The sequence below is a fragment of the Aquabacterium sp. genome (assembly GCF_044226965.1).
Classification (GTDB): domain Bacteria; phylum Pseudomonadota; class Gammaproteobacteria; order Burkholderiales; family Burkholderiaceae_C; genus Pseudaquabacterium.
Map to the genome: position 1 here is coordinate 113340 of NZ_JBGAGA010000002.1, position 53994 is coordinate 167333.

The 53994-nt window shown below is 69.7% G+C and carries 60 protein-coding genes (2 of these 60 running past the window's edge); 21 read left to right on the forward strand and 39 right to left on the reverse strand.

The features are described 5' to 3' along the window. The 14 genes from ACILR4_RS01505 to flhD form a co-directional block, all read right to left on the reverse strand. Positions 1–892 carry the 5' portion of a Tim44 domain-containing protein gene (locus ACILR4_RS01505; RefSeq protein WP_395699047.1) on the reverse strand. Its footprint begins 8 nt before the window's first position, so the window shows 892 of its 900 coding nt (coding positions 1–892); it begins with the start codon at positions 890–892; its stop codon lies off the left edge, out of view. Positions 893–1002: 110 nt separating this feature from the next. Next, complete coding sequence (locus tag ACILR4_RS01510; RefSeq protein ID WP_395699048.1) at positions 1003–2886, reverse strand: putative bifunctional diguanylate cyclase/phosphodiesterase; 1884 nt, start codon at positions 2884–2886, stop codon at positions 1003–1005. 27 nt (positions 2887–2913) lie between these two features. Then, positions 2914–4161 (reverse strand): HlyD family efflux transporter periplasmic adaptor subunit, encoded by a 1248-nt coding sequence (locus ACILR4_RS01515; protein WP_395699049.1) that lies wholly within the window; start codon positions 4159–4161, stop codon positions 2914–2916. Further along, positions 4158–6455 carry a type I secretion system permease/ATPase gene (locus tag ACILR4_RS01520; RefSeq protein WP_395699050.1) on the reverse strand — a complete coding sequence of 766 codons (2298 nt, stop codon included), beginning with the start codon at positions 6453–6455 and terminating at the stop codon, positions 4158–4160. The genes ACILR4_RS01515 and ACILR4_RS01520 overlap by 4 nt, the downstream gene beginning before the upstream one ends. A gap of 2 nt (positions 6456–6457) precedes the next feature. After that, the gene (locus ACILR4_RS01525; protein ID WP_395699051.1) at positions 6458–8260 is read right to left on the reverse strand and encodes a tetratricopeptide repeat protein; all 1803 of its coding nucleotides are present in this window, start codon (positions 8258–8260) and stop codon (positions 6458–6460) included. Between the two features lie 120 nt (positions 8261–8380). Further along, positions 8381–9019: a DsbA family oxidoreductase gene (locus ACILR4_RS01530; RefSeq protein ID WP_395699052.1), complete on the reverse strand. Its 639-nt coding sequence runs from the start codon at positions 9017–9019 to the stop codon at positions 8381–8383. Between the two features lie 115 nt (positions 9020–9134). Next, on the reverse strand, positions 9135–9767 hold the full coding sequence (locus ACILR4_RS01535; protein ID WP_395699053.1) for a protein phosphatase CheZ: 633 nt from the start codon (positions 9765–9767) through the stop codon (positions 9135–9137). Between the two features lie 33 nt (positions 9768–9800). Continuing rightward, positions 9801–10199, reverse strand: coding sequence for a chemotaxis response regulator CheY (gene cheY, locus ACILR4_RS01540; RefSeq protein ID WP_395699054.1), 399 nt, complete (start codon positions 10197–10199; stop codon positions 9801–9803). Positions 10200–10260: 61 nt separating this feature from the next. Further along, entirely contained in the window at positions 10261–11232 is a 972-nt protein-coding gene (gene motB, locus ACILR4_RS01545) for a flagellar motor protein MotB (protein WP_395699055.1), read from the reverse strand. A 15-nt stretch (positions 11233–11247) separates the two neighbouring features. After that, positions 11248–12108 (reverse strand): flagellar motor stator protein MotA, encoded by an 861-nt coding sequence (gene motA, locus ACILR4_RS01550; protein WP_395699056.1) that lies wholly within the window; start codon positions 12106–12108, stop codon positions 11248–11250. A gap of 62 nt (positions 12109–12170) precedes the next feature. Beyond that, positions 12171–12956, reverse strand: coding sequence for a class I SAM-dependent methyltransferase (locus ACILR4_RS01555; RefSeq protein ID WP_395699057.1), 786 nt, complete (start codon positions 12954–12956; stop codon positions 12171–12173). 83 nt (positions 12957–13039) lie between these two features. Further along, positions 13040–14251, reverse strand: a complete 1212-nt coding sequence (locus ACILR4_RS01560; RefSeq protein WP_395699058.1) for an HD-GYP domain-containing protein — start codon at positions 14249–14251, stop codon at positions 13040–13042. 243 nt (positions 14252–14494) lie between these two features. Continuing rightward, entirely contained in the window at positions 14495–15094 is a 600-nt protein-coding gene (gene flhC / locus ACILR4_RS01565; RefSeq protein WP_395699059.1) for a flagellar transcriptional regulator FlhC, read from the reverse strand. Between the two features lie 47 nt (positions 15095–15141). Next, on the reverse strand, positions 15142–15465 hold the full coding sequence (gene flhD / locus ACILR4_RS01570) for a flagellar transcriptional regulator FlhD (RefSeq protein WP_395699060.1): 324 nt from the start codon (positions 15463–15465) through the stop codon (positions 15142–15144). A 259-nt stretch (positions 15466–15724) separates the two neighbouring features. Between flhD and ACILR4_RS01575 the strand changes: the two genes are divergently transcribed. The 9 genes from ACILR4_RS01575 to ACILR4_RS01615 all read left to right on the forward strand — a co-directional run bounded on the left by ACILR4_RS01575 (position 15725) and on the right by ACILR4_RS01615 (position 22893). Next, positions 15725–16267 carry a response regulator gene (locus ACILR4_RS01575; RefSeq protein ID WP_395699061.1) on the forward strand — a complete coding sequence of 181 codons (543 nt, stop codon included), beginning with the start codon at positions 15725–15727 and terminating at the stop codon, positions 16265–16267. A 391-nt stretch (positions 16268–16658) separates the two neighbouring features. Beyond that, positions 16659–17486, forward strand: coding sequence for a flagellin (locus tag ACILR4_RS01580; RefSeq protein ID WP_395699062.1), 828 nt, complete (start codon positions 16659–16661; stop codon positions 17484–17486). 255 nt (positions 17487–17741) lie between these two features. Next, positions 17742–18569 carry a flagellin gene (locus ACILR4_RS01585; RefSeq protein WP_395699063.1) on the forward strand — a complete coding sequence of 276 codons (828 nt, stop codon included), beginning with the start codon at positions 17742–17744 and terminating at the stop codon, positions 18567–18569. A 143-nt stretch (positions 18570–18712) separates the two neighbouring features. Beyond that, complete coding sequence (gene fliD, locus ACILR4_RS01590) at positions 18713–20179, forward strand: flagellar filament capping protein FliD (protein WP_395699064.1); 1467 nt, start codon at positions 18713–18715, stop codon at positions 20177–20179. 196 nt (positions 20180–20375) lie between these two features. Then, a complete protein-coding gene (gene fliS / locus ACILR4_RS01595; protein WP_395699065.1) occupies positions 20376–20813 on the forward strand; it encodes a flagellar export chaperone FliS in 438 nt (145 codons plus the stop codon). Between the two features lie 28 nt (positions 20814–20841). Beyond that, positions 20842–21141 (forward strand): flagellar protein FliT, encoded by a 300-nt coding sequence (locus ACILR4_RS01600; protein ID WP_395699066.1) that lies wholly within the window; start codon positions 20842–20844, stop codon positions 21139–21141. 59 nt (positions 21142–21200) lie between these two features. Beyond that, positions 21201–21965 (forward strand): flagellar brake protein, encoded by a 765-nt coding sequence (locus ACILR4_RS01605; RefSeq protein ID WP_395699067.1) that lies wholly within the window; start codon positions 21201–21203, stop codon positions 21963–21965. A gap of 14 nt (positions 21966–21979) precedes the next feature. Beyond that, positions 21980–22381, forward strand: a complete 402-nt coding sequence (locus tag ACILR4_RS01610; protein ID WP_395699068.1) for a type IV pilin protein — start codon at positions 21980–21982, stop codon at positions 22379–22381. After that, positions 22378–22893: a Tfp pilus assembly protein FimT/FimU gene (locus ACILR4_RS01615; RefSeq protein ID WP_395699069.1), complete on the forward strand. Its 516-nt coding sequence runs from the start codon at positions 22378–22380 to the stop codon at positions 22891–22893. The genes ACILR4_RS01610 and ACILR4_RS01615 overlap by 4 nt, the downstream gene beginning before the upstream one ends. A gap of 10 nt (positions 22894–22903) precedes the next feature. On the opposite strand, the gene atpE is transcribed toward ACILR4_RS01615, so the two are convergent. From atpE to ACILR4_RS01645, 6 genes are all read right to left on the reverse strand, one after another. Then, a complete protein-coding gene (gene atpE, locus ACILR4_RS01620; RefSeq protein ID WP_395699070.1) occupies positions 22904–23146 on the reverse strand; it encodes a F0F1 ATP synthase subunit C in 243 nt (80 codons plus the stop codon). Between the two features lie 99 nt (positions 23147–23245). After that, entirely contained in the window at positions 23246–25432 is a 2187-nt protein-coding gene (locus ACILR4_RS01625; RefSeq protein ID WP_395699071.1) for an ATP-binding protein, read from the reverse strand. A 284-nt stretch (positions 25433–25716) separates the two neighbouring features. Continuing rightward, positions 25717–25938 (reverse strand): hypothetical protein, encoded by a 222-nt coding sequence (locus tag ACILR4_RS01630; RefSeq protein WP_395699072.1) that lies wholly within the window; start codon positions 25936–25938, stop codon positions 25717–25719. Beyond that, positions 25935–26375 carry a hypothetical protein gene (locus ACILR4_RS01635; protein ID WP_395699073.1) on the reverse strand — a complete coding sequence of 147 codons (441 nt, stop codon included), beginning with the start codon at positions 26373–26375 and terminating at the stop codon, positions 25935–25937. The genes ACILR4_RS01630 and ACILR4_RS01635 overlap by 4 nt, the downstream gene beginning before the upstream one ends. Further along, a complete protein-coding gene (locus ACILR4_RS01640; RefSeq protein WP_395699074.1) occupies positions 26372–26989 on the reverse strand; it encodes a hypothetical protein in 618 nt (205 codons plus the stop codon). Before ACILR4_RS01640 ends, ACILR4_RS01635 begins: the two co-directional genes overlap by 4 nt. Further along, a complete protein-coding gene (locus ACILR4_RS01645; protein WP_395699075.1) occupies positions 26986–27264 on the reverse strand; it encodes a hypothetical protein in 279 nt (92 codons plus the stop codon). The genes ACILR4_RS01640 and ACILR4_RS01645 overlap by 4 nt, the downstream gene beginning before the upstream one ends. 420 nt (positions 27265–27684) lie before the next feature. Here ACILR4_RS01645 and ACILR4_RS01650 point away from each other — a divergent pair, with 420 nt between their 5' ends. Continuing rightward, on the forward strand, positions 27685–28377 hold the full coding sequence (locus ACILR4_RS01650; RefSeq protein ID WP_395699076.1) for an SHOCT domain-containing protein: 693 nt from the start codon (positions 27685–27687) through the stop codon (positions 28375–28377). Here ACILR4_RS01650 and ACILR4_RS01655 read toward each other — a convergent pair. The 18 genes from ACILR4_RS01655 to fliE form a co-directional block, all read right to left on the reverse strand. Then, the gene (locus tag ACILR4_RS01655) at positions 28334–28801 is read right to left on the reverse strand and encodes a hypothetical protein (protein WP_395699077.1); all 468 of its coding nucleotides are present in this window, start codon (positions 28799–28801) and stop codon (positions 28334–28336) included. The genes ACILR4_RS01650 and ACILR4_RS01655 overlap by 44 nt on opposite strands. 9 nt (positions 28802–28810) lie before the next feature. Then, positions 28811–29176: a hypothetical protein gene (locus tag ACILR4_RS01660; protein WP_395699078.1), complete on the reverse strand. Its 366-nt coding sequence runs from the start codon at positions 29174–29176 to the stop codon at positions 28811–28813. Positions 29177–29208: 32 nt separating this feature from the next. After that, the gene (locus ACILR4_RS01665) at positions 29209–29469 is read right to left on the reverse strand and encodes a hypothetical protein (protein WP_395699079.1); all 261 of its coding nucleotides are present in this window, start codon (positions 29467–29469) and stop codon (positions 29209–29211) included. Continuing rightward, positions 29459–34177 carry a phage tail length tape measure family protein gene (locus ACILR4_RS01670; RefSeq protein ID WP_395699080.1) on the reverse strand — a complete coding sequence of 1573 codons (4719 nt, stop codon included), beginning with the start codon at positions 34175–34177 and terminating at the stop codon, positions 29459–29461. The genes ACILR4_RS01665 and ACILR4_RS01670 overlap by 11 nt, the downstream gene beginning before the upstream one ends. Next, the gene (locus ACILR4_RS01675; RefSeq protein WP_395699081.1) at positions 34131–34586 is read right to left on the reverse strand and encodes a hypothetical protein; all 456 of its coding nucleotides are present in this window, start codon (positions 34584–34586) and stop codon (positions 34131–34133) included. The genes ACILR4_RS01670 and ACILR4_RS01675 overlap by 47 nt, the downstream gene beginning before the upstream one ends. A 14-nt stretch (positions 34587–34600) precedes the next feature. After that, a complete protein-coding gene (locus ACILR4_RS01680; RefSeq protein WP_395699082.1) occupies positions 34601–35029 on the reverse strand; it encodes a hypothetical protein in 429 nt (142 codons plus the stop codon). Between the two features lie 3 nt (positions 35030–35032). Continuing rightward, positions 35033–35773 carry a hypothetical protein gene (locus tag ACILR4_RS01685; protein WP_395699083.1) on the reverse strand — a complete coding sequence of 247 codons (741 nt, stop codon included), beginning with the start codon at positions 35771–35773 and terminating at the stop codon, positions 35033–35035. A 33-nt stretch (positions 35774–35806) separates the two neighbouring features. Further along, the gene (locus tag ACILR4_RS01690) at positions 35807–36118 is read right to left on the reverse strand and encodes a hypothetical protein (protein WP_395699084.1); all 312 of its coding nucleotides are present in this window, start codon (positions 36116–36118) and stop codon (positions 35807–35809) included. Next, a complete protein-coding gene (locus ACILR4_RS01695; RefSeq protein WP_395699085.1) occupies positions 36115–36408 on the reverse strand; it encodes a hypothetical protein in 294 nt (97 codons plus the stop codon). The genes ACILR4_RS01690 and ACILR4_RS01695 overlap by 4 nt, the downstream gene beginning before the upstream one ends. Before the next feature lie 22 nt (positions 36409–36430). Beyond that, positions 36431–37204 (reverse strand): hypothetical protein, encoded by a 774-nt coding sequence (locus ACILR4_RS01700; RefSeq protein ID WP_395699086.1) that lies wholly within the window; start codon positions 37202–37204, stop codon positions 36431–36433. Then, a complete protein-coding gene (locus tag ACILR4_RS01705) occupies positions 37201–37560 on the reverse strand; it encodes a hypothetical protein (RefSeq protein ID WP_395699087.1) in 360 nt (119 codons plus the stop codon). The genes ACILR4_RS01700 and ACILR4_RS01705 overlap by 4 nt, the downstream gene beginning before the upstream one ends. 5 nt (positions 37561–37565) lie before the next feature. Continuing rightward, on the reverse strand, positions 37566–38315 hold the full coding sequence (locus ACILR4_RS01710) for an ATP-binding protein (protein WP_395699088.1): 750 nt from the start codon (positions 38313–38315) through the stop codon (positions 37566–37568). After that, the gene (locus ACILR4_RS01715; protein WP_395699089.1) at positions 38312–39205 is read right to left on the reverse strand and encodes a helix-turn-helix domain-containing protein; all 894 of its coding nucleotides are present in this window, start codon (positions 39203–39205) and stop codon (positions 38312–38314) included. Before ACILR4_RS01715 ends, ACILR4_RS01710 begins: the two co-directional genes overlap by 4 nt. Then, positions 39202–39408 (reverse strand): hypothetical protein, encoded by a 207-nt coding sequence (locus ACILR4_RS01720; RefSeq protein WP_395699090.1) that lies wholly within the window; start codon positions 39406–39408, stop codon positions 39202–39204. The genes ACILR4_RS01715 and ACILR4_RS01720 overlap by 4 nt, the downstream gene beginning before the upstream one ends. 21 nt (positions 39409–39429) lie before the next feature. Further along, the gene (locus tag ACILR4_RS01725) at positions 39430–39648 is read right to left on the reverse strand and encodes a hypothetical protein (protein WP_395699091.1); all 219 of its coding nucleotides are present in this window, start codon (positions 39646–39648) and stop codon (positions 39430–39432) included. A gap of 202 nt (positions 39649–39850) precedes the next feature. Further along, a complete protein-coding gene (locus tag ACILR4_RS01730; RefSeq protein WP_395699092.1) occupies positions 39851–40363 on the reverse strand; it encodes a hypothetical protein in 513 nt (170 codons plus the stop codon). Then, a complete protein-coding gene (locus ACILR4_RS01735; RefSeq protein ID WP_395699093.1) occupies positions 40360–41421 on the reverse strand; it encodes a tyrosine-type recombinase/integrase in 1062 nt (353 codons plus the stop codon). Before ACILR4_RS01735 ends, ACILR4_RS01730 begins: the two co-directional genes overlap by 4 nt. A 101-nt stretch (positions 41422–41522) precedes the next feature. Beyond that, positions 41523–41891, reverse strand: coding sequence for a flagellar hook-basal body complex protein FliE (gene fliE, locus ACILR4_RS01740; RefSeq protein ID WP_395699094.1), 369 nt, complete (start codon positions 41889–41891; stop codon positions 41523–41525). A 176-nt stretch (positions 41892–42067) separates the two neighbouring features. On the opposite strand from fliE, the gene fliF reads away from it, so the two are divergent. Genes fliF through ACILR4_RS01755 form a run of 3 tightly spaced genes read left to right on the forward strand, consistent with a single transcriptional unit; the run spans position 42068 to position 45510 of the window. Further along, positions 42068–43735 (forward strand): flagellar basal-body MS-ring/collar protein FliF, encoded by a 1668-nt coding sequence (gene fliF, locus ACILR4_RS01745; RefSeq protein WP_395699095.1) that lies wholly within the window; start codon positions 42068–42070, stop codon positions 43733–43735. Between the two features lie 22 nt (positions 43736–43757). Then, positions 43758–44753, forward strand: coding sequence for a flagellar motor switch protein FliG (gene fliG, locus ACILR4_RS01750; RefSeq protein WP_395699096.1), 996 nt, complete (start codon positions 43758–43760; stop codon positions 44751–44753). Further along, positions 44740–45510: a FliH/SctL family protein gene (locus ACILR4_RS01755; RefSeq protein ID WP_395699097.1), complete on the forward strand. Its 771-nt coding sequence runs from the start codon at positions 44740–44742 to the stop codon at positions 45508–45510. Before fliG ends, ACILR4_RS01755 begins: the two co-directional genes overlap by 14 nt. Here ACILR4_RS01755 and ACILR4_RS01760 read toward each other — a convergent pair. Next, complete coding sequence (locus ACILR4_RS01760; protein WP_395699098.1) at positions 45500–46723, reverse strand: hypothetical protein; 1224 nt, start codon at positions 46721–46723, stop codon at positions 45500–45502. The genes ACILR4_RS01755 and ACILR4_RS01760 overlap by 11 nt on opposite strands. Positions 46724–46918: 195 nt before the next feature. Between ACILR4_RS01760 and fliI the strand changes: the two genes are divergently transcribed. From fliI to fliP, 8 genes are all read left to right on the forward strand, one after another. Next, a complete protein-coding gene (gene fliI / locus ACILR4_RS01765; RefSeq protein WP_395699099.1) occupies positions 46919–48367 on the forward strand; it encodes a flagellar protein export ATPase FliI in 1449 nt (482 codons plus the stop codon). A 32-nt stretch (positions 48368–48399) separates the two neighbouring features. Beyond that, complete coding sequence (fliJ, locus tag ACILR4_RS01770) at positions 48400–48855, forward strand: flagellar export protein FliJ (RefSeq protein WP_395699100.1); 456 nt, start codon at positions 48400–48402, stop codon at positions 48853–48855. Positions 48856–48868: 13 nt separating this feature from the next. After that, entirely contained in the window at positions 48869–51028 is a 2160-nt protein-coding gene (locus ACILR4_RS01775) for a flagellar hook-length control protein FliK (protein ID WP_395699101.1), read from the forward strand. A 158-nt stretch (positions 51029–51186) separates the two neighbouring features. Continuing rightward, the gene (fliL, locus tag ACILR4_RS01780) at positions 51187–51798 is read left to right on the forward strand and encodes a flagellar basal body-associated protein FliL (RefSeq protein ID WP_395699102.1); all 612 of its coding nucleotides are present in this window, start codon (positions 51187–51189) and stop codon (positions 51796–51798) included. Between the two features lie 13 nt (positions 51799–51811). Beyond that, complete coding sequence (gene fliM / locus ACILR4_RS01785; protein ID WP_395699103.1) at positions 51812–52813, forward strand: flagellar motor switch protein FliM; 1002 nt, start codon at positions 51812–51814, stop codon at positions 52811–52813. Continuing rightward, positions 52806–53255: a flagellar motor switch protein FliN gene (fliN, locus tag ACILR4_RS01790; RefSeq protein ID WP_395699104.1), complete on the forward strand. Its 450-nt coding sequence runs from the start codon at positions 52806–52808 to the stop codon at positions 53253–53255. The genes fliM and fliN overlap by 8 nt, the downstream gene beginning before the upstream one ends. A gap of 28 nt (positions 53256–53283) precedes the next feature. After that, the gene (gene fliO, locus ACILR4_RS01795; RefSeq protein WP_395699105.1) at positions 53284–53634 is read left to right on the forward strand and encodes a flagellar biosynthetic protein FliO; all 351 of its coding nucleotides are present in this window, start codon (positions 53284–53286) and stop codon (positions 53632–53634) included. Then, positions 53624–53994: the start of a flagellar type III secretion system pore protein FliP gene (fliP, locus tag ACILR4_RS01800; RefSeq protein WP_395699106.1), read on the forward strand. The gene runs 415 nt beyond the window's last position; 371 of the gene's 786 nt are visible here — the first part of the coding sequence; its start codon is at positions 53624–53626; its stop codon lies off the right edge, out of view. The genes fliO and fliP overlap by 11 nt, the downstream gene beginning before the upstream one ends.

Sequence of the window (53994 nt, forward strand, 5' to 3'; positions counted from 1 at the left end):
TCTGCGCGATGCCGGCCAGCGCCCAGGCACCGCTGCCGTCGGCCGGGCGCACGAAGTGCCAGACCTCGTCGAAGGGCTGCGCGGCACTGTCCTGCGCCTCGACGATCAGGCCGTGGAAGCGGACGCTGACGACCTGCTGGCCGCCCTCTTCCGCCGTGTCGACGACCTGCGCGTCCAGCTTCATCACGGCGGTCTGCTGCGCGGCCCCGCCGCGTTGCATCAGCTCGCGCTGGAACTGCTCGGCCATCTCGGGCGTGGCGTAGCGGCGCAGCTCGGCCAGGTTGCCGGCATCGTTGGCGGCCTGCAGGCGGGTGAAGAGCTGCTTGGCGATCTGCTCGAAGCCGGCGGCATCGAAGCCGGCCAGGGCCGGCGCCGCGGGTGCAGGCGGAGCCGGCGTGCCCGGCCAGCCGCCGAACGCCGGCGGCGGCGCGCCCGCGCCGGCGTACTGCAGCCGGTTGCCGGGCGCCGGCACGCCATGGCCATGGCGCGCGAAACGGCGCATCAGCCACAGGCCCACGAACACCACCAGGCCGGCCACCAGCACCATCGTCAGCAGGCCGGCCACCTCGGCGCCCAGGCCGAAGTGGCTGAGCAGCGCGGCCAGCCCGATGCCGGCAGCCAGCCCCGCCAGCGGGCCCATCCACGAGCGCCTGGGCGCCGCGGCCGCCGGCTGGGCGCCCGGGCCGGATTGCGCGGCCTGCTGCGGCGCATTCGGCTGCGCGGGGTTCTGCTGCTGCGGGGGCGCCTGCACCGGCGACTGCTGGCGCGGCGTCGTGCGCTTGATGCCCGAGCTGGTGCCACCCCCCAGGCGCTTGGCTTCCACGTCGACCGGGCCCAGGCCCAGCCCCAAGCCCAACACCGCCACCAGGGCGGCCACCAGAAGGCGTTTCATCTCGACACTCGCTTGCATCGGCCGGAACCCCCGGCCTCTGCCGCGCAGTGTGCGGCCAGCGGGCCCGATTTCAATGCCGCAGGCCCTGCTGGCGTCATCGAGATTCGCGATCAGACCAGGCTGGCCTGGCGCTCGCGCACGAAGGCCTCGAAGCGATCGGCTGGCAGCGCCGGCGCCCAGTGGTAGCCCTGGCCCAACGGGCAGCCGAGTGCCTGCAGGCGCGCCAGCGTGGCGGCGTCTTCCACGCCTTCGGCGATGACGCCCAGGCGCAGCGCCTGGGCCATCTGCAGGATGGCGCGCACGATCGCGTCGTCCTCGGCGTTCTGCGTCAGGCGGCGGATGAACGACTGGTCGATCTTCAGCCGCTCGACCTCGAAGCGCTTGAGGTACGCGAGGTTCGAGTAGCCGGTGCCGAAGTCGTCGATCGAGAAGGCAATGCCCATCGCGCGCAGCCGCGCCAGCATCGCGCGCAGGGTCTCGGTCTCCTCGATCAGCATGGTCTCGGTGAGCTCGAGCTCCAGCAGCTGCGGCGGCAGGCCGGCATCGAACAGCGCGCGGTGCACCGCGGCTTCGAGGTCGCCGCGCCGCGCCTGCACCGGCGAGAGGTTGACCGAGATCACCAGTTCGCCCAGGCCGGCCTCGCGCCAGCCGGCCGCGGTGCGGCAGGCTTCGCGCAGCACCCAGTTGCCGAGCTCGACGATCTGGCCCGAATGCTCGGCCACCGGGATGAACTGCGCCGGCGAAATCGGCCCGCGTTCGGGATGGCGCCAGCGCAGCAGCGCCTCGGCGCCGATGACGCGGCCGCTGCCCAGCTCGACCTGCGGCTGGTAGTGCAGCTCGAACTCGCCGCGCTGCAGGCCCTGTCGGATCCAGTCGACCATCTGCAGGTGCTCGGCGACGCTGGCGTTCATCTGCGCATCGAAGAAGCGGAAGGCGTTGCGGCCGGCGCTCTTGGCGCGGTACATCGCGATGTCGGCCTTCTTCATCAGGCTGTCGAAGTCGTTGCCGTCGTCGGGGTAAAGCGCAATGCCGATCGAAGCGCCGCCATGCACCTCGAGGCCCTGCAGCGGCAGCGGCTCGGCCACCGCCTCGAGCAGGCGCCTGGCCAGCGCGGCCACGTGGTCCGCGTCCTGCGCGTCGACCTGCAGCGCGAGGAATTCGTCGCCGCCCAGGCGGCTCAAGGCATCGCTGCCACGCAGCAGCGGCGCCAGGCGCGCGGCCATCGCGCGCAGCAGCTGGTCGCCGGCCGGGTGGCCCAGCGAGTCGTTGACGTTCTTGAAGTGGTCGAGGTCCAGGTACAGCAACGCCACCTTGCCGCCCTGTCGCGCGGCCAGCGAAGCGGCCTGCACGAAGCGGTCGCGCGCGGCCAGGCGGTTGGGCAGCCCGGTCAGCGTGTCGTGGCTGGCCAGGTACTCGATGCGGCGCTGCTGCTCGCGCACCGCGGCGTTCTCGTACGCCAGGCGCTTCAGGGCGCGGCCGAGGTCGTTGGCCATCAGGCCGATGCTCAGCGAGGACGCCACCAGGATCACGCAGACGTCCATCACCTCGGGCATCGTCAGCGGCCGGGTGGTGTTGTCGCGCCAGCCCAGCACGGTGGCCAGGCCCACGCCGACACACACCACCAGGCAGGTTGCGAGCAGCGCGATGAACAGGCGCCGGTTGCCCAGCAACGCGGTGAACACCAGGATGCCGGGATACCCCAGCAGCGCCACGTCGCGCAGCCCGGCGCCACGCACCATGAAGTAGCTCAGCATGCCGGTCAGCGCGCCCAGCATCACGGTGGCCGCGGCATCGGCGCGGCCCTGCTGCAGCAGCCAGCGGGCCACGCCCAGCAGGCCCAGCGTGCCCACCATCACCCAGAACACGATGCCATGGCTGCCCGAGGCCAGCCGGTACAGCGCGGCCATGCCCAACGCCACGCCGGCCACCAGCAGCACCTGGTGCATGCGGCGGAAGCGGTGGTCGGGATCGAGCAGCAGCGAAGCGTCGGGCATGGCGCGGGGATGAAGAACGCGCAGCGTTCAGCGTTCCTGGAAGACTTGCTGCGCCTTCGTCATCGGCTGCATCAGGTAGCTCAGCACCGAGCGCTCGCCGACGTTGATCTCGCCGGTGCCGGTCATGCCCGGCAGCACCGGCAGCGGCTTGCTGCCGACCTTCAGGCTCGAGCGGTCGGCCTGCACCATCACGCGGTAGTAGGTGGCATCGGCCGCGCCCGGCGTGGCCTGGCGTTCGGTGTCGCCCAGCACATCGGGGCTGATGGTGGTGACCTGGCCCTTGAGCCGGCCATACACCGCAAAGTCGTAGGAGCTGAGCTTGACCTCGGCCTTCTGGCCCAGCTGGATGAAGCCGATGTCACCGGGCTTGACCCGCAGCTCGACCAGCACGCGTTCGCCGATGGGCACCACCTCCATCACCGACGAGCCAGCCGAGACCACGCCGCCGATCGTGTTGGCACGGATCACCTTGACCAGGCCGTTGACCGGCGAGCGCAGCACGGTGCGCTTGACCGCGTCGTCGCGCACCACCATCTGCTCGCCCAGCTGCGCCAGCTCGGTCTGCAGCCGCACGAGTTCGGCGCTGGCCTCCTGGCGGAAGCGGTTGACGCGCTCTTCCATCGCCGCGTTCAGGTCGTTGACCTGGCGCCGCACGCGCATCACCTCCACCTCGCTCATCAGGCCCTTGGCCGACATGGTCTCGGCCACCTGCAGTTCCTTTTCCAGCAGCGCGAGGTTGCGGCGGTTCATCGCCAGCGATTCCTGCAGCCCGCGCTGGCGCGCCTGGTAAGACTCGGTCTCGCCGGCCACCGCCACGCGCGCATTCTTCAACTCGGGCGGGAAGCTCAGGGCACGGCCGGTGGATTCGGCCTGCGCCCGCGCGATCGCCGCACGCAGCGCCAGGCGCTTGGCCTCGCCTTCGTTCTGCTGCGCCTCCAGCCGCGTGGGGTCGAGCAGCGCGAGCTCCTGGCCGGCGTGCACCTGCTGGCCTTCGCGCACCAGCAGCTCGCGCAGGATGCCGCCTTCCAGGCTGGCGATCACCTGCTCGCGGCCTTCGGGGATCACGCGCGCATCGGCGCGGGTGATGATGTCCACGTGCGCCAGGGTCGACCAGCCCACCGCGCAGGCCAGCGCGGCCAGCATCAGGTAGATGGCCCAGTGCGCGGCGCGCATCGGCTCGGCCACGTGCGCGGCGGTCAGCGGGTTGACGTACTTCAGGTCGTCCGGCCGCAGCACCGGCTGCGCGCTGCGGCGTCCGAGGATCGCGGCGATCATGCGGCCACCCCGCCAGTGACGGCCGCGGCGGCCTGCGCCGCCACCTGGGCCGGCGTGGTCGGCACCTGCGGCGACTGCACCGGCGCGGTGTTCGCCGCCACGTCGGGGCCGGCCGGCGCGCGCACGCCGGACAGCGCGGCCAGTACCTGGGCCTTCGGGCCGTCGAGGATGACGCGGCCGTTGTCGACCACGATCACGCGGTTCACCAGCTCCAGCACCGCCGGGCGGTGCGTGACCATGATCAGCGTGCAGTCGCCGCTGGCCTCATGCAGCTGGCGCAGGAAGGCGACTTCGGACTGCGCGTCCATCGAGCTGGTGGGCTCGTCCATCAACAGGATCTTCGGCTGCGTGACCAGGCAGCGTGCCAGCGCCACCAGCTGGCGCTGGCCGCCCGAGAGCAGCGCGCCGGCCTGGCCGACCGGCAGCTCCCAGCCCATCGGGTGGCTGGCCACCAGGCGCTGCAGGCCGGTGAGGCGGGCCACCTCGGCCAGCCGTGCCGGGTCGGCGCTAGGCCGCTCCAGAAGCACGTTATCGCGCAGCGTGCCGTTGAACAGCCGCGGGTCCTGCGCGACGAAGCCGACGCGGGCCCGGTAGTCGGCCGGGTCGAACTGGCGCAGGTCGATGCCGTCGGCCTCCACCTGCCCGGCGGTGGGCTGGTACAGCCCGCCCAGCAGGCGCAGGATGGTCGACTTGCCGCTGCCGATGCGGCCGAGGATGGCCACGCGCTCGCCCGGCGCGAAGCGCAGGCTCACGTTCTTCAGCACCTCGGGCGTCGGCTCGTCCACCGCCAGCGGGTTGGACGGCGGGTACGCGAAGCTCACGTCGTTCAGCCCGATGCGGCCGCTGAACTCGCGCTGCGGAATGTAGGCGCGGCCGACCTCGCGTTCGAGCGGCTGCTCCATCACCTTGTTCAGCGCGCGCAGCGCGGCCATCGCGCCCTGGAAGCGGGTGGCCAGCATCACGACGCTGGTGAGCGGCGCGATCGCGCGGCCGGCGAACATCACCGCGCCGATCAGCATGCCGCCGGTGATGACCTTGTCCTGGATCAGGTGCACGCCCCAGAGCAGCATCACCAGCGTGATGGCCTGCTGCGAGACGCCGGAGAGGTTGATGGTCCAGCTCGACACGCTGCGCGCGCGCAGCGCGGTCTCGGCCGCCGCGGCGGTGGTGGTCTCGTAGCGCTGCACGAAGCGGCCCTGCGCGCCGGCGGCCTTCAGGTCTTCCATGCCGTCGACCACCTCGACCATCACGCCGTGCAGGTCGGCGGTCTGCTGCATGTTGGCGGTCTGCAGCCGGCGCAGGATGCTCTGGATCGCGAACGCGAAGCCCAGGATCAGCGGGATCGCGATCACCAGCACCCAGCCCAGCGGCCCGCCGATCACGAAGGTCATGCCGACGAAGACCAGGATGAACGGCAGGTCGGAAATCGCCGACAGCGTGGCCGACGAGAAGAACTCGCGCACCATCTCGATCTGGCCCAGCACATGGGCATAGGCACCGGAGTTGCCCGGCCGGTTCTCCATGCGCACGCCCAGGCTCTGGCGGAACAGCGTGGCGCCCACCAGCACGTCGGTCTTGCGGCCGGCCATGTCGATCAGGTAGGCGCGCAGCTGGCGCGCGGACAGGTCGAACACCAGCGCCATGCCACCGGCCACGGCCATCGCCCACATCGTGACCATGGCCTGGTTCGGGATCACCTTGTCGTAGACGACCGAGGTGATGATGCCGGTCACCATCATCAGCGCATTGCTGAGCAGCGCGGCCAGCAGCGCCGAGCGGTAGTACGGCAGGAATCGGCGCACGTGGCCCCACAGCCAGTGGCGCGCCGGGTCGGCCAGCAGGCGGGTCTGGTCCGGCGTGTCGGGCTTGGTGAGCTGCGGCGTGGCGACGATCAGCTGGCCGCTGTAGTCGGCGGCCAGCTCGCTGTCGCTCACTTCGCGCGGCAGGTGCAGGCGCCCCGGCAGCACGATCTGGCAGCGGCCGCTGGCGGCGTCGCGGCCGGTCAGCACGCAGGCACCACCGTTGTTCAGCAGCAGCACCGCGGGCAGCAGCAGCGCGGGCAGGTCTTCGAGCCGGCGCTGCAGCAGGCCGGCCGAATAGCCGCCCTCGCGCAGCACGCGCAGCGCCATCGCGGCGTCGATCGGGCCGTTCACCGGCTGGCCGGCCAGCAGCGATTCCACGGTGCGCTCGCGCCCGTGGTGCCGGGTCAGCCAGGCCAGCGCATGGGCCAGCGCGTCGTGGTCCAGGTTCCAGGCCTCGGGGCTCGGCGGCGCGCCGTTCGGTGTCGGGTTCATGGTCAGGCGGCGCGGGCGGCGCGGGCTTGCAGCGCCAGGCGTTCGAATTCGGTCTCGATGTCGCGCACCAGCTGCGGCAGGTCGAACAGCGGCGAGCTGCGGCCCTGCTCGGCGAGGTAGCGCTTGTAAGACGCCGCGCGCGCCGGCTGGCGGCCGATGGCGATGGCCAGCTTGCGATAGTCGGCCAGGTTGTCGGTCACCAGGTCGGGCAGGCCCACCGCGGTGAGCAGGCTGCCGGCCATGCGCGAGATGTAGCTGCGGCCGCTCATCGTCAGGATCGGCGTGCCCATCCACAGCGCGTCGCTGGCGGTGGTGCCGGCGTTGTACGGGAAGGTGTCGAGCACCAGGTCGGCCAGCTGGAAGCGCGCCAGGTACTCGGCCGGCGAGACACGCGGCGCGAAGATCAGCCGCTCGCGGGCGACGCCGGCGGCGTCCGCCTCGCGCAGCATGTTCTCGCGCGCGGTGTCGTTGTCGGCCAGCAGCCACAGCACGCTGGCCGGCACCTCGTGCAGGATCTGCATCCAGGTGCGGAACATCTCCGGCGTGAACTTGAAGTTGTTGTTGAACGAGCAGAAGACGAAGGCATCGTCCGGCAGGCCGTAGGTGCTGCGCACCGGCTTGTCGGCCACGTCGCGCTGGCGGTCGCTGACCTGGTAGCAGTGCGGCAGGTAGATCGGCTTCTCGGTGCAGTACGGCAGCAGCTCGGGCGGCATCACGAAGCGGTCGGCCAGGATCCAGTCCACCCCCGGCAGGGCCGAGGTGCCCGGCAGCCCGAGGTAGCTGACCTGCACCGGCGCGGCGCGGTAGCCCAGGATCGCGGGCCGCGCGCCGCTGGTCAGGCCCTGCAGGTCGACCAGCACGTCGATGCCGGCCTGCGCGATCAGCTTGGCGGCGGTCTCGTCGTCGACACCGGCCAGGCGCACGTGGTGGTCCATCGCCGCCAGCAGGCGCCTGCGCTGCGGCGTCGGCGATTCGGGCGTCCAGCAGAAGGCATAGACCTCGAACCGGCTGCGGTCGTGCAGCTCGAACAGCTCGGGCGTCAGCAGCCCCACCGCGTGGGTGTGCAGGTCGCCGGACAGGTAGCCGACCTTGATGCGGCCGCTGCGCGGCGGCATCAGGCTGTGCAGCGCCACCGCCGGCGGCTTGGGCACCTTTTCGTAACAGAAACGTTGCGCGGCCAGCAGCTGCAGCGCGGGGTCGTCGCTGGCGCTCATCATCGCCAGCAGCGAGGTGCCGGTGAGCAGCTGGTTCGGCGTCACCTCGCCCACCGGCTGGTGCGCAGGCCATTCGCACTGCTTCTGGCGCAGGTGGACGTAGTGCTGGATCACGTCGGCCTGGTTCGGCTGCCATTGCAGGCTCTTGACCAGGCAGGCCTCGGCCTCGGGGTAGCGGCGCAGGGTCTCGAGCAGCCGACCCTGGTTGTTGATGGCATGCACCCGCAGGTCCAGCGTCTCGTTCGAATCGCTGACGCGTCGCCAGTGCGCCAGCGCCTCGTCGTGCGCGCCGCGGCGTTCGAGCACATGGCCCATGTTCAGCAGCGCATGCGCGAAGTCGGGCTGCAGTTCCAGCGCCTCGCGGTAGGCGGCCTCGGCCTCGGCTTCGCGCTGCAGGTTGCTGAGCAAGGTGCCCAGGTTGAACAGCGCCACATGGCGCAGCGGCACCGCGCCGGCCTTGGCCAGCCATTGCTGGTAGGCGGCGGCGGCCGCTTCGGGTTGGCCGGCCTGCTGCAAGGCCGAGGCCTGGCCCATCAGCTCGGTCAGCGTGGGCAGGGAGGTGGCCGGCGGGGGCGAGGTCAGCGTGGGCATGGCGTGGCTTGGCGCAGCTTGTGACAGTGGCAAGCCATGGTAGGAGGCCCCCTCCCACCTTGAAGGGCGCAAAAGCGGCGGGTTGCCGGCCCTGATCCGGCCCGGGCGGGCCGGGCGACGTCAGTCCGGCCGGGCCGCCAGCTGGCGCAACGCCTGCGCGAACACCTCGGGCGGCTGCGCGCCCTGGATCAGGTGGCGGCCGTCGATCACCACCGAAGGCACCGACTGGATGCCGGCCTCGGCCCACTCGCGCTCGGCCGCGCGCACCTCGGCCGCATAGGCATCGCCGGCCAGGATCTCCCGCGCCTGCGTGGCGTCCAGGCCCACCTGCGTGGCCAGGTCCACCAGCACCTCGGCATCGCCAGGGTTGCGGCCCTCGCCGTGGTAGGCCTGCAGCAGGGCCAGCTTCAGCGCATGCTGCTGCCCGCCGCCCTGCAGCCCGGCCCAGTGCAGCAGCCGGTGCGCGTCGAAGGTGTTCCACACGCGGTTGCGCTCGCCGAACTGGAAGCCCACCGCGGCGCCACGCTCGCGGATCGCCACCTGGTTCTGGCGGATCTGCGCTTCGCTGATGCCGTACTTGCGGCCCAGGTAGGCGACGATGCTGTCGCCCTCCGGCCCCATCGTCGGGTTCAGCTCGAAGGGCTGGAAGCGCAGGGTGACGGGCACCTCGGGTCCGAGGGCGGCGAGCGCCTTGTCCAGCGAATGCAGGCCCACCGCACACCAGGGGCAGGCCACGTCGGAGATGAAATCGATCTGCATGGCGCCGATTGTCCCGGCTCGGCCGCAGGCGCTGCCGGCGCGGGGTCTTGCAGCGGGCCCCGAAAGCAAAACGGCGGCCCTGAGGCCGCCGTTCGGTGTGCTGTGCGAGCGGGTGTCAGAACCCCAGGCTGGCCAGCAGGTCGTCCACCTCGCCCTGGTCCGACACCACGTCGGTGCGGCCTTCGGGGTTGACCACCGGGCCCTGCAGGATGCTCGGGTCCACCTTCTCGCGCTGCTCGGGCGGCACCACCTGCACCAGCAGCTTCACCAGGCTGTCTTCGAGGTCGTTGGCCAGCGTCACGACCTTGGCCACCACCTGGCCGGTGAGGTCGTGGAAGTCCTGCGCCATCATGATGTCGGTGAGGTGCGCATCGATCACCTGCGTGCGCGACTCGACATCGTTGACGAAATTCAGCACCGCGCCCGAGGCCACCGCCTTCACCGGGTCGGCCACCAGCGCGTCGGCCAGCTTGCGGGTTTCGGCAGCGATGTGGGCATGCTCGGCCTTGGCCTGGTCCACCGTGTTCAGCACCTTCTCGGCGGCCTGGGCCGTCTTGGTGGCGATGTAGCTCAGGCGGCTGCGCGCGTCGGGCAGGCCGTCGGTGGCGATCTGCAGCTTGGGCATCACGCCCAGCTGCTGCATCGTGTCGTGCAGCAGGCGGGTGATGGTGCCGATCTGCTGGAACACCTCGGGCGAGGCGACGATCGGCTGCGTGGGAACCAACGACGTCAAGTCTTCCATTTTCATGATGTGCTCCTGGGCGTTCGTGGTGCTCGTCGCTCAGGCGGTCGCCGCGAGCTTCTGCATGATCTTCTGCACCTTCTCTTCCAAGGTGGCCTTGGTGAAGGGCTTGACGATGTAGCCGGCTGCGCCGCTCTGCGCCGCCAGCACGATGTCTTCCTTGCGCGCCTCGGCGGTCACCATCAGCACCGGCAGGTGCTTCAGCGACTCGTCGGCCTTGATGGCCTTGAGCAGCTCGAAGCCGTTCATGTTCGGCATGTTGATGTCGCTGACGACGAAGTCGAAGCGCGAGGTCTTGAGCATGCCCAGCGCGACGGCACCGTCTTCGGCCTCGTCCGCGTTGTTGCAGCCCATTTCCTTGAGCAGGCCGCGCACGATGCGACGCATGGTGGAGAAGTCGTCGACGATGAGGAACTTCAGGTCGGAGGGAGTGCTCATGACTGTCCTTCGGATGGGCTTGGCAGGGGCGGTGGTGAGGTGGCAGCGATTGCTGGGGTTCTTATCGGCCGACGATCGGCTGACTTGACACCAACATCGGCTTTTCGGGACGAATCGACGGTTCGGCAGCGGCCGCCGGCGCTTCGGGTTCGGCATCGAGCCGAGGACGGAAGAAGCGGTCTTCCGCATCGCGGTTCATCACGATGATGCTGATGCGGCGGTTCTGCGGATCGAAGGGGTCGTCGGCGACGAACAGCGAGCTCGAGGCCAGCCCCTGCACCCGCAGCACGCGGTTCTCCTCGAGACCGCCGGCCATCAGCTCGCGTCGGGAAGAATTGGCACGGTCGGACGAGAGTTCCCAGTTGCTGTAGCCGCGGTCGTTGGTGCCGAAGGGCTGGGCGTCGGTGTGGCCCTCGATCGTCAGCCGGTTGGGCACCTCGCCCAGCACGCTGCCGATCGCGCGCAGCAGCTCGCGCATGTACGGTTTCACGACCGAGCTGCCGGAGTCGAACATCGGCCGGTTCAGCTCGTCGACGATCTGGATGCGCAGGCCGTCGCGCGTCATGTCCATGCGGATCTGCGCGGCGTACTGCGCCAGCTTCGGGTTGTTGCGCAGCTCGTTCTCGACATGCTCCTTCAGCTCCTCGAGCTTCGAGATCTCGGCCTTGCGCTGCTGTTCCTTCAGCACGTGCAGGTTGATCGTCGAGCGCGTGGCATCGAGGTCGCCGCGCCGCACCTGGCCGGTGGAACGCGAAAGATCCTCGCCGCCGCCCTTGACGACGTGCGAGGAATCGCCCGAGCCCGAGCCGCCGCCCAGCAGCGCCACCTTCAGCGGCGAGGCGAAGTAGTCGGCAATGCCCTTCTTGTCGCCTTCGGTCGTGGAGCCCAGCAGCCACATCAGCAGGAAGAAGGCCATCATGGCCGTGACGAAGTCGGCGTAGGCGATCTTCCACGCGCCGCCATGGGCCGCGTGGCCGCCCTTCTTCACCCGCTTGATGATGATGGGCTGGAGCTTCTTCGAATCGCCGGCCATCGTCTTAGCCCGTTATCACTTCTTGCCCTTGACGTGCGACTCGAGCTCGACGAAGGTCGGGCGGTCGCCCGAGTACAGCACCTTGCGGCCGAACTCGATGGCCACCTGCGGCGCGTAGCCCTGCATGCTGGCCAGCAGCGTGGTCTTGATGCACTGCAGTTCCTTGCCGGCGTCCTCGACCTTCTGCTCGAGCAGGCCGCCCAGCGGCTCGACGAAGCCGTAGGCCAGCAGGATGCCGAGGAAGGTGCCCACCAGTGCCGAGCCGATCATGCCGCCCAGCACCGCCGGCGGCTGGCCGACCGAGCCCATGGTGTTGACCACGCCCAGCACCGCGGCCACGATGCCGAAGGCCGGCAGACCGCCGGCCAGGCGATTGAGCGCGGCCACCGCCGCGTGTTCTTCCTGGTGGTGCGTCTCGATCTCGCTGTCCATCAGGCTTTCGATCTCGTGGGCATTGAGGTTGCCCGAGACCATCATGCGCAGGTAGTCGGTGATGAACTCGACCACATGGTGGTCGCTGCCCACGGTCGGGTACTTCTGGAACACCGCCGAGTTGTGCGGGTCCTCGACGTCCTTCTCGATCGACATCAGGCCTTCCTTGCGGGCCTTCTGCAGGATGTCGAACATCAGCGCCAGCAGCTCCATGTAGCGCGCCTTGCTGAAGCGGCTGCCCTTGAAGCACAGGCCCAGGCCCTTCATCGCGGCCTTCACCACCTTCATCTGGTTGTTCGCCAGGAAGGCGCCGGCCGCGGCACCGAAGATGGTGATCAGCTCGAACGGCAGCGCGTGCAGGATCACGCCGATGTTGCCGCCGTGTGCGATGAACACCCCGAAGATGCACCCCAGGGCCAGGAGCCAACCGATGATGACGAACATGGTGTGTAGCTGGTTGAACGCTGCGCCGTCCCAGCGGGCCGGCGCTTGTCTTTCTGCGTGGGTTATCGGCCGGGGTCGGCGTGGATTGAGCGGAACGGCTTGTTTTCGCCGATTCGGTACAGCCAGATCGGGCGCATGCCCTCGGCGCGCAGCACCGCCTGCGCGCGCGCCCCGGGCACCTCGAAGGCCAGGCTCGCGAGCCAGGCGCCGCGCGGCATCTGCGCCTCGGCCTTGGCCAGTGCGCGGGCCATGCTTTCGGGGCGCTGGAACAGGTAGACCAGGTCATAGCCCGACCAGTCGAGCCGCCACATGTCGCCCTGCCGCACGCGTGCGAAGCGGCAGCGCCAGCCGGCGGCCAGGCGCAGCGGCCAGCTCCATTCGATGCCTTCGACGTGCGCCTCGGGCCACGCGGCATGCAGGGCCTTCAGCCCATGGCCCAGGCCGCAGCCGGCATCGAGCAGGCACGCACCGCGCGGCAGGCGGATGTGCCGCGGCAGTTCGGCCAGGGCGTCGGGCGGTGTCGGGAACAGCGGCGCATCGCGCCACGCGCGCAGCGGGTAGGCCAGCGCGAGCAAGGTCAGCGGCAGCAGCCAGGCCCAGGCCGGCAGGCCGGCGGCCAGGCCACTGGCCAGCGCGGACAGCGGAAAGCCCGCGGCCACGATCAGGCGGCGCCAGCCGGCCTGCGGCGGCCAGGCCCAGGCGGCGCCGGCCAGCATGCCCGCCGGCAGCGCCACCGGCTGCAGCGCCGGGTTGCCGCGCAGCGCGATGAACAGGGCCCAGGCCGAGCCCCAGGCCAGCAGCGCGGGCAGCGGCCAGACCAGGCGTGGCGAGGGCAGGGAAACACTCATTGCTCCAGTGTCGGAGCGACGAGCAACAGGCAATCGACGGAAAAGCGCCGGGAAGCCGGCGCGCGGCGGTGCAGCAGCCGGAGTCAGCGCATCATCATCAGCCGGTCGTGCGGCGGGATGACCTTGACCTTGTCGACGCTGACGGCCGACTTCACCGCGTAGCGCTTGTCCAGCGTGTCGCGCAGCGCGGGCGTGCCCATCGGCGCGCCCGATGCAGCCACCAGCGCGGCCACCAGCGGCAGGTTGGCACGGCGGCCGCGGCCGATCACGATGCCGATCTCGCCATTGGCCAGGGCGACGAAACTGCCCGGCGGGTACAGGCCGACGGCCTTCAGCAGCGCGCCGCCGATCTCGTCGGGCACGCCATCGGCGCCGATGCAGGCTTCACGCGCGGCCTGCACCGGCGTGGAGGGCACGCGCGTGGCGCGGCGGCTCAGCTTCGCGGTGAAGATGTCGACCCGGCGCAGCAGGCGCGCGGCCTGCTGCGGGCCGCTGAGCGCGGACAGCGGCATCGCCTTGCGGCTGTCGTCATGGTGCAGCTGCACGATCTCGAGCCAGGCCAGGTCGGTGACGCCGGCGTTGGCCAGCATCTGCGCCGACTTGGCCGGATGCTGGTCGAGCTCCGCCCGCATCGCCGCGGTCATCGTCGGCGCATGCGCGGCCAGCATGTCCTGCAGCCGGCGGATCGACAGGTTCATCGTCAGCGCGGCACGCTCGAGGCTGCCGATCAGATCGGCGTCCCATTCGAGCAGGCGCGCGGTTTCGCGGGCGACGATGAAGCACAGCAACGCATGGTGGCTGCTGTAGCTTTCGGTGCTGTGGCCGGCGCCGTAGATCAGGTGGTACAGCGAATCGTCGAGCCGGCGTTCGCTGAGGGTGCGCGCCGCGTCGCAGCGGGCCTGCAGGCGCTGCTGCCAGCTGCGATCGGCGCCAGGGTCGCGCAGCAACCCGTCCAGGCCGGCGCACAGCTCGTCCCATTGCTCGCCGAAGCGCAGCGTGAACTGGCGCGCCGCTGCGCGGTCGTCGTCCATTGGCTGCGGCCGTGCATCGGCAATGCGGCCCAGCGGCGCATTGCGCAGCAGCATCGCGTCGATCGCCCCGCCCAGGCGGCGGCGCCAGTCGCTGGACTCGCCCTCGTCGGCATAGAGCTCGGCGGACTGCAGTTCTTCCAGCACGTCGGCCCGGTCGACCCGCGAGCCGGCTGCCAGCAGCAGACGACCGGCAGCGTCGCGCAGCCCGAAGGGCAAGGCTTCGTTGAGTCGCAGGTACTGCTTGGAAAACGGGACGAGGTTCACGGTCTCAAGGTTTCAAGGGTTCACGGCCCTCGGCGGAGGGCCACTGCCGTTTTTATCGGACCGCGATGGCGAAGCTTGAGGAATCCCCCGACGGAAAAGAAAAGGGCGGATTCCGCTCGAGGAACCCGCCCGCAAAAGCACAGGGGATGTGCTAGGAGGAGACAAGCAAACAAGAAGTCATCGCATACAACGCTGTTTTCGGTCATCGGCAGCAGCAGGTCAAGCGCGGCTGCCGCAGGCAACTCAGTGGGCCGTGCAATCCTGCGCTTCGGCGCGCAGTTCCTCGCGCATCTCGTCGCTCACGCCCGCCAGGCGGATGCCACCGGCATTGCGGCCCTTGCCGGCGCGCGCCGGCGGGTTGCACAGGCCGCACACGTAGTGGCGCGCGATCTCGTGCGGATGGGTCACGAAGTGGCCGCTGCACTTGCTGCACTTGGTCATCGAGAGCATGCCGTTGTCGACGAACTTCACCAGGCGCCACGCCCGGGTGATCGACAGCTGCGGCTCGAGCTCCTGCGCCCCCACCTGCTCGAGGTACAGCTTGTAGGCCTTGATCACGGTGTCGATCTCGTCGAGCTCGGCCACCTTGTTCAGGTATTCGTGGATGTTCAGGAACAGGCTGGCATGGATGTTCGGCTGCCAGGTCATGAACCAGTCGGTGGAGAACGGCAGCTGGCCCTTGCTGGGGCTCTTGCCGGCCACTTCCTTGTACAGGCGCAGCAGGCGCTCGTAGCTCAGGTCGGTCTCGCTCTCCAGCACCTGCAGGCGGGCACCCAGGCGGATCAGCTCGACGGCGGTTTCGATCTGCTTGGCTTCGGTCAGGATGCTCTTGCTGCGGGTCATGCTGTCTCTCCGGGATCGGTTCGGTGGTGCTGGGGGCGAGGCGGGATTCAGGCCGCTTCCTGGTGGCGACCGGCCAGCAGGATCGAGGCATGCAGGCGCGACACGCTGTCGTTCGCCGAGGACTTGCCGTGGCTGGTCAGCAGGCCCCACACCAGGTCGTCGTCGCAGCGCATGCGGCACAGCAGCGTGTTGCCGGAGGCGATCTTCATCATCTGCGCCGGGGTCAGCGTGGCGATCAGCGTCGCGGTCTCTTCGCTCACGCCCAGGCGGAACAGGGCCTGCTCGCGGTCGGTACGGATCAGGCTTTGGGCCAGCATCATGTACGACAGGTTGGCTTCACGGATTTCGGCGAGGATCTGGTCGGCGTTCATGGGGTGGTCTCCGGCGGTGTGTGGCGAGGGGTTAAGAAGTTCGTTCAGCGTGAAACGAACTGTAGAGACCGGAACTGGACCGGAACATCAGGCCAATTCGTGATCTGGAGTCCCGCTTTTTCGGTCGGCCTTGTCAGGCAAATTCCTACACGTTGTCTCCCTGGCCCCGATGCCGGCCCGAGACCCGCGCGGCGGCGGCCCGCGGCACAATGATTCGAACGCCCCGATACCGGCCGTTGCAGCCTGCAGGTACCGATCGATGTTCGAAGCAGACACCCTCAACGTCTACCTGATTCCATTCGTCATCGCGATCCCGATTGCCGTGCTGCTGCTGCTGGCGGCCCGGCGCGACGATGCGCCAGCCCCCGTGGCCACCGTGGCGCCGCCGGCACCCGCCCCGGCCGGGCGCGACGAACCGGCGCGCCTGCTGGTGGTGGACGATTCGGCAGTGGCACGCGCCAAGCTGCGCAAGCTGTTCGAGGGCGCGGGCTACCTGGTGGAGACCGCCTGCGACGGCGTCGAGGCGCTCGACCTGCTCGGGCGCAGCCGCTTCGCGGTGCTGGTGACGGATCTCGAGATGCCGAACATGAACGGCATCGAGCTGATCGCCGCGGTGCAGGGCAGCCTCGACACCGAAGACCTGCCGATCGTCGCGATCACCGGGCATGACGAACTGCAGGCCAAGGTGCACGACTGCCAGGGCCTGTACGGCATCTTCAAGAAGCCCTGGCACGACCGCGAACTGCTCAAGCGCATCGAAGCGCTGGTGTCGCTGCGGCCAAGCCGTCCGGCAACTGTCTGAAGCCGCCGCCGCTGCGGCGGCCGGCCCCTCAGACGGCAAATCCCGGCCCGAATTGATGGCTAGCTTCGTGCCGAAGGTCACGCATTCGGCCAAAGAAGTGATTGACATCGACTGAAAAAGCGCCGCGAAACACCCTCAAGTTGCGCGACTGCCGGGCCGATACCCATCCCAACGGGCGGTCGTAAGGCCCCCGCGGTCCGGTTAGCCGGCCGAGGGATAGCGGTGGAACACCAAGCACCAATGTCCAGCGGCGACTAGCGCGGGCGGGCTCCGGCGAAGGTGATGAACCCCGTCGGGCCAGCAACGGAAGCACACCCGCATTCAGGGGTGCGCGACCTGAGTAACGTCGGCGCTATTGCCGGGATATCTGGGAAACCTTTAGGAGTTCATCATGGGCATGACCATCAACACCAACGTGGTGTCAATGAATGCGCAGCGCAACACCAGCGCCTCGCAAAATTCTCTCGCTACCTCGATGCAGCGCCTGTCGTCGGGCCTGCGCGTCAACAGCGCGAAGGACGACGCCGCCGGCCTGGCGATTGCCAGCCGGATGGACGCCCAGGTGCGCGGCATGAACGTCGCGGTGCGCAACGCCAACGACGCGATCAGCCTGTCGCAAACCGCTGAAGGCGCGATCGGCAAGCTGTCGGACATGGTGCAGCGCATGCGTGAACTGGCGGTGCAATCGGCCAACGGCACCAACACCGCCGCCGACCGCACGAACCTCGACGCCGAATACCAGCAGCTGGGCCAGGAAATCACCCGCACGATCGGTGCGACGAGCTTCAACGGCCTGAACATCCTGGCCGGCAACGCCGGTGCGCAGGACTTCCAGGTGGGCGCCAACTCGGGCCAGACCGTCACGGTGACGACGACCGACCTGTCGGCCGACGCTTCCGTCACGGCCGTGACCGGCGGCGACATCACCACGGCCGGCACCGCGACGACCGCGATCACGAACCTGGATTCGCTGATCGACAAGCTCAACAGCGAGCGCGCCACCTACGGTGCGGCGCAGAACCGCTTCGACGCCATCGTCAACGTGCTGCAGGCCTCTTCGGAGAACCAGGCCGCTGCCAAGGGCCGCATCATGGACGCCGACTTCGCGGCGGAAACCGCGAACCTGAGCCGCGCGCAGATCCTGCAGCAGGCCGGCAACGCGATGGTCGCCCAGGCCAACCAGCTGCCGCAGCAAGTGATGGCGCTGCTGCGCGGCTGATCCCCGGCCGCCCCACCCCGCCCTCTCGGCCAGGCGCCGCCCTTCACGGGGCGGCGCTTTTCTTTTGGCGGACCGGGAGCGCGAACTGGCCGGTATTCGCGCCGCATATCCGGGCATTGCCCGCGGCGGCGATGCCGACAATCCATTTGAACGTCATCGCATTCCGCGGTGGCGGGACCGGATGGATTGCCGAGCAGGCCCGACGAAGGGCCAGGCAAGGTCTCCGGGAGTCATCGATTCTTGTGGAGCACCACCATGGCCCAGACGATCAACACGAACATTGCCTCGCTCAACGCGCAGCGCAACACGTCGATGTCGCAGAGCTCGCTCGCGACCTCGATGCAGCGCCTGTCGTCGGGCCTGCGCGTCAACAGCGCGAAGGACGATGCCGCCGGACTGGCCATCGCCGAGCGCATGAACTCGCAGGTCCGCGGCATGAATGTCGCGATCCGCAACGCCAACGACGCAATCAGCCTGTCGCAGACGGCTGAAGGCGCGATCGGCAAGCTGACCGACATGGCCCAGCGCATGCGCGAACTCGCGGTGCAGTCGGCCAACGGCACCAACACCGCCGCCGACCGCACCAGCCTGGACGCCGAGTACCAGCAGCTGGCGCAGGAAATCACGCGCACCATCGGCGCCACCACCTTCAACGGCCTGGCCGTGCTGGCCGGCGGCGCCGGACCGACGGACTTCCAGGTCGGCGCCGACGCCGGCCAGACCGTCACCGTGACGACGACCGACCTGTCGGCCGACGCCACCGTCACCGCCGTGACCGGCGGCGACGTGACCTCGGCGGCCACCGCGTCCACCGCGATCACCAACCTCGACGCGATGATGGACAAGTTCAACAGCGAACGCGCCACCTACGGTGCGGCGCAGAACCGCTTCGAAGCCATCATCGGCGTGCTGCAGACCTCGTCGGAAAACCAGTCAGCCTCCCGCGGCCGCATCATGGACGCCGACTTCGCGGCCGAAACCGCGAACTTGAGCCGCGCGCAGATCCTGCAGCAGGCCGGCAACGCGATGATCGCGCAGGCCAATGCGCTGCCGCAGCAGGTCCTGAAACTGCTGCAGGGTTGAACGGGAACAGGAGCCGGGGGGCTCGATCCTCGGGCCAGCCCTCGCGGGCTGGCTCTTTTTTTTGGCCGCCTGATTTTTTTGCGCGGACGGCTCAAGCACGGCGCGCGCGCGCCGATAGACCGTAGGCGAAGGAAAAACACGCCATGACTTCATCCGTCTCCACCGTGGGCAGCATCAGCTCCGCAGGGCTGGGCAGCGGCCTGGATGTGAACAGCATCATCACGCAGCTGATGGCGGTGGAATCGAAGCCGCTGGATGCGCTGAAGACCTCGGCCACCGGGCTCAACACCAAGATCTCCACCTTCGGCAAGATCCAGAGCCTGTTCTCCACGCTGCAGGACAAGGCCAACGCGCTGACCTCGCTCACACTCTGGGGCCAGACCACCGCGACGCCTTCGGACACCACGGCCATCAAGGTCAGCACCAGCAGCGGCAGCACTGCGGGCAGCTACTCGGTGAACGTGACCAAGCTCGCCGTCGCGCAGACCGTGACCGCCGCGGCGCAGCCCTCGGCCGATTCGGCACTGAACGCCGGCACGCTGACGATCGAACTCGGCACCTGGACCGGCGACACCAACAACCCCTTCACCGCCAAGAGCGGCAGCTCGCCGGTCACGGTCGAGATCAGCGAGAGCGACACCAGCCTCACGACGATCCGCGACAAGATCAATGCCGCCGGTGCCGGCGTCGTCGCCAGCATCGTCAACGACGCCTCGGGCGCGCGGCTGTCGATCCGCTCGAAGGACACCGGCGCCGAGAACGCCTTCCGCATCACCGCCAGCGAAACCTTCGACGATGGCGACGACACCCAGGGGCTGTCGATCCTGAACTACGACCAGGGCGGTGGCACGTCGCAGATGACGCTGGGCACCAATGCGGCCGACGCGCAGCTGCAGATCAACGGCATCGCGGTGCGCTCGGCGAGCAACACGCTGACCAACGTGGTGGACGGACTGAACCTGACGCTGCTGAAGGAGACCACCTCCCCGGTCAGCGTGGCGGTGGCGGCCGACACCGCCAGCGTCAAGAGCAAGATCACCGACTTCGTCACGGCCTACAACGACATCGCCAACCAGCTGCGCACGCAGACGGCCTACAACGCCGACACCAAGACCGCCGGCACGCTGCAGGGCGACTCGGCCGCGGTGTCGCTGCTGAACCAGCTGCGGTCGGTGATCAATGTCAGCAGCAGTGCCTCGTCCACCTTCTCGCGCCTGTCGGACGTCGGCATCACGATGGGCGCCGACGGCACGCTCAGCGTCGACGACACCAAGCTCACCAATGCGATGGGCAACCTGCCCGAGCTGAAGAACCTGCTCACTGCCAGCGGTGCCGACAACGCCAGCACCGGCTTCATCCGCCGCTACAAGGCCCTGGCCGACGCGGCGCTGTCCACCGGCGGCACCTTCGACAGCAAGACGACCAGCCTGAAGAGCATGCTCAGCCGCAACTCGAAGAGCCAGGACGACATGCAGAACCGGCTCGACCAGACCGAGGCCCGGCTGCGCCGCCAGTACACCGCGCTGGACACGCAGATGTCCTCGCTGAACAGCCTGTCGAGCTACGTCTCGCAGCAGATGGCCATCCTGGCCAAGAACAGCAGCGCCTAGCCTGCAAGATACGCGGCCACCCCGCCCGCCGGCTGCCGGTGCCCAGTGCACCGCAGCCGGTTTTTTTCATTTCGGCCGGGCCCGGCCCTAAAGCCAGAAACAGCGGGTAAGACCGGTCCTCGTGCGGCTCAAGCGGCCTTCCTGTCGACCGATAACAGCATTACAGCCAACGTCACCCCTCACGCAGAACATCATCATGTCCTTCGCGTCGTTTGCAGCATCCACGCCCCGCGGCCGGCAGTTCGTCGGCGCCTACCAGACGGTGGGCGTCCAGTCCATCGTCGACCAGGCCTCCTCGCACCGCCTGATCACGCTGCTGTTCGAGGGCCTGTTCGCAGCCATCCACAAGGCCCGCGGCGCCATGCGCGCCGGGGACGTGCAGACCAAGGGCGCGGCCATCGGCCAGGCCGTTCGCATCATCGACGAAGGCCTGAAGGCAGGCCTGAACCTCACGGCCGGCGGCAAGCTGGCCGGCGACCTGGCGGATCTGTACGCCTATGTCTGCGTTCGTCTGACTCAAGCCAACCTGCGCAATGACGAAAAAGCACTGGACGAGTGCGTGAGCCTGGTGACGCCGCTGCGCGATGCCTGGCTCGCGATCGGCAGCACCCCCGCCGCACAAGCCCACAACTGATTCCCCCCTCCGGCAGCCACGTCCCACCATGAACACCAGCCTACTGTCCTACTACGAGGCCATCGAGAAGGCCAGCGCCGACATGCTCGACGCGGCACGCGCCGGCAACTGGGATCACGTGATCAAGCTCGAAGGCGCCTGCGTGCTGTTGATCAGCCAGCTGAAGAACGCGGCCCGCGGCAACAACCTCAGTGCCGAGGAAAGCCAGCTGAAGTCGCGCATCATGAAGCGCATCCTGGTCAACGACGCCGAGATCCGCCACCTGGCCGAACCTTGGCTGGACGACCTGGACCACCTGATGGCCGGCAAGCCCAAGACGCTGCACTGAGCGCCGCACCGAGCGCCAACGCCGAGGCACCGACCCAGCCGCCACCAGAGGGCTCCGCGATGAACTTCATGGACACCCAGCCCGCCCCGATGGGCGATGCGGACGGGCTGGACCCGTTCGCTGCATTCCGCATCGAATCGGCACGCGAGATCGCGGCGCTGATGCGCCAGCTGATGGACGGCAGCACGCCGGTGAACCTGAGCGCGCCCGAAGGCGTGAGCCTGACCACCGCGCTGTGGACGGTCGACTCGGCCAGCCAGCGCCTGGCCTTCCAGGCCGACGGCGACAACCCGCAGCTGCAGCAGCTGGTCGAATCGAACGAAGTCACGGCGGTGGCCTACCTCGAGGCGGTGAAGGTGCAGTTCGACCTGCAGCACCTGATGCTGGTGCGCGGCAACGCGGCCTGCGCACTGCAGGCCGGCATGCCGCGGCGCATCTACCGCTTCCAGCGCCGCCAGGCCTACCGCGTGCGCACGCTCGAGCGCAGCGCACCGGTGGCGCTGCTGCGCCATCCCGCGCTGCCGGACATCCAGCTCTCGCTGCGCGTGCTGGACGTCAGCATCGGCGGCTGCGCGCTGCTGATGCCCGACGACATGCCGCCGCTCGAGGCCGGCCTCACGCTGCACGCGGTGCGGCTGGAGCTGGACCCGGACACGCGCCTGACCGCCTCGCTGCACGTGCACCACATCACCTCGATGCACCAGAACGCCCGCGGCGTGCGCCTGGGCTGCGAGCTGGTGCGCCTGGACGGCAATGCCGAGCGCGCGCTGCAGCGCTACATCGACCAGACCCAGAAGCGCCGGCGCATGCTGTCGCTGGGCTGAGGGCGGGCCGGGCGATGAAGCAACGCGGTTTCGGGCTCGTCGAGCTCTGCGTCGGGCTGGCCATCACGGCCGTGCTGGCGATGGTCGCGCTGCCGAGCTTCCGCGCCCAGCAGCTGCGCAGCCACCGCGCAGAAGCCGCCGTCACGCTGCAACGCCTGCAGCTGGCGCAGGAACAGTACCGCGAGCGCTACGGCCGCTACGCCGAGGCGATCGACCAGCTACCCGGTAATCTGAGCGGCCAGAGCGGCAGCGGGCTGTACCGCATCGCGCTGCAGACCAGCGGGCCGGACAGCTACCAGGCCGTGGCCAGCGCCCAGGGCGAGCAGGCGCGCGACAGCGACTGCACCGTGGTGCGCCTGCGCGTCGAAGGCGCGCTCAGTTTCCAGGAGCCCAGCCGCAGCTGCTGGCCGACATGATGGTCCCCGCCGCTCCCGCCCGCCGCCGCCACGGCCTGACGCTGATCGAGCTGATGATCGGCCTGGCCATCCTGGCGGTGCTGACCTCGCTGGCCGCGCCGCCCTTCGCGAGCTGGCTGGCGCGCAACCGCGTCAAGTCCGCCGCCGCCAACCTGGTGGCCGACCTGGGCGAGGCGCGGCACGAATCCAGCCGCCGCGGCGCACCGATGTACGTGCTGTTCCAGGCGGGTGCGCAGTGGTGCTATGCGATCACGCTCGACCCGCAGGCCGGCTGTGCCTCGGCCAGCAGCGCGGTGCTCAAGCGGGTGCAGGCCAGCGACCTGCCCGGCATCAGCGTCGCCGAAGCCGAGACCTTCGCCTTCGACGGCCAGAGCGGCACCGGCCTGCAGGCGCTCAGCCGCGTGCGCCTGGTCTCGCGCCAGGGCGACGCACTGCAGGTGAAGATGACACGGCTGGGCCGCGCCAGCATCTGCGCGCCCGACGGCGGCTTCGTCGACGTGCCGCACTGCTGAGCCCCGGCCTTCAGTGCCGGAACGGGTTGGCGGTGGAGAACCACAGGCCGATGCCGGTGGCGATGATGAAGGCCCCGTCGGTGATGCCGGCCAGCAGGAACACCTTGCCCTGCAGCTTCTCGATCAGCTCGGGCTGGCGCGCCGATCCTTCGAGGAACTTCGCGCCCAGGATGCCGATGCCCACGCAGGAGCCGATGGCCCCCATGCCGATCATGTGGCCCACGGCCAGCGGAACGAGGTCGATGCCGTCCATTCGAATGCTCCTTCGGTGCGTTGACGATTGCGCTTGACGATGTGACTCACTTGCCGCCATCGTGCGGGCGCCGCCGCCGGGTGTCGATGACCTCGCGGGTCAAGCCGGGCCCGGCACCCGCTGCGCCTGCACCCAGGGCCTGAGCACCGCCACCAACTGCTCGCGCAGGAAGGGCTTGCCCAGGAAGTCGTCCATGCCGGCCGCGCTGCAGGCCGGCCAGGCCTCGCGCCGCGAGCGGCCGGTGACCGCGACGATCGGCAGTCGCGCCAAGCCCTGCCGCTGCTCGTGCGCGCGCCAGCGCCGCGCGACCTCGAGGCCGTCGACGTCGGGCATCTCGCAGTCGAGCAGCAGCAGGTCGAACTCCGCGCGGCCCAGCGCGTCGAGCGTCTGCGCGCCGCTGGCGGCCACGCGCACTTCGGCGCCCAGGTGCTCGAGCATGCTCTGCGCGATGATCTGGTTCACCGGGTTGTCCTCGGCCAGCAGCACCCGCAGGTCCTGCAGCAACGGCGCCTGCGGCGGCGCGGCCGATGCCGGCAGCGCCGGCTGCACCTCCAGCGCCTGCGCCAGCACCGTCAGCAGGCGCGACAGCCGCAGCGGCTTGTACAGCACCACGGTCGCGCCGGTGACGCTGACCGGCGCGTCGCGCGAGCCGGTGCCGCTGAGCAGCACCGGCAGCGAGCCCAGCGCATGCATGCACGCGATGGCCGCCGGCAGCTGCTGCGCCGATGCGGCATCGTCGAGCGCCGCGCTGTCGATCAGCAGCACGCTGCGCGGCGCCAGTGCGGCCAGCGCGACCGGATCGAGCCGGTCGATGCAGCTCAGCGCGATGCCGGGCAGCGCCAGCATCTCGGCCAGGTGGCGGCGCATGAACGCGCTGCGCGCCATCAGGCACACGCCCGGCAGCGGCGGCGCGGGCGGGAAGTCGATCGTGCCCGGGCCGGGCAGCGGATGCAGCGGCAGCCACAGCGAGAACACCGAGCCCTGGCCCGGCGCGCTGCGCGCGGCGACGCGGCCGCCCATGCGCTCGGCCAGCTGGCGGCAGATCGACAGGCCGAGGCCGCTGCCGCCGTAGCGCTGCGCCGTGCTGCGGCTGGCCTGCACGAAGGGCTCGAACAGGCGCTGCAGCGCGGGCGGCGCAAGGCCGATGCCGCTGTCCTCGACATCGAAGCGCAGCCAGCGCGCGCCCGCGTCATCGGCCTCGCAGGCGCAGCGCAGGTAGACGCTGCCGCGCTCGGTGAACTTCACCGCGTTGGAGATGAAGTTGGCGAGCACCTGGCGCAGCCGTGTCGCGTCGCCCTCCACCATCGCCGGCACGTCGGCGGCGAAGAAGCCGCCGATCTCGATGCCCTTGGCATGCGCGCGCGGCGCGAACAGCTCGACCACGCTGAACGCGGTGGCACGCGGGTCGATCGGCGTGCGGTCGATCTGCATGCGGCCGGCCTCGAGCTGGGCGTAGTCGAGCACGTCGTCGATCAGCTGGCTCAGGATGTCGGCGCTCTGCCGCATCAGGCCGATCAGCTGGCGCTGCTGGCCCGGCGCCAGCTCGGGCGTGGCCAGCAGTTCGGCGGTGCCGATCACGCCGTTGAGCGGCGTGCGCAGCTCGTGGCTCATGTTGGCCAGCAGCATCACCTTGGCATTGGCGTCGGCGCGCGCCTGCTCGCGTTCCTGCGCCAGGCGCTCCATGTTGGCCAGCAGCGCATCGCGCAACTCGAAGCGGCGGCGCGAGGCCATCACCGTGAACAGCGCCAGCACCGCGGTGGAGGCCACCATCGCGGTCAGCGCGCGCCAGTCGTCGCCGGGCTGCGGCGGCGGCGCGGCCAGCCAGCCCTGCGCCACCGCGGCGAACACCGCGACGAACCAGGCCAGCGTGAAGCCCATCAGCACGAGGCCGGTGCGGATGGCGCCGGCCAGGATGACGTAGAACGGGTAGACCGACATCCACCAGCTGGCCGGCGCGCCGGCCGCGGCGCCGCTGGCCGCCACCAAGGCGGCCAGGTGCGCGGTGTACAGCGTGCCGATCAGGCTGACGCCATGCACATGGCGCAGCGCGTGGGCGGCGCCCCACCGGCGCGCCGGGCCCAGTTCCACCGCCAGGCCGACGACCAGTGCCAGCCCCAGCGTGAGGTAGCCGTGCCAGGGGGTGACGCGGCTGATGCCCAGCACGTAGACGACGTGCGCCAGCACGGTGACGCCGAAGATCGCGCGGAACAGGCCGGCCCGGTAGCGCGCCTCGATCGCGTGCACCCCGGCCACGTCGTCGAGCGTCCTGCCCGCCTTGCCTTCCATCCCGCTCCCATGCCGACCATCCGGGCCGCGAGCGCACTGTAGGCGGCGACCCGGGGCAGCGGCATCGGGGGCTACACCTGCATGTTCAGGGGATACCCGGGAGGTGGTTTCCATAGGTGGTCGCCACCCGCCAGGTATCAACTACTGGGTATCACTCGGCCACTGCGAGGCGCAGATGGCTCACGCGGCTACTGTAGGGAGTTCACCGCGGCGGCAGCGACTTGAACTGAGGCGCGAATCGCGACTAGTTCGCTGCCGCCGGCCCACCCTTTCAGGTGCACCCATCAGGGGGAGGCGCCGCCCGCCTGCCCGGCCGGCAGCGCCAGCAGCAGCACCAGCAGGTACAGCGACAGCTCGGCCGGCGCGAGACGCCCGGCCAGCTGCAAGTCGCCGCCGAGCTCCATGGCGATCGAGAGCAGGAACCCCCTGGCGGTGGCCGGGTCGTGCTCGACCTCCATTGCCTGCTTGACCCTGCCGGCGTAGTTCTGGAGGAGTTCGCGGTTCATGATGTGGCCCCCACCGCCGAGCCGGCCGGCTCGCCACCCCGAGCCCGTTCCGCAATCGCGCGGATGCCCTCGAAGTAGACGTCGTCACCAAAGGCGGGGCCGTCTTCCAGCGCCTTCTCGGCAAGCGTCACGATGGCGTCCAGGGCAGCGAGTGCGGCAGAGCCTGCCGCCGCGTCGGGCGATGGCGGGGCGATCGGGTCCGCAGTGACACCCTCGCCTCTGCCGACAGCCTCCAGCGCAGCCTGGGCCTGCTGGTAGGCCTGCTCGGCAATGGCGCGAACCCTGAAGATGCAGGCGCCAAGGGCCTCGCGCTGCGCCATCTGGTGCGGGTCGGGCTCGCCTCCGATGCACAGATCATCGGCCAGCAAGCTCGTCGCTTCGTTGACGCTGCGGATCATCCACAGCGCGTCGGCTGCGGCTACCAGGGCGGCGTTCATGCTGCACCGCCTTTCGATGCGTCGGCACCGCCGTGCCTCGCAAGCACTTCCGCAGGGTCCCAATCCTCGCCAAACCCGCCTCGCTGGTGCCCGATCAGCAGCGCCGACAGGACGAGGAAGAAGCCGTCGCGGACCGCATCCGGTTGGGTTAGCGCGGTCTGCACAGCGATGTCGAGTTCGCTGCCGGCCAGAGTCAGGTCGGACGGCTTGTCAGTGCCCGCGCGCTCGAGGTACTGCTCCTCGATGGAGACCAGGCTGTCGACCACGATGCGCGCCATGTTCGCGCCGGCCTGCCGCTGCTGGGCAGCCTTCGCTGGCGGCTCACCGGCAAGCAGATCCGACTCAGCAAGCGCGGCCGCTTCGCCCACGACGACCAGCGCCATCCCGCGTTCCTGCTCGTCCTGCGTGTTGCCGTCCAGGTCCTTGGACAGCATGGCCATCAGCCGGGAATTGAGCTGCGCGATCCGCATTGCCATGCCGCGAACGACAAGCGGCGTCGGGTCCTCGTACCGCATCGGTGAGTGCTCGACGATCGATTGCGCCAGCGCGGCAATCTCCCAGGTGGCCTCCATGCCGAGGCGCGTGATGCGGTCGGGCAGAACCGTGGCGCTCATGCTGCACCCCGCACGAAGCGTTGCGACGCGCCGGCGGCGTCGGCCGCCGACAGCAGGGCCTTGGCCATTGCGCGGGCCTGGACGGCCGACAACCGGCCGGTGATCAGCACGCCGTCACAGGCGATCTCGACGGACACTCGGGCGTCACCCTCGCGCCGTGAGGTGTAGACGCCGGCCGGGCAGCTGCCGAACGACAGCGAGCCGTGGCAGACGCGGGTGCGGGTGATGGGGGAATGGGTGGGCGCAGCTGGGGCGCCCGAGGTCATGACAGCCATGGATGGCTCCTGAGTCGAGTCAAGGGCCGTCGTCTTCGCTTCCACACGATGGGCGGCGGCCCGGAAACGGGGGTGGAAGTACCGGGACTCAGGTTCCGGCAGGCCAAGAGGCCTCCCCGCCCGGGCCGCCATTGAGCGGTCCGCGCGTTGCGCGCAGAAAAGCAAAAGCCGCTCTAAGGCGGCCGCGCGCCTGAGTTTCTTCCGGGCTTCCACACCCGACCGCCACGACCGTGACGGCAGAGGAAGTGTGCACCCGAACTGGCGACGCGCGCAAGGGGCGGATTGGACGCGAGGCGTCGGCCCTGGCCCATCCCTACCCGCGCGGTCGGCGCCCCCAGCCCTGTGGATGCCGCCTTGCGTCACAGGACGAACGGACCGAGGATCGCGGCCCAGGGCAGCAACAAGGGAGGGATGGGCGCCATGGATCGGACTTTCGAGAACCCGCAGAACGGCCACCGCGAGTCCTTCAGCGACTCGGCTTGGCTGTGGTCCCTGCTGTTCGGCTGGATCTACCTCTTGGCCGTCGGGCTGTGGGGCCATGTCTTCATCCAGATTTTCATCGTCGTGGTCTGCGCGCTGGTCGGCGGCGGCCCTGCGGTGGTGCTCGTGACGCCGATCCTGTGGATCGTCTACGCGGCGTCGATCAATACGATCCTGGCCAACCGGTACCTTCGACAAGGCTGGCGCGAGGTACAGCCGGGATCCGTGGCCGGCACCGGCCTTGAGTCGGATTCCTCACGCCAGGCGCGCCTCGGGCTGCAGACGCCTGCGCAGGCCGCCTCTACGGCTCCGGCAATGCCGGTTGCGACCCCTCCAGCCGGCCCTGCCCCGTTCGTCGCCGATGAGCTGGTGAAGCTCGCAGACCTGCGCGACAAGGGAGTGCTGACGCCGGACGAGTTCACCGCGCAGAAGGCCCGGCTGCTGGCCGGCGGGCCGTCAGTGGCGCCGGCGGTGCAACCGGCTGCGGCGCCCGCCCAGCCGTCGGGGGTTGTGGCCTATGGCCGCTGCTCGAAGTGCGAGGCGCAGGTCCGCCTGGACGCCACCAGCTGCCCGAACTGCACGGCCGCTTTCAACGAGTGGTCGACGTGGAAGATCCTGCGGCCCGGCGAGTAGCCGCGGCCAGCTGCCCCATCGCCTCCAGCCCAGCCCGCACAAGCTCCGCCCGGCTCGCGATGCGCCGCTGCTGGTCGTGCAGGTCGCGCACCTGGCGCAGGAGCGCGAGCCCTGGACCCTCCAGGCGCGCCGGCTTCGGCCCGGCATGCAGGCGCAGCGCAAGCCCCAGCGCGCCGCCCAGCAGCGGCAGCACCTCAGGCCCGATGCCCATGCGCCCGAGCGCGCCGGCCGTGAGCAGCATGTCGATCAGGTCCTGCGTCGCCCGCTCGGTGGCCACGCCCCGCGCCAGGTCGTCCAGCGCCAGCAGCTCGCCGGCCTGGATCGACGCCAGCTCCGCCGGCGCGGCCGGCTCGCGGTTCAGCGCCTGGAACACCGGATGCGCTGCGATGGCGTGCTGCCGGCGGATCGCGATGGGCTTGCGCACGCCGGCCCTTCAGCGGCCACCCGCGCCGCGCTGTGCCTTCGCCTCCCGCACCCAGCGCTTAATGGTGATCTGCGCGCGGGCCTGCGCTTTCGCGTAGTCGGTCGGCGCGACGAGGCCGCGCTGCTGTTCGTGGAGCGCCAGCAGCTCGCGCAGAAGCTGAGCGTCGCGCATCGTCAGCCGCATCGGCATCGGACCCTTGAGGGCCGCCAGGAGCACGGGGGTCACGCGATCGACCACAGCGCCCACCTCGGCCCGAACGCCATCCTCTGCGAGATGCCTGGCCGTCGTCATCATCTGGAACAGGCGGCGCGCCTCGGGCTTGCGCGCTCTGCCGTTGGCGAATGCTTCGACGACCTGTGGCATGCCTTCGGCCACGGCTGGAGGTCCTGCGGAACGGTCGCCAGCCATCAGCGCATGTCGACCTCGGCCAGCTCGGACGGGTTCGGGTGCCGCTCGCGAAGCCGGTACAGCACTGCAAAGCCTCCAGCGACGCCGCGCCGTGCTGCCTTCATCTGCGGCGTGCTGTTCGGGCAGTGCAACGCGACGTAGGCGTCGAGGTACGCGTCCATCAGCACGTCGGACTCCGGGTTCGCCTTGAACCGCGCGATCGCGATGTGCAGCGCCGCCTCGGCCTCAGGGTCCGCCGGGAAGACCGGGTTACGGAGCATCAATGGCCTCCCGCAGGGTCTTGTAGGCCAGGGACTGCGCCGTGATCGAGTTGCCGTCTTCGATCGCGCCGGTGATCGACTCGCCGCTGGCCGCGGTGGCCTGCACTGTCTGCTTCGTGTTCGTCTCGATCCGCTGCATCACCGCCTCGATGCGGTGCAGGATGTCCTGCCCGAAGTTGAAGTCACTGGTGTAGGCCGTGCCGCGCGCGTTGTAGGCCTCGGAACTGCGAAGGAAGGTCGCCACGGCATCGATGGCCGCCCGGCCGGCCTGCAGGTCGCCCTGCAGCGCGCGCGCCGCAACATCGTCGAGCTGGCTGCGCGCGGCCTTGTACTGGTCCTCCTTCGACAGCGGCGAGAGGTCGCTGGTGAGCAGCGAGTCCATGTAGTCGCTGAGCGACTGCTCCAGGCTGTCGAGCTGGCGGATCAGGTCGTTCGTGGCGTTGAGCTGCTCCTGCGCGATCTGCGTGGACTTGTCGTCGTAGACGCCGCCGGAGTTCGCGAGGCGCTCGTTGCGCGCCGCGTCGGCGGCCGCGATGATTTGCGGCACCTGGGCTTGCCAGTCGGCCTCCAGCTTCAGGTCGCGGCCGACGAAGTAGTTCTGGTATGACGCGAGCGTCGGGCCGAGGATGGCTGCCGCCGCATCCTTGTCGGAGACCGGGCCGCCGCCGTATCCCGGCCCGAGGGTCACGTAGTTGCGCCAGAACTCTTGGTCTTTCTTGTCGAGCAGGCTGAAGACCTTGTCGGGCGTGTACTGCGCATAGAGGTCGTTGACCTGCCTCGCATCCACAGCGGCCTGCTGCTGCGAGGTGATCATCTCGTAGCCCTTGATCAGGTTCTCCTTGGCCTTCGACGACGCGACGGAGACCGCGGCGTCCTTCAGGTCGGCCAGGGCGCCGGCGGCGTTCACCACGGCCAGCTTCGCGTCGAGGCTGTTCGTGCTGAGCGCGACGAATGCCTGGGCGAACGAGAAGATGTCCTCCTTCGTGGCGCCCAGCAGGTCGCCCACGCTCACGTTGACGCCCGCGGCCTTCAGGTCTGCCGAGATGCCGCTGTACTGCCGCTGGGTCTGCTGGTCCGCAGTCAGGTACTTCGGCAGCACCTTGTCGATGGCATCCTGCAGCGCAGCCTCGGCCTTCGCCTTGGCATCGACGATCGAGCCGATCGCGTCGGACAGACCATAGATCGCCGCGGCTGCCTTGCGCCCGGATTCGGTACTCAAGTCCTGAGCGTCGAGCAGGCTGCGCCATGTGGCCCGCAATTGCTCCGAGGACTGCGACAGGTCCAGCAGCGGCAGCCCCAGGGCCGTCAGTTGCCCATTGAACTGCTTCGACGCCGCGGCGAGCTTCTCGTCCTCGCCCAGGAAGTGGCTCACGAACGCGGACGCCTGCGTGCCCAGCGCATCGAAGCCGCCGGCCATCTGCGCGAGTTCGGCCAGGGCGCTCACGCTCGCCGACTTGAACTGGCCCAGCCCGCCGCCGAAGTCACCGAAGGCCTTGGACAGCTGCGCCACGCTCGACGCGGTCTGCAGGATCGTCTGCGCCTTCTCGGCACTGAGGTCTGCAGAGCTGGCGACGGCATCGAAGTAGTCTTTGAAGCGAGCGTCCAGGTTCGATTGCCGCAGGCCCTGGATGATGACCAGCGGCATCTGGTCGGTGAACCACTGCTGCAGGTCCTCCGCGGCGATCTTGCTGGCCGCGGTGCCCGGGCCGCCGCTGCCGAAGCTGCCCGAGCCGGTCTGCGTGCCGGCGATGAGCGTGTTGTCGGGCCTCAGGTAGCCCAGCAGCGCAGCGACCTGCCCCTCGCGGTCGCGGTCGGTCAGCGCCGTGACCCGAAGGCCGTCGCGAAGGCTGCCGCCGAACGTCGAGGCGGCCGAGGCGACAGCACCGGTGATCGAGGCGACCAGCTCCTGCAGGCCGGCATCGGCGCCGCCCTTGAGGATGTTCCGGCCGAAACCGAACGGCGCGGTGTTGCCGAGATTGAAATCGCCATCGAGCCAGGTGCCCACGCCGAAGCCGCTCACGCTGGCCTTGTTGCCGAACAGCCTGGCCGCGATCGGCGCGCCACTGAGGATCTGTGCCCACTTGTCGCTGACGCCGAGCGAGCTAAGGGTTCGGTACTTGTCCAGCTCGAACTTGCCGACCCCGATGTCGCGGGCATCCTGGCTGATCATGTCGGCGGTGTTGCCCGACTTGTATGCGGCATTCGAGGCCAGCAGGGCCGCGACGATCCACCCGACGATAGGAATCGCTGCAGCTGCCGACGATGACGCCGCCGCAGTGCCGCCGGCGACCGCCGTGCCGGACGTGATCCCGTACTCGGCCAGTGCGGCATTGATCGCCGCGCCGTACTCGCTGCCTGCAATCGCCGCCGTGGACGATGCCGCCGCGGTGCCGCCGCCAAGCCAGCCGGCCGCGGCCTTGTAGACCGAGCCAGCCGAACCGAGGCTGCTCAACCACGAGTAGGCGCCGCCGCCCGACGCGCCGCCGGTGCCACCCCCGCTGCCGGTGTACCCGGTGAGCAGCGAAGCGATCGCACCTGTCAGCGGTGCGACGGTGGTCTTGATGAGCGGCACAAGCACCAGGTTTGCGAACTCGCGCTCGAGGTAGTCCTTGGCCGAGTCGCCACCGCGCATGAGTGCCTCGGCGAAGCCCTGCCCGATGCTGTCCGACAGCCGCGCCCACTGGTCGGCGATCTTCCGCGCGTTCTCGGCGTTCGCGGCCAGCACGTCCTTGTCTTGGATGAGCCCCAGCAGCTTGGTCCGGGCCTCGATCTCGCGCTGCACGTCCTGCCAGGCCTCGCTTCCCGTGACCAGCCGGTCCTGTCGCTCACGCAGGCGTGCGATGGCCACCCGTTCCACCGCCTCGGCGAGGCTGATGTTCGCCGACGCCGCCAGCGTCATCGCCTGCAGTTCGTCCTCAAGAGACGACACCCGGCCGCGGGCCGTCGACACAGCCTGCAGCGACGCCTGCTTCTGGGCCAGCAGGTATGCGTCGATGCCCTCGGCTTCCTTGACGCGCGCCGCCGCCACCGCAACGGCCGCATCCATCACGGCCTTGGCATTGGCCACCATGGCCGGCTGTTGAGCCAGCAGCAGGCGTTGCGCTTCCTCGAGCTGGCCAGCGCTGAGTGCGCCGGCGGTGTACGCCGCACTGAGGGCCTTCCAGTCGTCGGCGAATGAGCCGCTGAGCCCCGCGGCCTGGGCGGCCAGCGAGCCGGCCAGCGTCTTGCCGGCGTCGACCAGGCGCTTCGCGTCTTCGATCGCCTTCTTTCGGGCGGCCTCGGCCTCGGGCTGCGCGGCGATGTAGTCCTTGGTCGCCTTGGCGTTCTTCGCCTTGGCCTCGGCCCATGCGTTCTCCCAGAACGCCCCGGCCTGCAGGTCGCGGATCTCGTCCAGCAGTTCGGCACGTTGCGAGTCGGCTCCTTGCCGCCGGGTGCCCGAGAGCGGGTCGAACGAGTCGGCGCGGTCCGTGCGGCGCGCGTTGGCCTCCAGGCGCTTCTGCAGTTCCTCCAGGCGCTGGCCGGGCGTCTGCTGCCGGCCGACGTTCAGCATGGCAGACCAGGCTTCGGCCGCGGCATTGGTGATGGCGCGCCAACCGCGCTCGATCGAGCCGAGTTGACCCTCCAGGGCCTTGGCGCGCTCGATGCCGACATCGGCATAGGTCTTCTGTGCCAGGGCAGCCGCCTCGGCCAGCCTGTGCTGCTGCTCCAGGGCGCGCACCTGGTCGTAGACCGAGCGCGTCAGGAAATTCTCGGCCTGGTTCAACTGCACCAGCGTGGACAGCGGCGACTTGCCGAGGGAATCGAACCGCTTGGCCAAGTCGTCGATGCCGGCGACGCCCTCGCGGCTGAGCCGGATCATCGCTTCGGACAGCTTGCCCATCTGGCCTACCGCCACGTTGCCAGTGGCGGCCAGGGTTGCGATTGCGGCCGACGCCTTGGCCTCGGTGCCGACCAGCGCGCCCTGCGCCTGTGCGAGCTCGCGCAGCTTCGCGCTCGTCGCCCCCGCGTAGTTGCCGCTCAGGATCAGGCTGCGGCGGAACTCGTCGTCCTCGGCTGTGCCTGCTTTGTAGGCCAGCGCCACAGCGCCGAGCGCGCCGGCCAGGGTGCCGAACAGCACCAGCGTGGGCGACACCAGGGACGCAACGGCCCGCAGCGCGCCGCCTGTGCCGCCGAAGACGGCATTGAGCTGCGACCCCTGCTGGATCAGCGCCGTCAGCGGGTTGCCGCCGGCCTGGATCTGCACGAACAGGTCTTGCAGCTGCGCGGAGAGCTGCGCGGTCTGGTAGGTGGTCAGCTTGCTCTGCGTGGCCACGCCGCGCTGCGCGTCCTCCAGCGTCTTCAGCGCCGCGGACTGCTCGCGCAGCCGGGCGGCCGCCGCGGCTTGCTGGGCCTGCGCGTCAGCGGCCTTGCGGGCCGCTTCGGCGATGCTGGCCTGCGACGCGGTTGCGTCCTGCGAGGCCTTGGCGAACGCAGCCTGTGCCGCCGTGGACTTCGCGACCGCGGCGTCGAGCTTGGCCTGCGCGACCGCAGCCGCGGCGGTGGCCTTCTCCAGCTTCAGCGCGTCCTCGGCCGAAACGGCGAACGCGTCGCCGACAGCGCCCAGGCCCTTCTGCACCCGATCGTCGCCCTCGAGGTTCAGACGGAACTTGACATCAAGCTGGTCAGCCATTCGAGCCCCGCGGGGTATTGGCCAGCAGCGCCTGCACATGGCGGTCGAAGACGATGGGCGCCAGCGCCGCGGCCCGCTTCAGCCAGGGGTCGCCCTTGTAGCCGGGGTGGTTCACTTCCTTGGCGAAGACGTAGTGATCGAAGGCGGGCCAGCGCAGCCACTTCTTGCGCTTCGGCTTGATCTTGTGGGGCTTCGTACCCCAGTGGACGAACAAGGCCTCAGGTGCGACTTGTCGGTCGTGGCCGATCTCCCAATTGCCATCGGGCAGCCGCAGCTTGTACACGGAGCGGACCAGGGCGCCGGTCTTGTTGTGCTTTGCGGCCTCGTCTTCGACGTAGTTCTCCAGGTCCTCGGCGGTCTGCGCCAGCGCCAGGCGCGGCTGCTGACCGATGCGCAGGAGCGTCTGGCGGACCTTCTCGGCGCCGCTTACCTCGGTGGTTAGCTTCATCGCTGGCCCTCCCGTCACAAGCCGCCGGGCGTGAAGCCGCGGGCCTTCTCCCAGGCCACCACGGCGCGGACATGGTCGGGCTCGCTCGCGAAGTCGGATCGTTTCGGCCGGTCGTTGCGGTACTGCGGGTGATCGACCTTGGACACGTCGATGCTCTGGCTGCCGGCGACGCGCTGGACCGTGGATTCCTCGAAGGGCGGGATGCCGTAGACCGACGCTCGCGCCTCGGGATTGCGGCGGATGGCGCCCATCAGCTCGGCCTCCAGTGCGGGGGTCAGCTGGACCTCGGTGCCATCGGCGCGCGTCACGCGAAAGATGCCCTTGACCCCTTCCTGGCCCTCCTGGGCATAGGTCGAGACCAAGCCACCGCCGAGCTTCAGCCGCTGCAGGTCCTCGCGAAGGCCGCCCACGATCAGGTTGATGTCGAGGTATTGCTGGTTCATGGCTCAGCCCTTCGCGGTGGTGGTCGTCGCCCGCGCTTCCAGTTGGGCCTTGATCGAATGGAACAGCGCCAGCGCGTGCTGCTGGGCGTGGTGGTCGGGCAGGCGCACGCGGCCGGCCGGGCCGGGGTCGGCCTGCACGCCAATCGAGCGCGCTTCCTGCGGCGGGTGGTCGGCGAACGCGCCGAGCCCGGGCAGCTCCATCGGCTCGTGCTGCGTGGTGAATGCGCGGTGATCCGGCCAGGTGCTCAGCTGCGCCAACGTCTCCAATGCCCAGACCTGCTGCGCCAGGCCGAACACGGCCAGCACCGCCTCGCGGTACTGCGCGCGCGCCGTGTCGAGGGCAGCGCGGGCCGCGCGCTCGGTGGCCGCCCTGCTGCTGGCGCTGGCGTCGGCAATGGCGCTTTCCGCGCCGGCCAGCGCCACCTCGCGAGCGGCGATGAACGCGTCCAGTTCGGCGGCCTCGCGCTCGAAGGCCTCCACGTCGCGCGCATACTGGTCGGCGTCCGCCTGCAGGCGCTGCGTCAGCGGTCCCGCGGTGCTGGTGCCGTGCACGGCGTCGGCGGCCTGCGCCTTCGCAACGGCATGCGCGTCGGCGGCGGTGTCGATCGGCGCGGGCCGGCTCAGCGCGGCGCGGCGGGCCTTCGCTTCTTCCAGCTCGCGCCGGGTGTTCTCGTGGACCTCGCGGAAGCGATCCACGATGTCCGCGCACTTCGACGCGAGACGATCGGGGGAGAAGGTGGTCATGGGGTTGGCCTGTTGTGGGGTCGAACCCGATATTCACTCGCCGATGCGCAATGGTTCTTGGACTCGCTGCACGCGCAACACATCCGCTTGTGCCGTCCGCCTGCTGCATGGGAAGCGGAGCATCAGAACGTTCACGGCATCGGCAGCCGACGCACCCCCGGCCAGTTGCGTGCGCGCTGCGTGCTCGCGCCGGCGCTGCTGGGCAAGCCGGTCCTTCTTGGGCAGGTAGATCGTCTGGCCGGCGTACTTCGCCAGCACGCGCCCCACCGCGGCGCGCGAGGCCTCGGGCACTGCCTTCAGCACCTCGTCAACCAGGGCCGCGCCCAGGCTGCAGCTCCGCTTCATGCCCGCGGCCCCCTCGCCTGCAGCGCGTCGCTGATGAGGCGGTAGGCGGTCCTCCTGCTGATCTGCAGCCGCACCATCAGAGCCGCCCTGACCTCAGGCCGCGGCATGCCCGTGGCCAGCAGCGACGACGTCAGACGCAACGCCGCCGGGCGCCCCGCGTTGCGCAGGCCGATGTGGAACCCCTGGCCCGCTGCGGACCGCACGTAGCGGTGCAGCACCGGCTTGCAGCACGCGCACAGGTGGCGCTCGATCTCCATGAACCAGGCCGCGGTCTCGCTGCTGGTGGCCACGCCGCAACGAACGCAGGACGTGTCAGCCACGCCGCGGCTGACGCGCCACTACAGCGACATCAGCTCCTCGAGCTGCGCGCGCAGAGCGCGGAGCAATGCGCGCAACGACTCTCGGTTCCCGCCCTTCCAGGCGTTGCGCGACGCGCGGGCCTTTCCCTCGGCCGTTGTCGGTCCGGTCGACTTCTCCCATGGGCGCCACGATCGGATCAGCTCCGCCTGTCGCGCCCGACGCTCCGGTGTCCATCCGTTCACCCTGGTCCTCCAATAGTCCGATCGGCTCCGATGCAGCACCACGCGGGCGCGTGACCGGCTGCGCCCCGTTGTTGACCTGCTGCTGCCCGCCGTTGTTGATGTTGGCCTGCCGGGCGAAGACGACCGGCGGGTTCTTGATCGTGGCCAGGGTTTCCAGCGTCATGCGGCACTGGTTCTGCGCCCGCAGCGCGGCCCGCATGTTTGCCTCCCAAGACTGCAGGCCCTGCTCACGCGTGCAGCGCATCAGCAGGTTGTTGAAGACCGCGTCCAGCGTCTGCGCTTGGGCCACCAGGGTCGCCTCGACGTTCGACAGGTCGTTGTCGTTGACGCGCTTGACCCGCCGGCGCAGCACGTCGACAACATCGGTCACCGACAGAACGCGATCGGGGAATAGGGGGGCCTGCAGCGTCTTCAGGGCGATTGCGGCCTGAAACTCGGGGTCCGTGGCCACCGCCGCAAGGACGAAGCCCTCGGTATGGCCTGTAGGCTTCGCCGCTACGGCTGTCTCGTCCTGGGGCTTCGTGGCGACGCGGCGCGATGTCACGACACCGCCTCCTCGACACGCGCGACCAGTTCGCGATGCATGCGCTCACGGTAGGCCTCCAGCGTCTCCCAGCTGGCCGGCAGCAGCGGGGAGCCATCGCCCCACACCTGGCGCGCGGCGGACAGCAGGACGGCCGGCGCTACCGAATCCTGGCGCCGCAGGTCGGCGATGAACTGGCGCAGCCTTTGCTGGCGGTTCAGCGCTTCGGTGATGCCGCGCCAGCGCGCCGGCTCAGCCCAGGCATGCGCCGAGCACAGGAATCGGCCGCTGCTCCCACGATCGACGGTGCCAAGCATCGGACAGCCCGGCTCTGCGCAGGCCAGCGGGTCGCGGTCCTCGTCGTTGCGTTCGCGCATGGCACTCACCCCCGAGCACCGCCGGTGCGGAACGAGGGCCAGTCGCAAATGACGACGGTTGCGTCCTGCTGCAGGCGGTCATACGTGCGCTCGCCCAAGGCATCCCGCAGCTCCGGGAGCGTGAGGTTCGTAGCGATGATGGTGCTGCCGAAGCGCTTGTAGCGCCCATCGACGACGTCCAACAGTTGCACTTGCTCGGCCTCGCCGCCCAGACTGACCCCCACGTCATCGAGCGCCACCAGTTCGGGCCTGATGAAGTCATCGAGCACCTGCTGCTCGGACTCCTCGGCGCCCTTGCGCCAGGTTGCGCGCAGACGGGCAATCAGCTCCCGCTGCGTCGTCATGCGCGCCTGCCTGAGCTCCTGTTCGATGTAGTGGTTGCAACAGGCAGCCAGGAGTGTCGACTTCCCAGTGCCGGGCGGGCCGGGCAGGATGAGCGTGCCGCCTTCGCGGCCTCCGACTTCTTCGACCCACGCCTTGCAGCGGGCTGCGGCCTGGCGCTGCTTCTCGGTCGCAACGAACTGGTCGAAGTCCGCAACGCAGAGGCGCGCGGGCAAGTTGAGCCGGTCCTTCAGCTCTTCGACACGCTCCTCACGACGGCGCTGCTTCTCGGCTTCCTTGAACTCCTCGACGCAGCGGCCGCACTGGGTAGGCTTTCGCCCCACGCCCAGCCATGCCGTGAGGACGCGCGGCTGCTCGCCATGGGCAACGCAGACGATCGTCGGCGACTCGTCGGTGATGATGGTGTCGGTCACTTCGGGACTCCTTGGTGATAGTCCTTCGTCGTGAAGGACGGGCGTGCGGGTTTGCCGTTGAAGTGCACGGGCTTGCCGGTCAGCATCTGCGCGCGCAGCGCCGAAAGGTCACGAACCAGCAGTTCCGGCGGGTGCGTGCGCTGCGCGTGGTACGCGGTCTGGTTCTGCTGGCTGACGAAGTACGCGGCCAGCTTCGGGGCTTCCTCGATCCCGACGCTATCGACGACCTTGGCGAACAGGGCGTTCTCCTTGGCCGCAATGACCGGCATGACCCCGTACCTGGCTTTGAAGGCCTCGATGTAGGCATCGCGTGTGGCGACCCCTCGGCCTTCGGTCTTGGCTTTCGAGGGCTTGCGGCTGTTCGGTCTTCCTTCGGGTTCGGCAACAGCCGAATCCCCGAACAGGTCACCGGGGCCGCGCGCGTCAGCGTGCAACCCTGATGCTTCTGATGCTTCGCTGATGCTTCTTAATGCTTCGGGTGCTCCAGGAGTACCGGTTTGTGCTCCAGGAGTACCGGTGGGGGTGCTCCAGGAGTACCGGTGTGGTGCTCCAGGAGTACCGGTGTTCCTGCGATACCGGTTCTCCTGGGGTACCGGTTTGGCCTGTTCACCGGTATCTGTGGAGTACCGGTCCTTGAGCTTGTCGAGCGCGATGGTGGTCACGCTGCGGGTGCCGTTGCGCCGCTCGATCGTCAACAGCCCGGCCTGCTCGAGGTCGCGAAGAGCGCGCAGTACTGGGGTGCGGGACAGGCACGTCCACTCCATGATGGCGGCCACGCTGTGCCAGTCGCGGCCGTCGTCGTGGGCGTAGTCGGCCAGGCACATCAGGACCGCCTTCTGCGTCGAGCTCAGTTGCAGCGGCCGACAGAGCGCGGTGATCTTGTTGCTCATCCGACCGCCACGCCCATGCGCCGCAGCAGCGCCGCCAACTCGCGGAGCGTCGTGCATCGCACGGTCATGGCCCAGCGCGAGACGATGTACTCGACCCCGCCCTGGTCCGCCTCGATCGCTTCCACGGTGAAGCCAGCCAGTGCGGCCGAGGCCTGCATGCTGGAGAAGGGCTTGCGGTCCGCCGCGGGCACGGCGGCAGCCATTGTGGGCGCCATGGTGGCGCCTCACGCTGCCACGCCGCGCGTGGCCGGGCGGCACTTGTAGGTCGCCGGCACTTCCTTCGCCCGGATCCACTCGGCCAGGTCGGCGTCGGTGGTGACCAGCCGGCGCTCCGTGACCGCGTAGAGCTTCGGGGCGTCGCCCTGCGCCCGCCGAGTTTGCAGGTTAGTGGTGCTGACGCCAGTTTCTTCGGCGACGCCCTCGGGCCATTGAATGATTCGCATACTTGCCTCTCTGCGGGCCACTTAGGCCCCGTGAGAAGCAGTGTGCGAAACCAGCAGGCAACGGGCAATTGCGCGTGCCGGCAGAGCCTAGGTTGTGCCGGCAGAGCCTAGGTTGTGCCGGCAGAGCCTAGGTTGTGCCGGCAGAGCCTAGGTTGTGCCGGCAGAGCCTAGGTTGTGCCGGCAGAGCCTAGCCGACTAAACCTCAAGCGTTCGTCAGCCAATCACGCACGGTTTCCTGGGTTTCGCTGACAAGATTGAGACGCTTGATCTCTCGGGCGGCCGCCATCTTGTTCATTCGCCCCTTGCCGTTGTCTGCCCACCATTTCAGTACCAGAGCCTTGGCGTCGCGGGTTGGCGCGTGCCTAGCGTTCGCGGCGATCTTGGCCAGCACCGTCTTGGCGTCGACGGCCTCGTCGGTCTTGGCACTGAAGTACCCGTAGGCGAACTGCCCGAACAAGTGCGCCTCGTGAGCGAGACGTGTCCACTCGGTGCCGTCAGAGTCCTCCTGCCACGTCGCGAATGCAGCCGCGGCAAGGGTGATCAGAAGCCCGAGAACCTTTCGGCTCTCATTCAACTCGCCGGAATTGCTGGGCTTCCAAGCAAGGTCCTCGATCGCCTCGCTGTCCCCGACGATCCCGGACCGCTTGGCGAGCGGCAGCAGGTGCCCATGTATGAGGTCCCGCAAGTCAAGAAGGGCGGCGGGTTCGTTACTCATAGATTCCTCACTACGTCGGCAACCGAGGCGGCCAAGCGCGCCAATGCCGCGCGCTTCTCATCAATCGGGTCATGCCGCTGATACACCCGCACCAGGCGCGGCGGCGCGTGGTTCAGCACGGCCTCGATGTCGAGCACCGGCACGCCGGCCGCGCGCATCATCGTCGCCGCGGTGCGACGGATGTCGTGCGGTCGCCAGGTCGCCTTGGTCGCCTTCAGCCTCGAGTAGAGGCTCTGATAGACCGGCATCGGCTTGGGCAGCGGAAGCAACGCCCTCGCCTCAGCAGACAACGGCAGCGCGTGCGCTGTCCCGTTCTTTGTGGCCGCAGCTGGAATGGTCCAGATGTCGCCCTGGACCTGCTCCGGAACCCACTGCAGCGCCTCGCCGATGCGGCAGGCGGTCAGCGCGCAGAACTTAAGCACACGGGCATCGTCGTCGTCCCGCGCCCACAGCGCGCGCAGCTCGTCCCGGCTCAGCACGCGCTCGCGCGGCTGGTATGGCTTCAGGCCGAGCTTTCCGGCCCGGACGCCAGCCATCGGGTCGGCCTCGATCAGGTCGCGCGCTGCCGCCCAGCTCGTGAATTGCTTCAGCAGGGCCAGCGTCTTCGCGGCGGTGTTCGGTCGGTCGCGGACCAGCTCGATCGCCTTCACCAGGTCAGCGCGCCGGACCGACGCAAGGGCCCGGCCGGCCACCGGCGCGAGCGCCTTGCCCAACAGCGCGCCGGACTCCTTCTTCGAGTCCTCGCGCCGATACCGGCCCCCGATGTACGACAGCTTGAATTCGGCCAGGGCATGCGCCACCGTCGACCCAGCGTCAGCAGGGGATGCGCCGTCGCGCGCAGCCTCGGCGCGCTGGCGGGCCAGGTGCAGGGTCACCGTGGGCCAGTCGCCCAGCTGCCGGACCTGCCACTTGCCGCCGATGCGGGTTCGCAGCACCCACGACTGTCGACCGTTGGGCCGGCGCTTTAGGTAGAGGCTCCCGCCGACCGGAACGAGCTTCTCCGCGGTGACGGGCGGTAAGCGACCGATCGCGGCATCCGTGAGCACCTTGGTGGCCATGGCTTGAGTATCACTCCCGGTATCAAAGCTCGGGATCTAATGATACCTAAATGGCTTCTAGCCGGCCCTGGCCCCTATGAGCGTGATCGACTGACCGGGGGCTACACCTGCATGTTCATGATCTCGGAGTAGGCCTGCACCAGCCGGTTGCGCACCGAGACCGCGGCGGTGAAGCCCAGCCGCGCCTTCTCGGAGGCCACCATGGTCTGCTCCAGGCTGACCGACGAGTTGCCGAGCTGGAATTCCTGCTGCAGGTTGGTGGCCTCGTCCTGCGCCGCGCTCACCTCGCGCAGGGCCTGGCCCATCGCATGCTGGAAGCTGGGGCCGGCCACGGCGCCGGCCTTGCCAGCAGCGCCCACGCCGCCGGCCGCGCCGGCGCCGCCCGCACTGCCGATGGGCATGCCATCCGGCCGCAGCCCGGCACGGGCAACGGCTTGCGCAAAGTCGAACGGTTTGAGCTTCAGGTCCATGGCGTTGGTGGCTCGCAAGGCGCGAACGGCTTGTCCACGGGCTGCACTGTAGGACCACCCCCTCGGCAGCGATGGCGCGAACTGAAGCCCGAATTGCGGGTTGTTTGTGCCTTGGTCTTGCGCCGCGCTGTCCAACAATGCCTGGCATTCGGACTTTCTCCGACCTCCTGCCGCCCATGGACGCCAACGTCACACCGATCACCCCGAACAACGCCGCCGCCGAACGCGCCGAGGCGCCGACCGGAGCGATGTCACGCCTGGCGCTGATGCCGGCCAAGGCCAAGCTGATGCTGGGCATGGGCCTGGCCGGCCTGGTGGCCGTGATGGTGGCGCTGGCCCTGTGGAGCGGCAACGGCAACCTGGCGCCGCTGTACCCCAACCTCTCGGAGAAGGATGCCGGCCTGGTGATCAGCCAGCTGGCCACGCTGAAGGTGCCCTACAAGGCCGCCGGCGACGGCACCACGCTGCTGGTGCCGGCCGAGATGATTCCCGAGTTGCGGCTGAAGCTGGCGCAGGCCGGCCTGCCCAAGGGCACCACCGCCGGCTTCGAGCTGATGGACAACGCCCGCTTCGGCCAGAGCCAGCTGCAGGAGCGCACGAACCTGCAGCGCGCGCTCGAAGGCGAGCTGGTGCGTTCGATCACCTCGATCTCCGCGGTGCAATCGGCGCGCGTGCACCTGGCGCTGCCGACGCAGAACGGCTTCTTCCGCGACCAGCAGAAGCCCAGCGCCTCGGTGCTGCTGACGCTGCACCCCGGCCGCACGCTGGACCGCTCGCAGGTGGCCGGCATCGTGCACCTGGTGTCCTCTTCGGTGCCGGACCTCTCGGTCAAGGCCGTCAGCGTGATCGACCAGAACTCCACGCTGCTGTCGGCCCCGCCCGAAGCCAACCAGGGCCTGGACACCCAGCAGCTGCAGTACCTGCAGCAGGTGGAGGCCACCTACCTCAAGCGCGTGCAGGACATCCTCGAGCCGGCGCTCGGCCGCGACAACCTGCGCGCCACGGTGACGGCCGAGATCGACTTCAACCAGCTCGAATCGACTACCGAGGAATTCAAGCCCAACCAGACCGGCGAGGCCACCGTGCGCAGCCAGCGCTCGAGCGAGGCCTCGAATGCCGCCACGGCCACGCCCAGCGGCGTGCCGGGTGCGGCCAGCAACCAGCCGCCGGTGCCCGCCACCGCGCCGCTGCAAGGCGCCTCGGCGCCGATGCAGGCCGCGCAGACCGGTTCGGCCGGCGGCGGTGCGCGCAAGGAAAGCACGGTCAACTACGAGGTCGACAAGACCGTGAGCATGAAGCGCCAGGCGGTGGGCACCATCAAGCGCATCAATGCCGCGGTGCTGGTGAACCACCGCAGCACCACCGACGCCAAGGGCAAGACCACCACCACCGCGCTGACGCCCGAGGAACTCGACAAGCTGACCGCGCTGGTTCAGGAAAGCATCGGCTTCAACAAGGAGCGCGGCGACTCGGTGAAGGTGGTGAACATCCCCTTCCGCGTCGAAGCGCCGGCCAAGGCGGTCGAGGTGCCGGTGTGGCAGCAGCCCTGGGTCACCGACATGGTCCGCGCCGGCGCGGTGCCGGCCGGGCTGGCCTTCGTCGCGCTGCTGCTGGTGTTCTCGGTGATCCGCCCGGCACTGCGCCAGATCACCCCGCCGCCGGCGCCTAAGCTCGACCTGGTGGAGAACGACAAGCCCAAGCTGCCCGAACCCGAGCCCGAGGTGGTGGAGCTCACCCCGCCCAAGACCACGCTGCAGCTCGAAGGCGCGCGCGGCATGGCGCGCCAGAACCCCGCCGCGGTGGCCAACATCGTGCGCGGCTGGGTCAGCGGCGAAGTAGCCTGACAGCACAAGCCAGATGACAACCATGGACGATCAGGGACTCGAGAACGCGGCGATCCTGCTGATGTCGCTCGGCGAAGAGGAAGCCTCGGAGGTGTTCAAGCACCTGGCGCCGAAGGAAGTGCAGCGACTGGGCGAGACCATCGCCAAGCTCAAGGTCGTGAGCAAGGACAAGCTCGAAGGCGTGCTGGACAAGTTCTCCGAGGTGGCCTCGGACCAGCACATGCTGGTGGCCGACACCGACGAGTACGTGAAGGCGGTGCTGAAGAAGGCGCTGGGCGACGACAAGGCCAACCTGCTGATCGACCGCATCCTGCAGGGCAGCGACACCACCGGCATCGAGAGCCTGAAGTGGATGGACGCCGGCTCGGTGGCCGAGCTGCTGCGCAACGAGCATCCGCAGATCGTCGCGGCCATCCTGGTGCACCTGGACTACGACCAGTGCAGCTCGGTGATCAAGGCCTTCAGCGAGCGCCAGCGCAACGAGGTGCTGGTGCGCATCGCCACGCTGGACGGCATCCAGCCCTCGGCGCTGAAGGACCTGAACGAGGTGATGAGCAAGGTGCTGGCCGGCGGCGAGAAGCTGCGCAAGGCCTCGCTGGGCGGGGTGAAGACCGCGGCCGAGATCATCAACCTGCTGGGCACCAGCATCGAGACCTCGGTGCTCGACTTCATCCGCGAGGCCGACAACGACCTGGCCCAGCGCATCATGGACAACATGTTCACCTTCGACGACCTGGCGAAGCTGGACGACAAGGGCGTGCAGGCGCTGCTGAAGGAAGTGCAGAGCGAATCGCTGGTCATCGCGCTCAAGGGCGCGACGCCGGAGATGCGCGAGAAGGTGTTCCGCAACATGTCCACCCGCGCCGCCGAGACGCTGCGCGAGGACCTGGATTCGCGCGGCCCGGTGCGCGTCAGCGAGGTCGAGGCCGAGCAGAAGGAAATGCTGAAGACGGTGCGCCGCCTGGTCGACGAAGGCCAGATCGTGCTGGCCAGCGGAGGCGCCGATGAGTTCCTCTAAATCGAACTTCGGCCCGCGCCAGGTGCCGCCGCCGCCGGGCTCGCGTGCCGGCAACCCGTACACCCGCTTCATCCCGCGCGAAGAGCTGCAGGGCTTCGCCAGCTGGGCGCCGAACTCCTTCGGCGACAACCCCAACGCCGCGCCCCCGGTGCGTGCCGCGGCAGCGGCGGCCGAGGCCGAGGCCGCCGCACCGGAAGCCACCAGCGAGCAGTTGCAGGCGCAGATCCACGCCGCGCGCCAGGAAGGCTACCGCGACGGCTACCGCGACGGCCTGGTCGCGCTGGAGAGCTTCAAGCAGAGCTTCGCGCAGCAGCTGGCCAGCCAGTTCGGCCGCGTGATGCAGAACTTCGACAGCGAGCTCGGCGCGCTGGAGCAGCACATCGCCGCCAGCGTCGCGCGCATCGCCACCCAGCTGGCACGCCAGGTCGTGCGCAGCGAGCTGATGGTGCGGCCCGAACTGGTGGTGCAGGTGGCCACCGATGCGGTCAACGCGGTGCTGATGAGCGCGCGCACCATCACCGTCCACGTCAACCCCGAAGACCATGCGCTGATCAGCCTGGGCGCTGCCGACGCGCTGGAAGCGCGCGACGCGCGCCTGGTCAGCACCCCCACCGTCGACCGGGGCGGCTGCCTGATCGAGAGCGACGCCGGCACGGTGGACGCCCGCATCGGCGCACGCTGGCACCAGGCGGTGCAGGCGCTGGGCACCGGCGTGGACTGGTCGCTGGACGAGGACGCGCCGCCGGTCAGTGGGTGATCGGCTGGCCGTTGAAGCGGATCGACATCGTCTGCGAACGGGCCGTGTAGCCACCCTGCACGTACTCGGTCTTCAGCTCGAAGCCCTGGCCATCGGCCACCCAGCTGGTGCTCACCGTGCCCGGCTCCTCGGCCCAGCGCGACTCGAACACGCAGGCATCGAAGCTCCCGGCCGGCACCGTCACCCGCTCGCGGCGCACGAAGCGCACCGTCTCGGTCACGGGGCGCTCGGTGTCGCTGACCGTGGTCTTCGGCGCCTGCCCGGTCACGGTGGTGGTGGTTTCCGAGTGCTCGAACAGCGTGCTGGCCATCGTGGCGCTGGCCCCCGGCGCCAGCCAGTACTCCGGCCGCACCAGCGGCGGACGGTAGGCGTTGTAGCCGCTGCTGGTGGTGCTGGCCGAGAAGCCGCCGGCCGACTGGGACGTGGTGCTCGGGCCGAACGCACTGCCGTAGTAGGTGATCTCGGCCGCGCCGGTCTTGCGCTGGTAGACCAGGTAGTCCGTCAGGCCGGGCGTGCCATCGGGCACCCCCTCCGGATAGGCGGCGTCGACCATGCGCTGCAACGATTCGACGGCGTCGTGCCCGTCGAAGCTGCGCGGGCCGCGCACCTGCAGGTCCACGGTCTGCATCACGACCTGCCCATTGCCCGGCTCCATGCGCCGGACCAGCACCATCCGGTTGCCCGGCGTGTCCTCGGAGGCCAGCAGCAGGTCGTGGCAGCCATTGCTGGCAGGACCCGGGCCCGGTCCGGGCTCGACCGGCGTGATGAAGCTCGCGAGCGGACCGACATACTGCGGCGACTGGCCGAAGGCGCCCCCCATCACGTACACGCCCATCGCCTCGAAGCCCTGCCCGGCCGTGACCGCCACGCCCAGGTAGATGCCGGTTTCAGGGTAGTGGCGGAACAGGAACGGCGACAGGCTTTGCGTGGCCTGGTGCGAAGGGAAGAACTGCGGGAACTGGCTTTCGGCGAAATCCATCAGCTGGCGCGCGGCTTCGGCCGGTGCCACCGCAGCACTGGCCAGCGCCCGGGCGCGCCTGCGCAAGGTGTCGGACGCCTCGAGCGCCTGCCGCTCGGCCACGCGCAGCGGCGTGCCGGACTCGCCTTCCGGATCGGATTCGCCGCTGCAGGCGGCCGTCAGCATGGCCGCCATGGCCCATGCCAGGTGGCGCGGCCGGCGGCGCTGCCACGGTTGCAGATCCTGGGTGCGCATCGGGATCCTCCTGCGGTGTCGGTGAAGGCGGCCGCGACCACTTTAGCGAATGTGCCTGCCGCTGCCCACCAGGACCGACACGCCGATTCGGGCCGGGAACCCACTGCTTATTCGCGGCACGGCGGGCACGGGCTTCGTCGATCATCCCCCTCACGGCCTGGCCAAGGGCCGGACCCGCCCCCATTCCCGTCTCCGATGCCCAGCGAATCCCCTTCCCTCGCCGACGCCGTCGACGCCGACGTCACGCAGACCGCCCGCGCCCAGCGCTGGGCCCACTACCTGCGCGACCTCGAGCAGTACGCCTCGCTGCGCACGCCGCTGCAGGCGCAGGGCACGCTGACCCGCGTCACCGGCCTGGTGCTGGAAGCCGCCGGCGTGCGCGCGCCCGTGGGCTCGGTGTGCGAGGTGCATGGCGAGGCGCGTGATCCGGTGCTGGCCGAGGTGGTCGGCTTCAACGGCGACCGCGCCTTCCTGATGCCCACCGGCGAAGTGCATGGCCTGACCAGCGGCGCGCGTGTGAGCCCACGCGCCACGCCGCATGCGCCGCCGCTGCTGGGCCGCGACAACCAGCTGTGGCGCCGCACCGAAGACCGTGGCCTGCACCTGCCGATGGGCGACGGCCTGCTCGGCCGCGTGGTCGATGCCCATGGCCAGCCGATGGACCGCAAGGGCCCGCTGGCGCACACCCGCAACGAGCCGATGGTGCGCCGCCCGATCAATGCGATGGACCGCGACCCGGTGCGCCGGCCGCTGGACACCGGCGTGCGCGCGATCAACGCGATGCTCACCATCGGCCGCGGCCAGCGCATCGGCCTGTTCGCCGGCACCGGCGTGGGCAAGTCGGTGCTGCTGGGCATGATGGCGCGCTACACCGCAGCCGATGTCATCGTCGTCGGCCTGATCGGCGAACGCGGCCGCGAGGTCAAGGAATTCATCGAGGACATCCTCGGCGAGGAAGGCCTGGCCCGCTCGGTCGTCGTCGCCGCGCCGGCCGATGCGCCGCCGCTGGTGCGCATGCAGGGCGCCACCTACGCCACCGCCATCGCCGAACACTTCCGCGACGAAGGCCGGCATGTGCTGCTGCTGATGGACTCGCTCACCCGCTACGCGATGGCACAGCGCGAGATTGCGCTGGCCATCGGCGAGCCGCCGGCCACCAAGGGCTACCCGCCCTCGTGCTTTGCCAAGCTGCCGCAGCTGGTGGAACGCTCGGGCAACGGCCTCAACGGCGTCGGCTCGATCACCGCGTTCTACACCGTGCTGAGCGAAGGCGACGACCAGCAGGACCCGATCGCCGACGCGGCCCGAGGCATCCTCGACGGCCACATCGTGCTCTCGCGCGAGCTGGCGGAATCGGGCCACTTCCCCGCCATCGACGTCGAGCGCTCGATCTCGCGCGTGATGACCGCGGTGGCCCCGCGCGAGCAACTCGATGCCGCGCGCCGCGCCCGTGCGCTGATCTCCAAGCTCAGCAAGGCGCGCGACCTGATCCAGCTCGGCGCCTACCAGCCGGGCCACGACGGCGAACTCGACCTCGCCGTGCGCCTGCAGCCGCAACTGATGGCGCTGCTGCAGCAGGACATGCACGACCGCGCGCCGCTCGAAGCCTCGCGCAACCAGCTCTGCCGCATGGTCGGCGGCTGACCTCCCGACCGCCGAACCCGAGACCCTGATCCATGCAATCGTCTGCCACGCTGAACACGCTGCTCGAACAGGCCGAGGCCGAACGCGATGCCCAGGCCGCCGTGCTGCGCCAGTGCGAGGCCGCGGCCGCGCAGGCGCGCCAGCAGATCGAGCAGCTCAATGCCTACCGCGCGCAGTACCAGCAGCGCTGGACCTCGCAGTTCCGCCAGGCCGGCGCGATCGAGCTGGTGCAGTGCTACCAGGGCTTCTCGCAGCGCCTGGACCAGGCCATCACGATGCAGAACCAGGTCACCACCCAGGCCGAGGCCCGCGTGCAGCAGGCGCGTGCCGCACTGGTGGCGCACGAGCAGCGCGTGGCCGCGGTGCGCAAGCTGATCGAACGCCGCCGCGCCGAACAGCAGCGCCTGGCCGACCGCCGCGAGCAGCGCAGCACCGACGAAGCCGCGCAACGGCGCAGCACCTCGGGGCTCACGCCCTCGCTGATCTGACCCGAGGCATGCCATGGCCAGCCCCTTGATCCCCTTCAGCCCCACGAACAGCGCCGGCCTGGTGACCGCGCGCAACGGCGCCGGCATGCCCGCCGCGGCCGACACCAGCGCCGAGCCTGGCGCGTTCGCGCAGGCTTTCCAGCGCAGCAGCGAGGCGCTGCAGGCGCCAACCGTCACGCCGCCCAGCCGCAGGAGCCCCCATGGGGACACCGCAGGGCCGCGCCGCGACGCGCCGAACGACACGGCGGGCGCGGCCGCGCGCAGCCCGGACGCAGCCGGCTCCGGCAGCGCAGCGCAGGACAGCCGCACGGCCGCCATGGCCAGCGACGGCGACACGCCGCCGCCGGACACCACGACCGACACGCCGCTTGGCGAACCTGCGCGCGGCCGTCACGCCCAGCGCCGCGCCGGCAGCCAGGCCAGCCAGGCAGTGGCCGACGCCCGGCCCCGCACACCGCGCGGCGCGGACGCCGACGAGGGCGCAGAGGCCCCCGCAGCCGACGGCCTGCCGGCCGACCGCCCCGCCGACACCGAGGACCGCACGATCGCCGAAGACATCGGCCTGGCCGCCGGCATCCTGCCGTCGGCGACCACCACGCCGACGCCGGCCATGCCCAGCACGCTGAGTCTCCAGACGCGCTCGACGGCGGCGGACGACGCCAGCAGCGGCCTGCCCTCCGCGGCTGCGACCGGCAGCGCCTCGGCCACCGCCACGCTGGCCGCCGATGCACTGCCCGCCGCCGCACTGCCGACGTCCTCAGCCAACCCGGCCGCCGGCAACGACCCAGCAGCCGCTCATACCAGCCGCCGCACGGCAGGCCCGGGATTGAGCCGCGACGAGGCCAGCGCGCTCGGCGCCCGTCGCCTGCCGCTGGCCGGCACCGAACGTGCCGTGCCCGCCCCGGCATCGGGGCAAGCCGAGGCCGCGCCAGCTGCCTCGACGACTGCCGCCGGCAACGCGCCTTCTGAAGCATCCCGAACCCCCGATCTGCGCCGTGCCGGCACCGCAGCGGATCAGCCCGTCGTCGACGCCGCACCGACCAGCAGCGACGCCACGGCCGACGCCGCCTCCACCGCCGGTGATGGCAGCGCCGCCGCAGCCGCCGACGCCAGCACCGCGGCCCCGACTGTCCCCCTGCCCGCCCTCGCGCTGCCCGCGGCGCCGCAGGGTCCGGCCGGCACCGCGGCACGCGGCCTGGCCGATGCCCCGCCCGAACGCGCCGGCCGCGGCAGCGAACGCGGCGGGATCGCCGCCTCCGACCCCCTCACCCGCACGGCGCTCGACCCGCTGGCACCGGCACGCGGCGAGTCGCGCGGTCCGCGCAGTGCCGCGGCCGGTCGCGGCACCGACACCGAGGCCGGCCGCGGCCCGCGCCAGGCGCGCACGGCCAACCGCAGCGACGCCAGCGACGACGCCAGCGCGGCCAACACCGCCACCACCGCATCGGCCACGGCCGTCACGGCGTCGCGCGGCGACGATGCCCGCGGCGACCAGCCCGGCGCGGCCAGCAGCGCCGACGCCGCGGCGGGCAGCACCAGCGCCGCCCCCTCCGGCACCGGCAGCAGCGTGCGCTTTGCCGACGCGCTGCAGAACTTGATGCCCGGCGCCAGCCCCGGCGTACCGGCCGCCGCCAGCAGCCCGCAGGCCAGCGCCACGCCACTGCCGACCAGCCATCTCGGCGCACACCTGAACAGCCCGGAGTTCGCGCCCTCGCTCGGCGCGCAGATCACCCTGCTGGCACGCCAGGGCGTGCAACAGGCCCGCATCGAGCTGAACCCGGCCGACATGGGGCCGATCACCGTGCGCATCGCGGTCGCGGGCAGCGGCGCGCAGGTCGACTTCCAGGCCGACCGGGCCGCCACGCGCCAGGTCATCGAGTCCTCGCTGCCGGCCCTGGCCGGCGCGCTGCGCGAGTCCGGCCTCACGCTCACCGGCGGCGGCGTGTTCCAGCCACCGGCCGACGGCAGCAGCCTTGGCGGCAGCTTCGCCCAGAACTTTGGCGGCCAGGGCCAGGGCGGCCCGGGCGGCAACGCCTCCGGTCCATCGCCTGGCGCGTCGGGCGCTCCCGGCGGCCGGCCTGGCTGGCCCGGCGGTGACGACCGCGACCTGCCCGGCAGCACCACCGTGCTCCGGACCGGCCTGCCGCGCGGCCTGGTCGACCTGGTGGCCTGACGCCGGCCGTCGGCTGCCGACCGGCGCCGGCCGAATCGCCGGTCTTTCCCCCCGCTATTCGCGCCATCGCCAGGAGGGGGCTCTCCGAATAATCGATGCATCGCCCCAGCCGGCTTCAGGCCGGCCGTGGGCCCTGAAGCCAAGCATCCGGAGAGACCATGTCCGCCGCCACCGCTGAAGTCACCGACGCGCCCGTTCCCAAGGCCGCCGGCAAGAAGAAGCTGATCATCATCCTCGCCGCGGTGCTGCTGCTGGTGCTGGGCGGCGGCGGCGCGGCCGTGTTCATGATGAAGAAGAGGGCCGCCGCGGCCGACGAGGCCGACACCGAAGACGGCGCCGAGACCCATGCGGTGGCCGAGCCCAAGAAGGACGAGCACAAGAACCCGCCGATCTTCGTGCCGCTGGACCCCTTCACGGTGAACCTGGCCGACCGCGATGCCGAGCGCTATGCGCAGGTCGGCGTCACGCTGGAGATCGACGATGCCAAGGTCGGCGAGCAGATCAAGCTCTACCTGCCGGCCATCCGCAACAACATCCTGCTGCTGCTGGCGCACAAGACCGCCGGCGAGCTGCTGACGCGCGAAGGCAAGCTGCTGCTGGCGCAGGAGATCCGCCGCGAGACCATGCTGCCGCTGGGCATCACGATGCCCGTCGACGACGAGGAATCCGCGAGCCCCGCTCCCGACGGCACCAAGAAAAAGAAGAAGAAGAAGCCGCCGGTCATCTACCCGGTGAAGGCCGTCCACTTCTCGAACATCATCATCCAGTGATGGCCCACCCGAAATGAATCAGCAGATTCTTTCGCAAGACGAAGTCGATGCACTGCTGCAGGGCATCACCGGCGAGAGCCAGAAGCTCGAGCAGGAAGACGTCCCGCAGGGTGGCATCCGCGACTACGACCTGGCCAGCCAGGAGCGCATCGTCCGTGGGCGCATGCCCACGATGGAGATCATCAACGAGCGCTTCGCCCGCAACATCCGCATCGGCCTGTTCAACCTGATCCGCAAGAGCCCGGAAGTGGCCATCGGTGGCATCCGCGTGCAGAAGTACAGCGCCTTCCTGCGCGAGATCGTGGTGCCGACCAACTTCAACATCGTGTCGGTGCGGCCGCTGCGCGGCTCCGGGCTGATCGTCTGCGACCCGACGCTCGTCTTCGCCGTGATCGACGCACTGTTCGGCGGTGCCGGCAAGTTCCACACCCGCATCGAAGGCCGCGACTTCTCGCCCACCGAGCAGCGCGTGATCCTGCGCCTGGTGGAGTGCATCATCGCCGAGTACAAGAAGGCCTGGTCCGGCATCTATCCGGTCGAGATGGAGTACCAGCGCTCGGAGATGCAGCCGCAGTTCGCGAACATCGCCACGCCTTCGGAAATCGTCGTCGCCACCAGCTTCACGCTGGAAATCGGCGAGACCACCGGCACGGTGCACTTCTGCATTCCGTACTCGACGCTGGAACCGATCCGCGACGTGCTGTACAGCACGATGCAGGGCGACTCCAGCGAACCCGACCGCCGCTGGGTCAAGCTGCTGAAGCAGCAGATCCAGTCGGCCGACGTCAAGCTGATTGCCGAGCTGGCCCATGCCACCGCCACGCTCGAGCAGCTGCTCGCCTTCAAGCCCGGCGACTTCATCGAGCTCGACCTGGACCCGATGATCCAGGCCAAGATCGACAACGTGCCGGTGTTCGATTGCCACTATGGCACGTCCAATGGACGTTATGCCATCAAGATCGACCGCATGCTGACCAGCACCCCCGCGGGCTGGCTGGGAGAATCCAATGAGTGAACCGCAGATGTCCGAAGAGGACCGCATGGCCGCCGAATGGGCGGCCGCGCTGGCCGAGTCCAACGGCGGTGGCAGTGGCGGCGGCAATGCGCTGGCCGAGCCGGTGGAATCGGTGTCGGCCGCGGCCTTCACCAACTTCTCGAATTCGGGTTCCGCGGGTGGCGTGCCGGCCGCCGGCAACGACCTGAACATGATCCTGGACATCCCGGTGCAGCTGACCGTGGAGCTGGGCCGCACCAAGATTCCGATCAAGCACATCCTGCAGCTGGCCCAGGGCTCGGTGGTGGAGCTCGAGGCGCTGGCCGGCGAGCCGATGGACGTGCTGGTCAACGGCTACCTCATCGCGCAGGGCGAGGTGGTGGTGGTGAACGACAAGTTCGGTATCCGCCTCACCGACATCGTGACCCCGAGCGAACGCATGCGGCGCCTCAGCCGCTCGTGAATCGAACCAACGACAAGAGATCCCAGGGATGAATTCGATCGTCGGGCCGGTCCTCGCCTTCATGGCGGTGCTGGCCATGATTCCGGTGGCCTTGTGGCTGCTCAAGCGCACGCCGATGGGCGCGGCCGCCTCGCAAGGGGTGATGCGCGTCGTCGCGCAGCTCGCGCTGGCGCCGAACCAGCGCGTCGTCACCGTCGAGGTCGGCTCCGGCGACGACCGGCGCTGGCTGGTGCTGGGCGTCACGCCCGGCGGCATCAGTACCTTGCACACGCTGCCACCGCAGGCCGACGCGCCGGCTGCAGCGCAGGCCGCCCTGCCCTTCGCCGCGTGGCTGGCCAAGAGCCGGGGTGCGGCCGCGGGAGACGAGCATGCGCGCTGAGCGTCTCATTTCTTTCGGCCTGTCGCGCCGCGCGGCCCGAGTGCTGGGCTTGTCGGTGTTATCGGCAGTTCCCGTAGCGGCTTTAGCCCAGCAAAGCGGCGGCGCGAGCCTGCCGCTGATCGTCGGCCAGGGCGCCGGCGGCACCAGCTACTCGGTGCCGATCCAGACGCTGCTGTTCTTCACCGCACTGTCCTTCCTGCCCGCGGTGCTGCTGATGATGACGGGCTTCACCCGCATCGTCATCGTGCTGTCGCTGATGCGCCAGGCGCTGGGCACGCAGAGCGCGCCGCCGAACCAGGTGATCGTGGGCTTAAGCCTGTTCCTCACCTTCTTCGTGATGTCGCCCACCATCGACAAGGT

Coding starts and splice junctions, on each gene's coding strand:
- ACILR4_RS01510 (WP_395699048.1), bottom strand. CDS start 2,886: ATGCCCGACGCTTCGCTGCTGCTCGATCCCGACCACCGCTTCCGCCGC.
- ACILR4_RS01515 (WP_395699049.1), bottom strand. CDS start 4,161: ATGATCGCCGCGATCCTCGGACGCCGCAGCGCGCAGCCGGTGCTGCGG.
- ACILR4_RS01520 (WP_395699050.1), bottom strand. CDS start 6,455: ATGAACCCGACACCGAACGGCGCGCCGCCGAGCCCCGAGGCCTGGAAC.
- ACILR4_RS01525 (WP_395699051.1), bottom strand. CDS start 8,260: ATGCCCACGCTGACCTCGCCCCCGCCGGCCACCTCCCTGCCCACGCTG.
- ACILR4_RS01530 (WP_395699052.1), bottom strand. CDS start 9,019: ATGCAGATCGATTTCATCTCCGACGTGGCCTGCCCCTGGTGTGCGGTG.
- ACILR4_RS01535 (WP_395699053.1), bottom strand. CDS start 9,767: ATGAAAATGGAAGACTTGACGTCGTTGGTTCCCACGCAGCCGATCGTC.
- cheY (WP_395699054.1), bottom strand. CDS start 10,199: ATGAGCACTCCCTCCGACCTGAAGTTCCTCATCGTCGACGACTTCTCC.
- motB (WP_395699055.1), bottom strand. CDS start 11,232: ATGGCCGGCGATTCGAAGAAGCTCCAGCCCATCATCATCAAGCGGGTG.
- motA (WP_395699056.1), bottom strand. CDS start 12,108: ATGTTCGTCATCATCGGTTGGCTCCTGGCCCTGGGGTGCATCTTCGGG.
- ACILR4_RS01555 (WP_395699057.1), bottom strand. CDS start 12,956: ATGAGTGTTTCCCTGCCCTCGCCACGCCTGGTCTGGCCGCTGCCCGCG.
- flhC (WP_395699059.1), bottom strand. CDS start 15,094: ATGACCCGCAGCAAGAGCATCCTGACCGAAGCCAAGCAGATCGAAACC.
- flhD (WP_395699060.1), bottom strand. CDS start 15,465: ATGAACGCCGACCAGATCCTCGCCGAAATCCGTGAAGCCAACCTGTCG.
- ACILR4_RS01575 (WP_395699061.1), top strand. CDS start 15,725: ATGTTCGAAGCAGACACCCTCAACGTCTACCTGATTCCATTCGTCATC.
- ACILR4_RS01580 (WP_395699062.1), top strand. CDS start 16,659: ATGGGCATGACCATCAACACCAACGTGGTGTCAATGAATGCGCAGCGC.
- ACILR4_RS01585 (WP_395699063.1), top strand. CDS start 17,742: ATGGCCCAGACGATCAACACGAACATTGCCTCGCTCAACGCGCAGCGC.
- fliD (WP_395699064.1), top strand. CDS start 18,713: ATGACTTCATCCGTCTCCACCGTGGGCAGCATCAGCTCCGCAGGGCTG.
- fliS (WP_395699065.1), top strand. CDS start 20,376: ATGTCCTTCGCGTCGTTTGCAGCATCCACGCCCCGCGGCCGGCAGTTC.
- ACILR4_RS01600 (WP_395699066.1), top strand. CDS start 20,842: ATGAACACCAGCCTACTGTCCTACTACGAGGCCATCGAGAAGGCCAGC.
- ACILR4_RS01605 (WP_395699067.1), top strand. CDS start 21,201: ATGAACTTCATGGACACCCAGCCCGCCCCGATGGGCGATGCGGACGGG.
- ACILR4_RS01610 (WP_395699068.1), top strand. CDS start 21,980: ATGAAGCAACGCGGTTTCGGGCTCGTCGAGCTCTGCGTCGGGCTGGCC.
- ACILR4_RS01615 (WP_395699069.1), top strand. CDS start 22,378: ATGATGGTCCCCGCCGCTCCCGCCCGCCGCCGCCACGGCCTGACGCTG.
- atpE (WP_395699070.1), bottom strand. CDS start 23,146: ATGGACGGCATCGACCTCGTTCCGCTGGCCGTGGGCCACATGATCGGC.
- ACILR4_RS01625 (WP_395699071.1), bottom strand. CDS start 25,432: ATGGAAGGCAAGGCGGGCAGGACGCTCGACGACGTGGCCGGGGTGCAC.
- ACILR4_RS01630 (WP_395699072.1), bottom strand. CDS start 25,938: ATGAACCGCGAACTCCTCCAGAACTACGCCGGCAGGGTCAAGCAGGCA.
- ACILR4_RS01635 (WP_395699073.1), bottom strand. CDS start 26,375: ATGAACGCCGCCCTGGTAGCCGCAGCCGACGCGCTGTGGATGATCCGC.
- ACILR4_RS01640 (WP_395699074.1), bottom strand. CDS start 26,989: ATGAGCGCCACGGTTCTGCCCGACCGCATCACGCGCCTCGGCATGGAG.
- ACILR4_RS01645 (WP_395699075.1), bottom strand. CDS start 27,264: ATGGCTGTCATGACCTCGGGCGCCCCAGCTGCGCCCACCCATTCCCCC.
- ACILR4_RS01650 (WP_395699076.1), top strand. CDS start 27,685: ATGGATCGGACTTTCGAGAACCCGCAGAACGGCCACCGCGAGTCCTTC.
- ACILR4_RS01665 (WP_395699079.1), bottom strand. CDS start 29,469: ATGCTCCGTAACCCGGTCTTCCCGGCGGACCCTGAGGCCGAGGCGGCG.
- ACILR4_RS01670 (WP_395699080.1), bottom strand. CDS start 34,177: ATGTGCAGGCGCTGCTGGCCAATACCCCGCGGGGCTCGAATGGCTGAC.
- ACILR4_RS01675 (WP_395699081.1), bottom strand. CDS start 34,586: ATGAAGCTAACCACCGAGGTAAGCGGCGCCGAGAAGGTCCGCCAGACG.
- ACILR4_RS01680 (WP_395699082.1), bottom strand. CDS start 35,029: ATGAACCAGCAATACCTCGACATCAACCTGATCGTGGGCGGCCTTCGC.
- ACILR4_RS01685 (WP_395699083.1), bottom strand. CDS start 35,773: ATGACCACCTTCTCCCCCGATCGTCTCGCGTCGAAGTGCGCGGACATC.
- ACILR4_RS01690 (WP_395699084.1), bottom strand. CDS start 36,118: ATGAAGCGGAGCTGCAGCCTGGGCGCGGCCCTGGTTGACGAGGTGCTG.
- ACILR4_RS01705 (WP_395699087.1), bottom strand. CDS start 37,560: ATGCGCGAACGCAACGACGAGGACCGCGACCCGCTGGCCTGCGCAGAG.
- ACILR4_RS01715 (WP_395699089.1), bottom strand. CDS start 39,205: ATGAGCAACAAGATCACCGCGCTCTGTCGGCCGCTGCAACTGAGCTCG.
- ACILR4_RS01720 (WP_395699090.1), bottom strand. CDS start 39,408: ATGGCTGCCGCCGTGCCCGCGGCGGACCGCAAGCCCTTCTCCAGCATG.
- ACILR4_RS01725 (WP_395699091.1), bottom strand. CDS start 39,648: ATGCGAATCATTCAATGGCCCGAGGGCGTCGCCGAAGAAACTGGCGTC.
- ACILR4_RS01730 (WP_395699092.1), bottom strand. CDS start 40,363: ATGAGTAACGAACCCGCCGCCCTTCTTGACTTGCGGGACCTCATACAT.
- ACILR4_RS01735 (WP_395699093.1), bottom strand. CDS start 41,421: ATGGCCACCAAGGTGCTCACGGATGCCGCGATCGGTCGCTTACCGCCC.
- fliE (WP_395699094.1), bottom strand. CDS start 41,891: ATGGACCTGAAGCTCAAACCGTTCGACTTTGCGCAAGCCGTTGCCCGT.
- fliF (WP_395699095.1), top strand. CDS start 42,068: ATGGACGCCAACGTCACACCGATCACCCCGAACAACGCCGCCGCCGAA.
- fliG (WP_395699096.1), top strand. CDS start 43,758: ATGGACGATCAGGGACTCGAGAACGCGGCGATCCTGCTGATGTCGCTC.
- ACILR4_RS01755 (WP_395699097.1), top strand. CDS start 44,740: ATGAGTTCCTCTAAATCGAACTTCGGCCCGCGCCAGGTGCCGCCGCCG.
- ACILR4_RS01760 (WP_395699098.1), bottom strand. CDS start 46,723: ATGCGCACCCAGGATCTGCAACCGTGGCAGCGCCGCCGGCCGCGCCAC.
- fliI (WP_395699099.1), top strand. CDS start 46,919: ATGCCCAGCGAATCCCCTTCCCTCGCCGACGCCGTCGACGCCGACGTC.
- fliJ (WP_395699100.1), top strand. CDS start 48,400: ATGCAATCGTCTGCCACGCTGAACACGCTGCTCGAACAGGCCGAGGCC.
- ACILR4_RS01775 (WP_395699101.1), top strand. CDS start 48,869: ATGGCCAGCCCCTTGATCCCCTTCAGCCCCACGAACAGCGCCGGCCTG.
- fliL (WP_395699102.1), top strand. CDS start 51,187: ATGTCCGCCGCCACCGCTGAAGTCACCGACGCGCCCGTTCCCAAGGCC.
- fliM (WP_395699103.1), top strand. CDS start 51,812: ATGAATCAGCAGATTCTTTCGCAAGACGAAGTCGATGCACTGCTGCAG.
- fliN (WP_395699104.1), top strand. CDS start 52,806: ATGAGTGAACCGCAGATGTCCGAAGAGGACCGCATGGCCGCCGAATGG.
- fliO (WP_395699105.1), top strand. CDS start 53,284: ATGAATTCGATCGTCGGGCCGGTCCTCGCCTTCATGGCGGTGCTGGCC.